This is a genomic window from Haloterrigena gelatinilytica, from assembly GCF_013342145.1.
GTDB lineage: Archaea > Halobacteriota > Halobacteria > Halobacteriales > Natrialbaceae > Haloterrigena > Haloterrigena gelatinilytica.
In genome coordinates this window covers 1-54,395 of record NZ_JABUQZ010000001.1, presented here as the reverse complement: position 1 = coordinate 54,395, position 54,395 = coordinate 1, and the positions used below count along the sequence as shown (strand labels likewise).

The 54,395-nt window shown below is 65.5% G+C and carries 57 protein-coding genes and 1 tRNA gene; 30 read left to right on the top strand and 28 right to left on the bottom strand.

Annotation, left to right across the window (positions count from 1 at the left end):
* The first annotated feature begins 319 nt into the window (after positions 1 to 319).
* Complete coding sequence (locus tag HTZ84_RS00290) at positions 320 to 1,294, top strand: phosphotransferase family protein (protein ID WP_174678845.1); 975 nt, start codon at positions 320 to 322, stop codon at positions 1,292 to 1,294.
* Between the two features lie 279 nt (positions 1,295 to 1,573).
* On the opposite strand, the gene HTZ84_RS00285 is transcribed toward HTZ84_RS00290, so the two are convergent.
* From HTZ84_RS00285 to HTZ84_RS00250, 8 genes are all read right to left on the bottom strand, one after another.
* Positions 1,574 to 1,645, bottom strand: a tRNA-Ala gene (locus tag HTZ84_RS00285).
* Positions 1,646 to 1,732: 87 nt separating this feature from the next.
* Entirely contained in the window at positions 1,733 to 2,089 is a 357-nt protein-coding gene (locus tag HTZ84_RS00280) for a hypothetical protein (protein ID WP_174678844.1), read from the bottom strand.
* 67 nt (positions 2,090 to 2,156) lie between these two features.
* A complete protein-coding gene (locus HTZ84_RS00275; protein WP_174678843.1) occupies positions 2,157 to 2,849 on the bottom strand; it encodes a rhomboid family intramembrane serine protease in 693 nt (230 codons plus the stop codon).
* Between the two features lie 277 nt (positions 2,850 to 3,126).
* Complete coding sequence (rpsJ, locus tag HTZ84_RS00270) at positions 3,127 to 3,435, bottom strand: 30S ribosomal protein S10 (protein WP_004215311.1); 309 nt, start codon at positions 3,433 to 3,435, stop codon at positions 3,127 to 3,129.
* Positions 3,436 to 4,698: a translation elongation factor EF-1 subunit alpha gene (gene tuf, locus HTZ84_RS00265; protein WP_174678842.1), complete on the bottom strand. Its 1,263-nt coding sequence runs from the start codon at positions 4,696 to 4,698 to the stop codon at positions 3,436 to 3,438.
* Between the two features lie 312 nt (positions 4,699 to 5,010).
* Entirely contained in the window at positions 5,011 to 5,400 is a 390-nt protein-coding gene (locus HTZ84_RS00260) for a NifU family protein (RefSeq protein ID WP_008894013.1), read from the bottom strand.
* A gap of 95 nt (positions 5,401 to 5,495) precedes the next feature.
* Entirely contained in the window at positions 5,496 to 6,905 is a 1,410-nt protein-coding gene (locus HTZ84_RS00255) for an LVIVD repeat-containing protein (protein WP_174678841.1), read from the bottom strand.
* A 138-nt stretch (positions 6,906 to 7,043) separates the two neighbouring features.
* A complete protein-coding gene (locus HTZ84_RS00250) occupies positions 7,044 to 8,015 on the bottom strand; it encodes an ROK family protein (RefSeq protein ID WP_174678840.1) in 972 nt (323 codons plus the stop codon).
* 146 nt (positions 8,016 to 8,161) lie between these two features.
* On the opposite strand from HTZ84_RS00250, the gene HTZ84_RS00245 reads away from it, so the two are divergent.
* On the top strand, positions 8,162 to 8,614 hold the full coding sequence (locus HTZ84_RS00245; RefSeq protein WP_174678839.1) for a hypothetical protein: 453 nt from the start codon (positions 8,162 to 8,164) through the stop codon (positions 8,612 to 8,614).
* A gap of 128 nt (positions 8,615 to 8,742) precedes the next feature.
* On the opposite strand, the gene HTZ84_RS00240 is transcribed toward HTZ84_RS00245, so the two are convergent.
* Positions 8,743 to 9,207 (bottom strand): universal stress protein, encoded by a 465-nt coding sequence (locus tag HTZ84_RS00240; RefSeq protein ID WP_174678838.1) that lies wholly within the window; start codon positions 9,205 to 9,207, stop codon positions 8,743 to 8,745.
* A 102-nt stretch (positions 9,208 to 9,309) separates the two neighbouring features.
* On the opposite strand from HTZ84_RS00240, the gene HTZ84_RS00235 reads away from it, so the two are divergent.
* From HTZ84_RS00235 to HTZ84_RS00220, 4 genes are all read left to right on the top strand, one after another.
* A complete protein-coding gene (locus HTZ84_RS00235) occupies positions 9,310 to 10,050 on the top strand; it encodes an SDR family NAD(P)-dependent oxidoreductase (RefSeq protein WP_174678837.1) in 741 nt (246 codons plus the stop codon).
* A 335-nt stretch (positions 10,051 to 10,385) separates the two neighbouring features.
* Positions 10,386 to 10,850, top strand: coding sequence for an MOSC domain-containing protein (locus HTZ84_RS00230; RefSeq protein WP_174678836.1), 465 nt, complete (start codon positions 10,386 to 10,388; stop codon positions 10,848 to 10,850).
* Positions 10,847 to 11,419 carry a cysteine hydrolase family protein gene (locus HTZ84_RS00225; protein WP_174678835.1) on the top strand — a complete coding sequence of 191 codons (573 nt, stop codon included), beginning with the start codon at positions 10,847 to 10,849 and terminating at the stop codon, positions 11,417 to 11,419. Before HTZ84_RS00230 ends, HTZ84_RS00225 begins: the two co-directional genes overlap by 4 nt.
* Before the next feature lie 62 nt (positions 11,420 to 11,481).
* Complete coding sequence (locus HTZ84_RS00220) at positions 11,482 to 11,949, top strand: phosphopantetheine adenylyltransferase (RefSeq protein ID WP_174678834.1); 468 nt, start codon at positions 11,482 to 11,484, stop codon at positions 11,947 to 11,949.
* A gap of 58 nt (positions 11,950 to 12,007) precedes the next feature.
* On the opposite strand, the gene HTZ84_RS00215 is transcribed toward HTZ84_RS00220, so the two are convergent.
* From HTZ84_RS00215 to HTZ84_RS00200, 3 genes are all read right to left on the bottom strand, one after another.
* Positions 12,008 to 12,805, bottom strand: coding sequence for a ZIP family metal transporter (locus HTZ84_RS00215; protein WP_174678833.1), 798 nt, complete (start codon positions 12,803 to 12,805; stop codon positions 12,008 to 12,010).
* 334 nt (positions 12,806 to 13,139) lie between these two features.
* Complete coding sequence (locus HTZ84_RS00205) at positions 13,140 to 14,381, bottom strand: digeranylgeranylglycerophospholipid reductase (RefSeq protein ID WP_174678832.1); 1,242 nt, start codon at positions 14,379 to 14,381, stop codon at positions 13,140 to 13,142.
* 167 nt (positions 14,382 to 14,548) lie between these two features.
* Positions 14,549 to 14,965 carry a universal stress protein gene (locus HTZ84_RS00200; protein ID WP_174678831.1) on the bottom strand — a complete coding sequence of 139 codons (417 nt, stop codon included), beginning with the start codon at positions 14,963 to 14,965 and terminating at the stop codon, positions 14,549 to 14,551.
* A gap of 388 nt (positions 14,966 to 15,353) precedes the next feature.
* Here HTZ84_RS00200 and nrfD point away from each other — a divergent pair, with 388 nt between their 5' ends.
* On the top strand, positions 15,354 to 16,700 hold the full coding sequence (nrfD, locus tag HTZ84_RS00195; RefSeq protein WP_174678830.1) for an NrfD/PsrC family molybdoenzyme membrane anchor subunit: 1,347 nt from the start codon (positions 15,354 to 15,356) through the stop codon (positions 16,698 to 16,700).
* Positions 16,701 to 16,803: 103 nt separating this feature from the next.
* On the opposite strand, the gene HTZ84_RS00190 is transcribed toward nrfD, so the two are convergent.
* Positions 16,804 to 16,953, bottom strand: coding sequence for a DUF7557 family protein (locus HTZ84_RS00190; RefSeq protein WP_008893999.1), 150 nt, complete (start codon positions 16,951 to 16,953; stop codon positions 16,804 to 16,806).
* Between the two features lie 159 nt (positions 16,954 to 17,112).
* Here HTZ84_RS00190 and HTZ84_RS00185 point away from each other — a divergent pair, with 159 nt between their 5' ends.
* Positions 17,113 to 17,352, top strand: a complete 240-nt coding sequence (locus tag HTZ84_RS00185) for a hypothetical protein (RefSeq protein ID WP_174678829.1) — start codon at positions 17,113 to 17,115, stop codon at positions 17,350 to 17,352.
* A 34-nt stretch (positions 17,353 to 17,386) separates the two neighbouring features.
* Here the strand turns inward: HTZ84_RS00185 and HTZ84_RS00180 are convergent, their stop codons facing one another.
* Together HTZ84_RS00180 and nirK are read right to left on the bottom strand one after the other, a co-directional pair.
* A complete protein-coding gene (locus HTZ84_RS00180; RefSeq protein ID WP_174678828.1) occupies positions 17,387 to 18,166 on the bottom strand; it encodes a hypothetical protein in 780 nt (259 codons plus the stop codon).
* 196 nt (positions 18,167 to 18,362) lie between these two features.
* Positions 18,363 to 19,451 (bottom strand): copper-containing nitrite reductase, encoded by a 1,089-nt coding sequence (gene nirK, locus HTZ84_RS00175; protein ID WP_254611685.1) that lies wholly within the window; start codon positions 19,449 to 19,451, stop codon positions 18,363 to 18,365.
* Positions 19,452 to 19,661: 210 nt separating this feature from the next.
* Here nirK and HTZ84_RS00170 point away from each other — a divergent pair, with 210 nt between their 5' ends.
* Positions 19,662 to 20,783: an aminotransferase class V-fold PLP-dependent enzyme gene (locus tag HTZ84_RS00170; RefSeq protein ID WP_174678827.1), complete on the top strand. Its 1,122-nt coding sequence runs from the start codon at positions 19,662 to 19,664 to the stop codon at positions 20,781 to 20,783.
* A gap of 168 nt (positions 20,784 to 20,951) precedes the next feature.
* A complete protein-coding gene (locus tag HTZ84_RS00165) occupies positions 20,952 to 21,122 on the top strand; it encodes a hypothetical protein (RefSeq protein WP_174678826.1) in 171 nt (56 codons plus the stop codon).
* A 387-nt stretch (positions 21,123 to 21,509) separates the two neighbouring features.
* Here the strand turns inward: HTZ84_RS00165 and HTZ84_RS00160 are convergent, their stop codons facing one another.
* On the bottom strand, positions 21,510 to 22,013 hold the full coding sequence (locus tag HTZ84_RS00160; RefSeq protein ID WP_174678825.1) for a hypothetical protein: 504 nt from the start codon (positions 22,011 to 22,013) through the stop codon (positions 21,510 to 21,512).
* 215 nt (positions 22,014 to 22,228) lie between these two features.
* Between HTZ84_RS00160 and uvrA the strand changes: the two genes are divergently transcribed.
* From uvrA to HTZ84_RS00145, 3 genes are all read left to right on the top strand, one after another.
* Positions 22,229 to 25,192, top strand: coding sequence for an excinuclease ABC subunit UvrA (uvrA, locus tag HTZ84_RS00155; RefSeq protein ID WP_174678824.1), 2,964 nt, complete (start codon positions 22,229 to 22,231; stop codon positions 25,190 to 25,192).
* Positions 25,193 to 25,309: 117 nt separating this feature from the next.
* Positions 25,310 to 25,729, top strand: coding sequence for a hypothetical protein (locus tag HTZ84_RS00150; RefSeq protein WP_174678823.1), 420 nt, complete (start codon positions 25,310 to 25,312; stop codon positions 25,727 to 25,729).
* 135 nt (positions 25,730 to 25,864) lie between these two features.
* Positions 25,865 to 26,452, top strand: a complete 588-nt coding sequence (locus HTZ84_RS00145; RefSeq protein WP_174678822.1) for a GNAT family N-acetyltransferase — start codon at positions 25,865 to 25,867, stop codon at positions 26,450 to 26,452.
* Between the two features lie 281 nt (positions 26,453 to 26,733).
* On the opposite strand, the gene HTZ84_RS00140 is transcribed toward HTZ84_RS00145, so the two are convergent.
* Both HTZ84_RS00140 and HTZ84_RS00135 read right to left on the bottom strand, forming a co-directional pair.
* Positions 26,734 to 28,032, bottom strand: a complete 1,299-nt coding sequence (locus HTZ84_RS00140; RefSeq protein WP_174678821.1) for an RNB domain-containing ribonuclease — start codon at positions 28,030 to 28,032, stop codon at positions 26,734 to 26,736.
* A 72-nt stretch (positions 28,033 to 28,104) separates the two neighbouring features.
* The gene (locus HTZ84_RS00135) at positions 28,105 to 28,398 is read right to left on the bottom strand and encodes a DUF7562 family protein (protein ID WP_174678820.1); all 294 of its coding nucleotides are present in this window, start codon (positions 28,396 to 28,398) and stop codon (positions 28,105 to 28,107) included.
* A 122-nt stretch (positions 28,399 to 28,520) separates the two neighbouring features.
* Here HTZ84_RS00135 and HTZ84_RS00130 point away from each other — a divergent pair, with 122 nt between their 5' ends.
* Together HTZ84_RS00130 and HTZ84_RS00125 are read left to right on the top strand one after the other, a co-directional pair.
* Positions 28,521 to 29,000, top strand: a complete 480-nt coding sequence (locus HTZ84_RS00130; protein ID WP_008893987.1) for an RNA-binding protein — start codon at positions 28,521 to 28,523, stop codon at positions 28,998 to 29,000.
* A 387-nt stretch (positions 29,001 to 29,387) separates the two neighbouring features.
* Entirely contained in the window at positions 29,388 to 30,521 is a 1,134-nt protein-coding gene (locus tag HTZ84_RS00125; protein WP_174678819.1) for a serine hydrolase domain-containing protein, read from the top strand.
* Positions 30,522 to 30,534: 13 nt separating this feature from the next.
* On the opposite strand, the gene HTZ84_RS00120 is transcribed toward HTZ84_RS00125, so the two are convergent.
* Together HTZ84_RS00120 and HTZ84_RS00115 are read right to left on the bottom strand one after the other, a co-directional pair.
* On the bottom strand, positions 30,535 to 30,678 hold the full coding sequence (locus tag HTZ84_RS00120; protein ID WP_174678818.1) for a hypothetical protein: 144 nt from the start codon (positions 30,676 to 30,678) through the stop codon (positions 30,535 to 30,537).
* A 54-nt stretch (positions 30,679 to 30,732) separates the two neighbouring features.
* Positions 30,733 to 32,058: a molybdopterin molybdotransferase MoeA gene (locus tag HTZ84_RS00115; RefSeq protein ID WP_174678817.1), complete on the bottom strand. Its 1,326-nt coding sequence runs from the start codon at positions 32,056 to 32,058 to the stop codon at positions 30,733 to 30,735.
* Between the two features lie 156 nt (positions 32,059 to 32,214).
* On the opposite strand from HTZ84_RS00115, the gene HTZ84_RS00110 reads away from it, so the two are divergent.
* The 8 genes from HTZ84_RS00110 to HTZ84_RS00075 all read left to right on the top strand — a co-directional run bounded on the left by HTZ84_RS00110 (position 32,215) and on the right by HTZ84_RS00075 (position 41,320).
* Complete coding sequence (locus tag HTZ84_RS00110; RefSeq protein ID WP_174678816.1) at positions 32,215 to 32,577, top strand: Hsp20/alpha crystallin family protein; 363 nt, start codon at positions 32,215 to 32,217, stop codon at positions 32,575 to 32,577.
* A gap of 76 nt (positions 32,578 to 32,653) precedes the next feature.
* Positions 32,654 to 34,348: an ABC1 kinase family protein gene (locus tag HTZ84_RS00105; protein ID WP_174678815.1), complete on the top strand. Its 1,695-nt coding sequence runs from the start codon at positions 32,654 to 32,656 to the stop codon at positions 34,346 to 34,348.
* A gap of 62 nt (positions 34,349 to 34,410) precedes the next feature.
* On the top strand, positions 34,411 to 35,493 hold the full coding sequence (locus HTZ84_RS00100; RefSeq protein ID WP_174678814.1) for an enolase-like domain-containing protein: 1,083 nt from the start codon (positions 34,411 to 34,413) through the stop codon (positions 35,491 to 35,493).
* Positions 35,494 to 35,649: 156 nt separating this feature from the next.
* Positions 35,650 to 36,024, top strand: coding sequence for a translation initiation factor IF-5A (locus tag HTZ84_RS00095; RefSeq protein WP_174678813.1), 375 nt, complete (start codon positions 35,650 to 35,652; stop codon positions 36,022 to 36,024).
* The gene (speB, locus tag HTZ84_RS00090) at positions 36,024 to 36,872 is read left to right on the top strand and encodes an agmatinase (RefSeq protein ID WP_174678812.1); all 849 of its coding nucleotides are present in this window, start codon (positions 36,024 to 36,026) and stop codon (positions 36,870 to 36,872) included. The genes HTZ84_RS00095 and speB overlap by 1 nt, the downstream gene beginning before the upstream one ends.
* Positions 36,873 to 37,018: 146 nt before the next feature.
* Positions 37,019 to 37,816, top strand: coding sequence for a hypothetical protein (locus HTZ84_RS00085; RefSeq protein ID WP_174678811.1), 798 nt, complete (start codon positions 37,019 to 37,021; stop codon positions 37,814 to 37,816).
* Between the two features lie 173 nt (positions 37,817 to 37,989).
* On the top strand, positions 37,990 to 40,449 hold the full coding sequence (locus tag HTZ84_RS00080; RefSeq protein WP_174678810.1) for a cbb3-type cytochrome c oxidase subunit I: 2,460 nt from the start codon (positions 37,990 to 37,992) through the stop codon (positions 40,447 to 40,449).
* Between the two features lie 103 nt (positions 40,450 to 40,552).
* Positions 40,553 to 41,320, top strand: a complete 768-nt coding sequence (locus HTZ84_RS00075; RefSeq protein ID WP_174678809.1) for a Nif3-like dinuclear metal center hexameric protein — start codon at positions 40,553 to 40,555, stop codon at positions 41,318 to 41,320.
* Between the two features lie 200 nt (positions 41,321 to 41,520).
* Here HTZ84_RS00075 and HTZ84_RS00070 read toward each other — a convergent pair whose 3' ends face one another.
* Complete coding sequence (locus HTZ84_RS00070) at positions 41,521 to 42,138, bottom strand: twin-arginine translocation signal domain-containing protein (RefSeq protein WP_174678808.1); 618 nt, start codon at positions 42,136 to 42,138, stop codon at positions 41,521 to 41,523.
* 294 nt (positions 42,139 to 42,432) lie between these two features.
* Here HTZ84_RS00070 and HTZ84_RS00065 point away from each other — a divergent pair, with 294 nt between their 5' ends.
* The gene (locus HTZ84_RS00065) at positions 42,433 to 43,506 is read left to right on the top strand and encodes a deoxyhypusine synthase (RefSeq protein ID WP_174678807.1); all 1,074 of its coding nucleotides are present in this window, start codon (positions 42,433 to 42,435) and stop codon (positions 43,504 to 43,506) included.
* A 202-nt stretch (positions 43,507 to 43,708) separates the two neighbouring features.
* Here HTZ84_RS00065 and HTZ84_RS00060 read toward each other — a convergent pair whose 3' ends face one another.
* Both HTZ84_RS00060 and HTZ84_RS00055 read right to left on the bottom strand, forming a co-directional pair.
* A complete protein-coding gene (locus HTZ84_RS00060; RefSeq protein ID WP_174678806.1) occupies positions 43,709 to 43,927 on the bottom strand; it encodes a hypothetical protein in 219 nt (72 codons plus the stop codon).
* Positions 43,928 to 44,244: 317 nt separating this feature from the next.
* Entirely contained in the window at positions 44,245 to 45,135 is an 891-nt protein-coding gene (locus tag HTZ84_RS00055) for an MBL fold metallo-hydrolase (RefSeq protein WP_174678805.1), read from the bottom strand.
* A gap of 152 nt (positions 45,136 to 45,287) precedes the next feature.
* Between HTZ84_RS00055 and HTZ84_RS00050 the strand changes: the two genes are divergently transcribed.
* Positions 45,288 to 46,436, top strand: a complete 1,149-nt coding sequence (locus HTZ84_RS00050; protein ID WP_174678804.1) for an NAD(P)/FAD-dependent oxidoreductase — start codon at positions 45,288 to 45,290, stop codon at positions 46,434 to 46,436.
* 250 nt (positions 46,437 to 46,686) lie between these two features.
* Here the strand turns inward: HTZ84_RS00050 and HTZ84_RS00045 are convergent, their stop codons facing one another.
* Positions 46,687 to 47,079, bottom strand: coding sequence for a pyridoxamine 5'-phosphate oxidase family protein (locus tag HTZ84_RS00045; protein ID WP_174678803.1), 393 nt, complete (start codon positions 47,077 to 47,079; stop codon positions 46,687 to 46,689).
* Between the two features lie 204 nt (positions 47,080 to 47,283).
* Between HTZ84_RS00045 and gvpA the strand changes: the two genes are divergently transcribed.
* A complete protein-coding gene (gvpA, locus tag HTZ84_RS00040; protein WP_174678802.1) occupies positions 47,284 to 47,571 on the top strand; it encodes a gas vesicle protein GvpA in 288 nt (95 codons plus the stop codon).
* A 55-nt stretch (positions 47,572 to 47,626) separates the two neighbouring features.
* Here the strand turns inward: gvpA and HTZ84_RS00035 are convergent, their stop codons facing one another.
* Positions 47,627 to 48,334 (bottom strand): glycosyltransferase, encoded by a 708-nt coding sequence (locus HTZ84_RS00035; RefSeq protein WP_174678801.1) that lies wholly within the window; start codon positions 48,332 to 48,334, stop codon positions 47,627 to 47,629.
* Positions 48,335 to 48,587: 253 nt separating this feature from the next.
* On the opposite strand from HTZ84_RS00035, the gene HTZ84_RS00030 reads away from it, so the two are divergent.
* From HTZ84_RS00030 to HTZ84_RS00020, 4 genes are all read left to right on the top strand, one after another.
* Positions 48,588 to 48,809 (top strand): hypothetical protein, encoded by a 222-nt coding sequence (locus tag HTZ84_RS00030; protein WP_174678800.1) that lies wholly within the window; start codon positions 48,588 to 48,590, stop codon positions 48,807 to 48,809.
* A gap of 437 nt (positions 48,810 to 49,246) precedes the next feature.
* Positions 49,247 to 49,369 carry a hypothetical protein gene (locus HTZ84_RS22980; RefSeq protein ID WP_256402099.1) on the top strand — a complete coding sequence of 41 codons (123 nt, stop codon included), beginning with the start codon at positions 49,247 to 49,249 and terminating at the stop codon, positions 49,367 to 49,369.
* A 590-nt stretch (positions 49,370 to 49,959) separates the two neighbouring features.
* The gene (locus HTZ84_RS00025) at positions 49,960 to 50,535 is read left to right on the top strand and encodes a hypothetical protein (protein ID WP_174678799.1); all 576 of its coding nucleotides are present in this window, start codon (positions 49,960 to 49,962) and stop codon (positions 50,533 to 50,535) included.
* A gap of 79 nt (positions 50,536 to 50,614) precedes the next feature.
* Entirely contained in the window at positions 50,615 to 51,493 is an 879-nt protein-coding gene (locus HTZ84_RS00020) for a phage NrS-1 polymerase family protein (protein WP_174678798.1), read from the top strand.
* On the opposite strand, the gene HTZ84_RS00015 is transcribed toward HTZ84_RS00020, so the two are convergent.
* From HTZ84_RS00015 to HTZ84_RS00005, 3 genes are all read right to left on the bottom strand, one after another.
* Positions 51,480 to 51,875 (bottom strand): hypothetical protein, encoded by a 396-nt coding sequence (locus HTZ84_RS00015; RefSeq protein ID WP_174678797.1) that lies wholly within the window; start codon positions 51,873 to 51,875, stop codon positions 51,480 to 51,482. The genes HTZ84_RS00020 and HTZ84_RS00015 overlap by 14 nt on opposite strands.
* Positions 51,876 to 51,946: 71 nt before the next feature.
* A complete protein-coding gene (locus HTZ84_RS00010) occupies positions 51,947 to 52,318 on the bottom strand; it encodes a hypothetical protein (protein ID WP_174678796.1) in 372 nt (123 codons plus the stop codon).
* A gap of 74 nt (positions 52,319 to 52,392) precedes the next feature.
* Positions 52,393 to 53,598, bottom strand: a complete 1,206-nt coding sequence (locus HTZ84_RS00005; protein ID WP_174678795.1) for a Cdc6/Cdc18 family protein — start codon at positions 53,596 to 53,598, stop codon at positions 52,393 to 52,395.
* Positions 53,599 to 54,395: the final 797 nt, after the last annotated feature.

Here is a 54,395-nt window from a genome sequence, read left to right as displayed (position 1 = left end):
AGAGACGTATCGATGGGTTTGGTGGCCGCTTTAGCGCTACTCTGCGAGTCGTTATCGGTTCCATACCAGCCCTGAAGCCGGAGAACGCGATGTTGTTACGCCTAACGAGGTAGGGCGCGGTAGCGGCTGCTGATGTAGAGTTCTAGCGTATAGACATTCAAAACGAGTGAATCGAGGACCTCGCAGGCGACGCAACGCGATCGCGGGCCGACCCCGCCTTCAAGGGGCCGGGTACATTCAGTTCGGTGCCCTTCTGTAACAGCGTCGTTGCTCGACACAGAGCGAAGATTCTTCTGCAATTATACACTATCCAACACAAATGGGGGAGATTCTTTCCGATGCATTAGAACGGGCGTTCCCGGACCGTAACGTCTCTGAGATAGACAGCCCCTCAGAATCCCAGCATCCATGGAATCAAACCTATCGGATTTCGTTCTCTAACGGCGAGCAGGCATATCTCAAACTGGTGACTGACGGTGGTATCCGTCGGATTCGAAGGGCCGGTGCAGTTCTTCGGTATCTCAACGCCCGTGCAGAAATCCGGGTGCCACCCGTACTGTCCGCTCGCGTGCAAAGCGAGCCGTATTATCTCGCGACTACTGCCCTCTCAGGTGAACCCATCGTTACCCGTTGGTCAGGTGTATCAACCGCCAAGCGCGAGTCGATGCTGTATCAGGTCGGTCAAGCGATAGCGAATCTGCACTCAGTTCGATTCGAGGAAAGCGGGCGGATTCTGGGGGGAACGGCCGACAACCTCTCCCTCGAAGAAGGCCCGTGGGTTACCGTCCTCTGTAATACAATCGAAGAGCGCGTACGGACGGTTTTCTCTGACCGCTTCAAGGAATTTCCGAACCTCGTGCAACAAGTTCTCAAGGAACACCGCGAGGGACTCACTGATGTCCCGGTATCGCTCCTCCACGGCGACCCAAATCGGAAGAACTGCTTAGTCCAGTCGAACGATTCCACGGTCGGACTCGTCGATTGGGAAGAATCGCTTGTCGGTGACCCGTCGTTTGACCTCTGCCGTGTAGAAGCGACACAGATCGAGCAACCGCCAGTCCACGACCCCGACCGACTTCGGCGGGCACTACGAGCGGGGTATCGAAATCAAGCTGGTAGCTTACCCGAGGGGTATGAAAAGCGGATTCCGCTGTATCGAATCGTTACCTTCCTCAAACCGGCTCAGACGTTCGAATTCTGGGCACCGGAAGCCGACGAACCCGTTCCGGAATTAGCGACGTGGATTCGTGACGAGATGCAGCGTCGAATCACTGCTCTTGAGTCCGATAACTAAACACCACGGTTGAAGAAGCACGGATGCCGACGCAGTATGATGATTACGGTGTCGGCGCCAGCCGAATGGACTCGCCGGGAGTCACGCGAGCGAAACGAGTGTGACTACGGCGAGTCCACGACTGAACGAGCGAAGCGACGTGAAGAAGTGGACTCGCCGGGATTTGAACCCGAAGGAAGACGGTCGCTCGCTCCGCTCGCGCTGCGACTTCCAGGGCTTCAAATCCCACCTTCGACGACTATGTGCGCCGCTCGCGAATTTGCTCGCGGCGCAAAATAGTGGACTCGCCGGGATTTGAACCCGGGGCCTCTTCCTTGCGAAGGAAGCGATCTGCCACTGATCTACGAGCCCTCGCCCCTTTCTAACCGGGGTTTCTATTTGTAGCTTGTGTTTCGGAAGCGGCGCGACAGCCGTCCCCACGCTCGAGTCGGCACACGATCACCGCTCGAGCACACCACGAACGTCCTGCACACCCAGTACCGCCAACACGCCGGCGGCCAGCAGGAGCACGAGCGCGACGGTCCCCATCCCGGCCGCCGAGAACGTCAGCGCGAAGTGGGTCGCGAAGGCCGCCCAGAGAAACCAGATCCCGGCCCACCGCCGGACGCGGACGAACGCGCTCGCGGTCACGACGCCGGCGTAGGCTAGCAGGGCCGCGGTCCGGGAGAGCGAGGCGGTTCCCTCGAGGAGCAGCCGGCCCGCAAGGAGGAGGATGACGGCGGCGACGGCCGCCCACGCGAAGTTGAGCTCCCGCTCGGCGACGTCGATCGCCCGCTGGACCTGAGTCGGTGCCATACGTTCCGTACGAACAGACCGGAAAAATACCTTGTCTCTCGGTGGTTCGACTCGAGGTCGACGCTCCTCAGAGCCGCGCGGGTCCCGACCGCGAGGAGGAGCCGACGTGGAGGACTCGAGCGCGGCCGGCCGCCAGGCCGAGCAACAGGCCGGTGAAGTGTGCGAGCAGGGCGACCCCCGGCGAGGCGGTGGCCATCGTGACGGCGATCGCGAGCCCGAGGAACACCAGCGCCGACAGCCACGCGGGGACCTCGACGAACGAGGCCAGGCTGGCCGACAGCCGGTTCGAGGCGATCAGGTAGCCAAGCAGGGCGAAGACCGCGCCGCTGGCGCCGAGCACGCCGCCCGTCGCGGGAACCGGGGTCACCAACGCCGCGACGTTCGTGAGGAGGATCTGGGTGACGCCGGCGACCGCGCCCGTCACCGCGAAAAACGCGTGGAATCGGAGCCGCGTCGTCGCGCGTGCGACCGGCCAGCCGAAGACGATCAACGCGAGGCTGTTCGAGACCAGATGGCCGACGCCGCCGTGGGCGTAGACGCTCGTCACGACCGTCCACGGGTTCGTCGACAGCGGCGGCGCCAGGACGAACAGGCCGGCCATCAGCCCGACGCTGAGCAGCGCCGCCACCTGCTGGAGGACGAAGACGACGACGAAGACGGCGAGCAGATCGATAATCGGGCTACTCGAATCGTCGGCCGGCGATTCGGCGCCGGTCCCCGACCGCATCCCGATCCCCGACTGCGACGAGCGATCTGCCATGGAGACTAGTGGGACCGCGCCCCCCAAAAGTGTCCGCGTCGACACCGGCGGCTATGGATCGCCTACTGTGAGCCCCGGTGGTAATTCGGCGGCGGGAAATCGACCACGGACGCTTCGGCCCGCTCGAGTCGGAGTCGGTCGAACGAAGCGGTGGCGGTCGGAGTGCACTCGAGAGAGAGACCGGCGCCGTGGCGTCGCTGACTCACCGCTCTCGATACTCTCGACGGCTGCACCGCTACCGGACGGAAAGAAACGGCGAAAACCGCAACCGCGATCGTCAGTCTTCGAGGACGATCTCGATCGAAACGTCGTTCGGCACCTGAATGCGCATGAGCTGACGGAGTGCGCGTTCGTCGGCGTCCAGATCGATCAGGCGCTTGTGGACGCGCATCTCCCAGTGCTCCCACGTCGCGGTGCCCTCGCCGTCAGGCGACTTCCGGGTCGGGACCTCGAGGGTCTTCGTCGGCAGCGGGATCGGACCGCTCAGGTTGACGCCGGTGTTGTTCGCGATCTCGCGGACGTCGTCGCAGATGTCGTCCAGGTCGTCCGGACTGGTACCCGCGAGTCGAACGCGTGCCTGCTGCATTTATTTCTCGTTGACTTCGAGGACCTTCCCGGCCGCGATGGTCTGACCCATGTCGCGGATGGCGAAGCTCCCGAGCTCGGGAATCTCGCTGGACGGCTCGATGCTGAGGGGCTTCTGCGGACGGATGGTGACCACAGCAGCGTCGCCCGACTGGATGAAGTCGGGGTTCTCCTCGGCGACCTCGCCGCTCGAGGGGTCCATCTTCTTGTCGATGGACTCGATCGTACAGGCGACCTGAGCCGTGTGGGCGTGGAAGACCGGCGTGTAACCGGCCGTGATCACGGACGGGTGCTGCATGACGACGATCTGGGCCTGGAACGTCTCGGCGACGCTCGGCGGGTCGTCGGCGGGGCCACAGACGTCACCGCGGCGGATGTCGTCCTTGCCGATGCCGCGGACGTTGAATCCGACGTTGTCACCGGGTTCCGCCTTGGGCACCTCTTCGTGGTGCATCTCGATCGTCTTCACTTCGCCGCCCACGTCGCTGGGCTGGAAGGAGACGTTGTCGCCGGTGTTCAGGAGACCGGTCTCGATACGTCCGACGGGGACGGTACCGATACCCGAGATGGTGTAGACGTCCTGAATCGGGAGTCGGAGCGGCGCGTCCGTCGGCGGCTCCGGCGCCGGCAGGTCGTTGAGTGCCTCGAGGAGGATTTCGCCGTCGTACCAGGGCGTGTTGTCCGACTGCTCGGCGATGTTGTCGCCCTCGAACGCCGAGATCGGGATGAACGAAGCGTCGTCGGTGTTGAACTGGACCTGCTTGAGCAGCTGGGTCACTTCCTCGACGACCTCGTTGTACGTCGACTCCTCGTAGTCGACGATGTCCATCTTGTTGATGCCGACGATGAGCTCGTCGATACCGAGGGTACGAGCCAGGAAGACGTGCTCCTGGGTCTGGGGCGCGACACCGTCGTCAGCGGCGACGACGAGGACGGCGTTGTCCGCCTGGGATGCGCCCGTGATCATGTTCTTCACGAAGTCTCGGTGGCCCGGACAGTCGACGATGGTGAAGTCGTAGGCGTCCGTCGAGAACTCCTGGTGGGCGATGTCGATGGTGACACCGCGCTCTCGCTCTTCGGCGAGGTTGTCCATGACGTAGGCGAACTCGAAGCCGCCCTTGCCCTTCTCCTCGGCCTCTTCTCGGTGCTGTTCGATGACGTGCTCGGGTACGCTCCCCGTCTCGTAGAGGAGTCGTCCCACGAGCGTACTCTTCCCGTGGTCAACGTGGCCGATGATGGCCAGGTTCTGGTGTTGGTCGCTCATTGTTGTAGCTCACGCGCAGAGGCGCTTATATCGGTCTCTTTGGCTCGTTGCGGTTAAAACCATTTCGAAAGCGTATTCAGCCGAACCCGACGCCCTCTTGCGGTTTGCTGAGCGTTCACACGGACCGAAAGGTCCGACGCGGCGGTCCCCACACGGCAGACGGCGGCGGTTGACCGCCGCACGGGCAGTCGATTTCGATAGTCGAACCACCCCGTTCGACGGGGTCTCGAGAAGTACTTGTGTGGAAAACCGTTTCGACTCGAGCGATCCAACGCTACGCGCGAAACGAGGACGAAGAGCGAAGACGTCGACTTAGAGGTGGTCCTTCCCGGGGTTCGAGGAGCCCCAGTCGCCGCGGCCGCCCTCCGTACGGTCGACGCCCATGATCGATTCGGCCTGGTCGGGACCGCCGAGTTGCTCGCGGGCGTCGGGCACGCGGACGGTGACCTCGTCGATCTCGGGCCACTTGATGAGTTCGGCCTCGATGTTGCCCGTCGTGACGTCGCTGACCGAACAGCCCTTGCAACCGCCGCCGAGTTCGATGATGACCTCGCCGGTCTCGGAGTCGACCTCGCGGACGGCGCTGGTCCCGCCGTGCATCTGGATGATCGGCATCTCCCGGCTGAGCCAGGTCTCGACGCGCTCTCGGAGCGACGGCTCGCCGTCGGCTTCGGCGTCGGACACCGCGTCGGAATCAGTCATTAGTCGGTCTAACACGCGAGCGCTGAATAAGGTTTTGACGCGTGTTAGCTACTATCAGGATCGTTCCTGACGGTTTCGGAGCGGCGCGCGCTCGATCACCGACCGTCGTCGCGACGGCGAATCCACTCGAGGGCGGCCGCGCCGCCGGCGAGTCCGACCCCGGCGCCGAGCCCGCCGAAGCCGGGAACCCGATCGCTGAGGGCACCGATCGCGCCGCCGTCGGTGTCGTCGCCGCCCGTCTCGAAGTCGCTCTCGAGTCCGGTCGGGAACGTGTACAGCGCGCCGTCGATGTCCGTGGCGGGAATCCGCGACGTGCTGCTCGCGACGACCGTCGCGCCGTCGTTGGCGACGCGCGCCGTCCAGAGCGCCGCCTCGTCGGTCGCTCGCCAGTGGGCGAGTTCCTCGGGGGCGGCGGGATCGCCGACGTCGTGGATCTTGATACCGCCTTGGTACCAGGCCGAGTAGAGGCGGCCGTCGCGCAACTCGAAGTTGTGCGCGGTCGTCCACTCGCCGCCTCGGCGGGACGCGTCGTCGCTTTCGGGCGGCTCGATCGACGCCAGCGGGTCCGGCGCCGTCGGATCGGTGACGTCGTAGAGGTCGATTCCACCCGGACCGTCCGGCGCCGAGCCGCCAGTCGTCCAGGACTCGCGACCGACCGCGAGGAGGTCGCCGACGTCGTCGACCGCCGCGTAGTGATCGTTACCCGGCAGGCCGTAGACGGCCTCGCTTCCCCCGTAGCTACGGTCGTCGCCGACGTCGGGGTCGCGCACGTTCGAGACGTACTCCGGGGCGCTCGGATCGCTGACGTCCACCAAGTAGGTGCCGGCGTCCCAGAACGGGAGGAACGCGAGGTCGTCGCGGACGGTGACGTCGTGGAGATAGTGGGCGTACCAGTAGACGTCTTCCCACTCGGGCTCGTGATCGAGGAGGGACCAGCGGCCGACCTCCTCGGTGTCGTCGTCGCTCGTGTCGTAGATGACGAGCGCGGTATCGTCGGGACCGTTGGCGACGACGTACAGCAGTTCGTCCGCGAAAAAGCAGTTGTGGATGTGGAACCCGGTCTCGTAGCGGTCGACGACCGCGGGGTCAGCGGGGTCGCTGACGTCGTAGAGTTCGAACCCGTTGAACTCGCCGAACCCTTCGTCTGCGGGCCCGACGACCGCGAGTCGGTCGCCGTCGACTTTGACGTCGAAAATCCGCGTGAACTCCCGGCCGTCGACCTCGAGCTGATTTCGTTCGGCGAGCGGCTCCGGCGCGGTCGGATCGCCGAGGTCGACGGTCGCGAACCCGTACGTAGTGGCGAGGTACGCCGTCTCGCCGCCGTCGTCGACGACCACTTCGGCGGGGTCGCCGCCGGATAGCTCGAGCTGCCCGAGCGGTTCGAACGGGTCGGGGGCCTCCTGGCTGGCGCGCGGCGTCGCTGCGGCCGAGCCGGCGGCCGCTCCCGGGACGGTCAGGGCGGCGCCGGCGGCCCCGCCCGCCCGGAGGAATGCTCTCCGCTGCATACGTCATCAACTGTCGCTCGCGTCAAAAGTACGTGGAAAGCGGACGCAAAGGTCGGTACGTCGTCGCCGCCTCGGCGTCGAGACCGGATCGGAGCCCGCCCTCGAGGCGCCGTCGGTTCGAGGTTCGAGAGCCGAGCGTCAGAGTTGCTTGCGGTCGCCCGTGCCGCCGGTCAGCGCGCTGGCGAGGGCGCCCTCGAGGACGACGTCGTCGCCCATATCGGTGACCGTGATCTCGGGAACGTTGGTCATCACCATCTCGGCGACGCGCTCGCGGATGGGATCGACGACCAGTTCCTCGTTGTGGAGGGCGACGGCGCCGCCGAAGGAGACGACGATCGGAGCGAAGGAGTGGATCACGTTCGTCACGCCGATCGCGTTCCAGTGAGCGAGTTGCTCGATGGTGTAGTCGGCCAGTTCGTCCTCGCCGGCCAGTTCGAAGACGTCCTTGGCCGTGAAATCGGGACCCTCGAGGGGAAGGTCAGTCGAGATCGTCGGATCGTCCTCGGCGAGCAGCCGGGCGAAGTCGGGGATCGCGTTCCCCGAGCAGTAGGCCTCCCAGTGGCCGTCGCGGCCGCAGCCGCAGGTCAGCCGACCCTGCGGATCGACGACGCAGTGGCCGACCTCGCCGGCGTTGCCGTCCCAGCCGCTCATGATCTCGCCGTCACAGCAGACGCCGGCGCCGACCCCCGAGGAGATCGTGATGTAGACCATGTCGTCGGGGTTGCGATCGGCGTGGAACCGCTCGCCGATGACGCCCGCGTTGGTGTCGTTGTGGAGGTACACCTCGTCGCTGTCGATCAGTTTCGAGATCGGTCCCGTCAGCGGGATGCGATCGATCGAGTCAGGCAGGTTCGCCGGATCGATGACCGCCCCTTCGGCGAGGTCGAACGGACCGATGGAGCCGATCCCCGCCGCGACGATTTCAGTGGGTGCGATACCGGCGTCGCCACACGCTTCGCGAAGCGTCCGCAAAACGCCTTCCGTGACGTCGATCCCCGTCGGGCCACGCGGTGTGGATCGTCGGCTCACACCGATCGTCGTCCCGTCGTCCTCGGCGACGACGGCACGGACGTTCGTCGCGCCGAGATCGACGCCCGCATAGTAGTCCATGCTATCCTAGGGACAATCGCGCCCGTACTTAACTACTCAGATTATACTCGCCGACGAGTATTGTTTCCAATACGTTACGCCCGCGCCGTTCCGTGATCGCGGTCGCCGGGGACAGTTGTATGCGGTGTGATGACGTACGCCTAGGTATGGCCACAGAGGAGACACCCAGCGAGACCGACTCCGCCCCCGACCCGGCCGACGGCGAGTCCGAACCTGCTCCGGATCTGGCCGAGGCCGAGCGGCGCGCAGTCCACGAGGTCGAACTCGCCCTCGAGTGGTTCCAGCGCGCCCAGGGCCAGTTGCTCGCGTTCCACCACGCGACGGGCCACGGAATGGACCACCTCCGGGAGGCCGAACGGCTCCTCAGGGAGAGCGGTCGCGACGACCTCGCCGACAGTGTCCGGGACGAACTGTTACCTCACGGCGTCGTCGACGACGACCGCTGGTCGTACGACGTCGTCGAGAACTATCAGCGAACGCTGCTGGCCGAAGCGCGCAGTCTCGAGAGACGGGTCCGCCGGGAACTGACCGGCGGCCGGCGACACGTGGCGGAGCGACGACAGGAACGAGCGTGGAAGGAGCGGGCCGACGAGGGGTAGGTCCGTTCGTCGCCCGTCACCGTCGCGCGATCGCAGCGGTTCGGTACTGGCGACCCGGACCTGACGGCCCAGTACCGATCGATCCGATACCCGTCCTAGCCGGGACGAGCGAACGACGCGAGGACGGCTCAGTTGCCGTGATCGTCGTTCCGGACGAAGGTGACGGGACACGGCGCCGACAGCATGACCTCCTGGGCCGTCGATCCGAACACCGCCTTCCCGGTCGGCGACCGGCGACGGCCCCCGACGACGACGCGGTCGGCGTCCGTGCTGGTCGCGAGATCGACGATCGTCGGGCCGTGTTCGCCGACCGCACCGCGGGTCTCGTAGTCGACGCCGTACTCCTCGAGGGTCTCCTGTAAGTCGAGGACCGTCGAGTGGCGGCGGGCGACGTCGTCGGGGTCGATCTCCGTCTGCTCCCGGTCGAACTCGAGTCGGGAGAGGACGTCGTCGTACTCGCTTTTCGTGAAGACGTGGGCGAGGACGACGGTCGCGTCGGCGGGTTCGGCGACTTCGACGACCGCCTCGGCCAGTTCGTCGATTCGTTCGGCGTCTCCCGGTCCGACGGCGAGTAGCACTGTTTCTAACGTCATACTGATACCTCTCTCGGGCAGCACCGTAAATCCACTTCTACCGCGGCCCCCGTGAGCCCTCGTTCCGGGCGTTTTTTCCACGCCGTCGCCGACGGGAGCGACATGGACGGACCAGACCTCTCGGACCGGACGGTACTCGTGACGGGCAGCGCGCGCGGCGTCGGTCGCGAACTCCTGCTTTCGACGGCCGACCGCGGCGCGAAGACGGCCGTTCACTACCACACGAGCGCCGACGCGGCCCGCGAGGTGGCCGCCGAGGCCGAAGCCCGCGGCGCCCCCGAAACGATGACAGTGCAGGGCGACGTCACCGACCCCGAGAGCGTCGACGGCCTCTTTTCCGCCGTCGAGTCGGAACTCGGGAGCGTCGACGTCCTCGTCAACAACGTCGGCGATTTCGCGCCCGCCCACTGGGCCGACCTCGAGTTCGAGACCTGGAACCGCGTCCTCGAGACCAACCTCAACGGCACCTACCTCTGTTCGAAGCGCGCGCTGCCGGAGATGCGCGAGGGCGACTACGGCCGGATCGTCAACGTCGGTTACGCCTCGAGCGAGAAGGGCCTCGTGAGCCCGAAGAACTTCCCGTACTTCGTCGCGAAGGCCGGCGTCCTGATGTTCACCCGGATGCTCGCCGCGGACACGCAGGACGACCCCGTCACCGTCAACGCCGTCTCGCCGTACGTCGTCGAGAACTCCGACGAGTTCCCCGACGAACTCCCGCGGGACCGGCCCGCGAGCTTCGAGGATCTGATCGCGCCGCTGTACTTCTTCCTCGATCCGGACAGCGAGTACGTCAGCGGCGAAAATATCGAAGTCGACGGCGGCTGGCTGCCCGAGACGGTGTGAGCCGCCGGCGGTTACGCGTGGTCTGCGGTGGCGCGCGCTGTCGGCGTCGAGCGCTAGCAAGACGGCCGATAAAGCCGTGCGAGGTCTTCGAGAACTTGTGAGCGAAGTCGTCTCGTGACTGAGCGAAGCGAACGGTCGAGGAGGGTGTGGAATCCCTCGTGTCCGCGGTAGCAGGACATGCGTCTTCGCCCCAGTTCACCGTCGGATCTCCCGTTCAGTACACTGATCGATGCACAGCCGGTTCGTGAGAGGCAGCCGAACGTGTCAGGGGGGGTGCCCGGTATAATCGAGTCGCCAAACCATAACGACTTCACACGACCCCTCGATGCACCGGTATGAACGGTAGCGTCCGATCGATCCGCGTCGCATCCGAACGGGGGGCGCCGACGGACCGAGTCGAAGAAGCGACGGCCGTCGCCGGTCGCGGACTCGAGGGTGACCGCTACTTCGACACCGAGGGAACGTTCGCCGACCGCGAGGGCAGCGATATCACCTTCATCGAGCGCGAGGCCCTCGAGGCGGTCGAACGCGACTACGACATCGCCCTCGAGCCGGGCGTTCACCGCCGGAACGTCACGACCGAGGGCGTCGCGCTGAACCACCTCGACGGGGAGCGGTTCCGCGTCGGCGACCTCGTCTGCGAGGGGACGGAACTCTGCGAACCGTGCGCCTATCTCGAGCGCCACCTCGAGGAGCGGGGCGTCCGCGAAGCGCTGGTCCACAGGGGCGGCCTCCGCGCGCGGATCCTCGAGGGCGGCGTCCTGCGACCGGGAGACGACGTCGAACCGCTCGAATCATGACGGACGCACCGACCGACGCCGACCGCCTCGAGCACGCCGCGCTCGTCCTCGTCGACTTCCAGCGAGGGTTCGACGGTCCCTCGTGGGGCGACCGGAACAACTCCGACGCCGAGACGAACGCGGGGCGCCTGCTCGAGCGCTGGCGCGACGCCGACCGGCCGCTGGTCCACGTCCGCCACGATTCGACGGACCCGGACTCGCCGCTGCGAGGCGACGACCCCGGATTCGCGTACAAACCCGAGACGGCGCCTCTCGAGGGCGAGCCGACGATGGTGAAGTCGGTCAACAGCGCGTTCATCGGGACCGATCTCGAGGCGTGGCTCCGCGAGCGCGGTCTCGAGACGCTCGTCGTCGCCGGCCTCACGACCGACCACTGCGTCTCGACGAGTACACGGATGGCCGAGAACCTCGGCTTCGAGCCGATCGTCGTCGCCGACGCGACCGCGACCTTCGACCGCGAGTTCGACGGCGAGCGGTTCGACGCCGAGACGGTCCACCGCACCGCGCTGGCCCACCTCGAGGGGGAGTTCGCGACGGTCGCGACGACGGCCGACCTGCTCGAGCCGTGACGGACGACGGCCGACCCGACCCGAGACGCACAGTTATGGGGCTTCCCGTACTCGGCTGAGCCATGCGAGTGGCAGTCGCCGGTACGTTCGGCCCGCTCCACGACGGTCATCGGAACCTGTTCGAACACGCGCTTCGGTTCGGCGAGGACGGCGTCGTCGTCGCCCTGACGAGCGACGATCTGGCGGTCGAGACGCGCCACGAACCCCGGGAGATCCCCGTGTTCGACGAGCGCGTGCAGTCAGTGACCGACGCCGTCGCCGAACTCGATACGTGGGGCCGCGAGGTCGAGGTCCGGGAACTGACGAGCGAGTACGACATCGCCGAGGACGACCCCTCGATCGACGCGCTGGTCGTCTCCCCCGAGACGGCGCCCGAACTCGAGGCGATCAACGACCGGCGCCGCCGCCGCGACCTCGAGCCTATCTCGGGAATCGTCGCCCCCTACGTCCTCGCCGCCGACGGCGAGCGAATTTCCTCGACGCGGATCGTGAAGGGGGAGATCGACGAACACGGAACCGTCCTCGAGTGAGGGACAGGACCGTTTGGAGATCAGGCTTCGGTCGAACCTCGGTCGAGTCGAGTCGCCTTCAGATAAACGTCAGTGGCACCATGACGAGCGCGCCGACGACGAGACCGGCGGCCAGTTCCGGCTTGCCGCCCCGCGGGAGCGCCCGACCGACGTCGAGTGCCTCGGGAACGAACTCCGTGAGCACGAGATAGATCATCGCGCCCGCCGCGAACCCGAAGCCGTAGGGGAGGAACTCCCTGGCGTAGCGGACGAATCCGAACGCCATCACCGCCCCGATCGGCTGGGGGAGACTCGAGAAGACGGCCCACCAGACGAGCTTCCAGTTCGCGACGCCCATCGCCGACAGCGGGATCGAGATCGCCGTCCCCTCGGGGACGTTGTGGATCGAGATCGCGACGGTCATGAAGATCGCCAGCAGCGGGACCGTAAACCCGAGGAGCCGGGTACCGCCCTCGAGGCCGAGGTCGGCGAAGGAGACGCCGATCGCGACGCCTTCGGGGAAGCTGTGGACGGTCAACACGCCGAGGATGAGCACGAGCTTCTTGAAATCGGCCTCCTCGTAGTCACGGGGATCGATGTCGACGTCCAGTAACACGTCGTGGGCGGCGATCACGAGCGCGACGCCGGCGGCCATCCCGATCGCGATCTCGAGGGGCGTCCCCTCGGCCAGCCCCTCCTCGACGAGCCCGAAGGTCGACGCCGAGAGCATGATCCCCGAGGCGAGCCCCCAGAGAACGACGTTCCGGCGGTCGCTGATCGAATCGAACAGGAGAAAGGGGACGGCGCCGAGCCCGGTCGCCAGCGCCGTCACGAGGCCGGCGACGAACACCAGCACGAAATTCTCGAGAAGCGCCATCTACACTGAAAATCGGAGGGCAAGCGGAAAGAGCCGGCGGTCGATCGTCTCCGGCGGCCTGGTCGACGCCGAGTCGACCGGGGCGAGAACGAAACCGATGGAAACGAGACCGATAGCGGCGACGGGGAGGACGGCGACAGCGTGCCGGATTCGGCGTCGCGGTCGCGATCGCCACCCTGCTCTCGATCGCGCTGCTCCGTAGTCGGAACTGAACGGCCGGCTCACCGGGAGGTAACGGCGTTTCGACGCATCGGCGAGCGGTCGACGGTCGACGAACGACGATCCGTCGCCGGTCGAAATCGGACTCGCTTTTTCGGCGAGAACGGACGGGGAGCTACAGCAACTGACCGAGTTTGAGCTGCTGTTTCGCGAAGCGAGCGAGCAGCGGCGCGTCGTCGATATCGAACAGCTTCGCGAGGGCCAGAATGTTTCCGTTGTTCGCCGCCGCGAGCGTCTCCTCGTCGAGCCGGTGGAGGTCCTCCATGAACTGGTCGTAGCGCTCGTTGGGGGCGAGATAGAGCAGTTGGGTCATCAGCAGCCGCTTGCGCTGGTTGGGCGCGACGTCGCGGTGCCAGAGCGTGTCGTAGACCTCGAGGTTCTCAGCGGTCGGCTCGAGGCCGTGTTTGAGACAGCTGTCGACCGCGACGGCGGCGACCCGGCCGGACTGCATGCACTTGTTGATCCCCTCGCCCCACAGCGGGTCGACCGTCGGGACGGTGTCGCCGATGGCCAGGAACCGGTCGGTGTGCATCCGTTCCGGCAGCTGGATGTGGGCCGAACCGCGGTGTTGTTTCCCCTCGAGGCGCGTCGCGTTCGCGAAGCGGGGATCCGTCTCGAGCCAGTGCTCGAGGTAGTCGTCGACCGTGTGGCCGTCCTTGGCGTACCGACTGTGGTGCTCGTTCTGGATGTAACAGAGTCCGACCTTGGCGGTGTCCTCGCCGGTGTGGAAGATCCACGAGTAGCCGCCGGGCGCGATCTCGTGGTCCAGCCGGAGCATCATCGCGTCGCGGAGGTCGGCGAACCCGGGGCGGTCGATGTCGATCCCCTCGAACTCGTACTCGATGCCGATCGCGTGGTTCTCCCGTTTCAGGTCGACGACGTCGAGTTTCTTCGCCAGCGGTGCGGACGGTCCCGTCGCGTCGATGACGACGTCGCCGTAGACCTCCTCGTCGCCGTTGTACCGAACGCCGACGATCTCGCCGTTCTCCATGATCGGGGCGGTGACGCGGGCGTCGAACAGATACTCCGCGCCGCCGTCGCGACCGTCCTCGACGAGGTAGCGCTTGAAGTCGGCGAACTCGAGCACCGCGCCGGGCTGTTCCTGGACGTAGTGATCGGTCGGCGACTCGAGGACGACGTTGTCGGTGTACTGCATGACGACGTCGTCCGGGATCCCGAAGGAGGCCATCATCGACGGGAACGTTCCCGCGGTCGACTTGTTGCTCTGGCGCGGGAACTCGTCTTCCGACTCGGTCTCGAGGACCACGACGTCGTAGCCCCTGGCAACGAGGTCACGTGCGCACTGTCCCCCGGCCGGACCGGCACCAGCGATGACCACATCGTAGCGGTTGTTCATACCGCCGAAACTATTTCGAAGCCACATTAGTTTATTCAGTTGCGGTGGAGTGTCCGTCCCCAGACAACGAATTTCGAAGGCGGGGGAAGAGACGCCCCACCGCCGGTTTAGCCGCCGTCCGGACCTCTCGGACGGGACGACGCGCTCGCTCGTTCGATCGACGACCGTCAGCGAACGATCGTCACCGGAACGGGCGATCGACGGGCGATCCGTTCCGCGACGCTCCCGAGCAAGACCCGCGAGATTCCCGACCGGCCGTGACTGCCGACGACGATTCGGTCGACCCCGCGGTCGGTCGCGTACTCGAGGACGGCGGCCGCGGGCTGGCCGGTCAGAAGCGCCGTCTCGATCTCGCAGTCCCGCTCGGCCGCGGTCTCCCGAGCCCTCTCGAACAGTGCGGTCGCCTGCTCCCGGCGCTGTTCGCGGATCCCGTCGGCGCCGATGTGGGCGGCCTCGCCGTAGCCGCTCTCGTTCGGATCGACGACGTGGACGACGACGATCTCCTCGTCGGGGTGGTTCTCGAGCGCGTACTCGAGGGCCGCCCGACCGGGAGCCGACTCGTCGAGGGCGACCAGGAACGTCATGGCTGGCGATTCGGCCCGCATCCACTTGGAGGTGCCACACCGTTCACAGCCACTGCAGCGGCGTCCCGAATCCAGTCGGTCGTTGACGCCCCGATGGCGCTACCGAAACGTCCGCATACGGGCGACAATTTGTCGTTACTCGAGTCGCGGCGTTCGCGGTCGATCGCGGAGCGACGGCTCGCAGCGGCGCGCAAAACCGCAACTGAGAATCGGCTCGCGGCCGCGTCTCGAGCGAACCGAACGGATGGCTGCACGGGACGATCGGAAGCCGACTCGATCGGAACCGCCGACCGAGGGCGAGCGTCCGTTTCGGCTCGTTCGGCGGTGCTTGCAAAGCCAACGGATGCAATAAGGGGACCGGCACCCGTAGGCTTGCGAAGCTCTCCCAATGAGTACGAAAACGCCGCGGAAGGCCGACATCCTGCGCCCGATACAGAACACCTCGACGAAGTACTTCGCGCTGGTCGCCGTCGCCGGACTGGCGTTTACCCTGTTCCTGCTGGGCTGGTTCTACCAGCTCTGGGAGGGGATGGTCGTCACCGGCCTCGCGGACTGGGGGTCGGGCGGCGGCGTCACGTGGGGCGTCTACATCGGCGCGTTCATCTGGTGGGTCGGGATCGCACACGGCGGGATCATCCTCTCGGCCGCCGTCCGGCTGCTCGGCATGGAACGCTACATGCCGGTCGCTCGCCTGGCCGAGCTCCTGACGATCGCCGGCCTCTCGGCGGCCGGCTTCTACATCATCGTCCACATGGGCCGTCCGGACCGGATGGTCACGAGCGTGCTGGGCCACTACCACATCACGGTTCACAACTCGCCGCTGGTGTGGGACGTGACCGTCATCACCGCCTACCTCGTGTTGACGGCGACCTACCTGTCGCTGACGCTGCGCTACGACGTCAGCCGCCTGCGCGATCAGCTACCGGATCGGTTCGATCCGATCTACCGGTTCCTGACGATCGGCTACACCGAGAAGGAAGACGAGGTCATCGACCGGATGGTCTGGTGGCTCGCGCTGGCGATCATCATCATGGCGCCGCTCCTGCTCCACGGCGGCGTCATTCCGTGGCTGTTCGCGGTGATCCCGACGATGCCGGGCTGGTTCGGCGCCGTTCAGGGGCCGCAGTTCCTCACGATCGCCCTGACGTCGGCGATCAGCGGCGTGATCCTGCTGTCCTACGCCTTCCGCTGGGCCTACGACTGGGATCACATCATCACCGACGACATCTTCCGCGGGCTGCTGCTGTGGCTCGGCTTCTTCTGTCTGCTCTTCCTCTGGCTGCAGCTCCAGCAGCTCACGACCGGCCTGTTCGCGGCGCCCGTGGACGTGACCCACGCCGCGGAGGGGCGGATTCACCAGCCGCTCTACGTGCTCGCGATGGGGCTCGTCGCCGCGACGCTCGCGTTCATCTTCGCACAGACGATCCGGCCGGCGCTGTTCACCAAGAAGCGGGCCGTCGTCTCCGGCCTCGCGGTGCTCACCGGCACGCTGATCGAGAAGATCCTGTTCGTCGTCGAGGGGTTCCTGCACCCGACCATGGACATCTACGGCGCGGTGCCCGGCGAGTACTTCCCGAGTCTCATCGAGATCTCGTCGCTGACCGGCACGGTCGGGATGGTGACCCTGTTCTTCCTCACGGTGGCCAAACTGTTCCCGGTCGTCGAGCTCCACGCGATCGAACACCTTCAGGAGAAACAGGCGCCCCAGGAGGAACCGGTGATTCACGACGACTGACGGCTGGCCCGTTATAGTGAGCGGAGTCACGCCTCGACGGTCGTCTCGCCGTCGGGTTCCGATCGAACGAGAAGGCCGGATACGCGAGGCCGGTCGCCGACCGTCACTCGGAGTAGCCTTCCTGCAGGAACGCGCCCTCGGTCTCGTAGATCGAGAGGAGTTCCTCGAGGAACTCCTCGTAGGACTCGCCCTCTTCGCAGTGGCTGTCGAGCCGTTCTTTCATGTCGTCGCTGAGTTCGATGGTGTGAGTCATGGCTGGACGGAAGCGAACGCTCCGACCGTACCGTCGTCACCGGCCGTCAAATAGCCCGGGGACGCGTTTGCAGCGCGACCGGTCGCGTGACGGTCGCTCGAGGCGCGGCTGGCACGGGACGGCCCGGAAGTTAACCCGATCGTCGTGATAGCGCCGAGTATGACAGCGACACTGACCGACGACGAGGTCGGCAAGACAGTTGTCGACGCCGAAGGCAAGGAGCTCGGTATCGTCGCGAAAGTCGAGAACGGGCGCGCCTCCGTCGATCCGAACCCGTCGATCGCGGAGCACCTGCTCGCCTCGCTCGGCGTCGAGGGAGAGGACGAAGAGGACTACGTCGTCACGGAGGATATGCTCGATTCCGTCGGCGAGGAGATCGTGCTGCGGGGCAACCTCTGAGGCGGCGCACGACCGCCCGGAACGCCGTCCGCGGCTACTGTTCGAACGACTGTTCGCGCCAGGTCGTCCAGTCGTAGAGCCGCTCGAGTTCGCCGCCCTGCTGGCGGATGGCGACGGCGGTGTCGAACAGGAAGGCGGCGACCAGCGTCGTACCGACGATCCAGACCGCGTCGGTTAGCGCCTCGTACCCCGACAGGTAGCCGGCCACGAGATCGACGGAGACGACGGCGACCAGACAGAGGATCGCCGGCAGCAGGTGGCGCGTCAGCGCCGCGAGCGTCGTCCCCTCGTGGACGCGGACCGTCCGAACGGCGTAGAGCACGGCCCACGCCGAGGTGACGATCCAGCCGACGGCGATCACCGGGTGCGTCCAGTCGCTCTCGAGGAGGAAGGTTCCCCACCACGCGGCGACGAAGACCGCGACGACGGCGTAGTCGGCCCACGCGGGGACCAGTCGCGACCGCCCCTCCCCGGGCCGCTCGGCGTGGTACATCGCGCGGATCGCCAGCGCGAGAAAGAGGATGAAGAACAGCACCGCACCCTCGGCGAACAGGGAGAGCGAGTCGGCCTCGAGCACCACCGTCCCGACGTCGGCGACGGAGTACGCGATCGCGGCGCCGATCGCGGCGAAGAGGTACCACTGCGCTTCGCGGACGTCGGCGACGAGCACGTCGCGGACGAAGACAGACGCGTAGTACAGCAGGACGAGCGCGGCGACGCCGACCGCGAGGGAGGCGAACAGCTGCCCGATCGCGACCGTCGCTTCCGGATCGCTGGCGTCGAACGCGAGTAGCGGTGCCGGGACGAACATCATCGGGCGAGTGTTTCCCGGCGACCCTGTAAAAGCCCGCCCTCAGTTACCGAGGAACGGGAACACGACGCGAGAGCGCTCGATCAGCGTCGCGGCGGTCGCCGAACCGGGTCGCATGCGGACGTCGGGGGCGATATGTGGGTACGAAGAAGGAGGAGTGGTCGCTCGAGTCGATGCCGTGCTGCTGAGGCGATCAGGGTCACGGGTTCTCGTCGTAGAGGTCGCGAGCGGGGTCGCCCTCGACGTGGATTTCGGCGAGGGCGCCCCTGCGAGTGGCGCGGGTCAGCGCGTGGTCGACGATCTTGACGGGACCGGGAACGGGGAACTCCATCTCGCCGGCGGTCGTCGTGCCGGGCGCGACCGGGGCCGTCTCGATGTTGCGGTCGGGGTCGGTCAGGAGGTCGCCGTCGCGGTAGTAGCGGCTCCAGACGTTGCCGATGGGGTGGACGGCGCTGGTGAGGTTGGGACCGCCGTTGGCGAAGTACACCCGGACGGTCTCGCCGGTTTTAGCCCGCATGGCGTGGTCTTCGGTGAGGCCGTAGGCCTGGCCGTTGAAGACGACGTAGGTGGGCTGTTCGGCGAGCATGGCGTCGAAGTCGAAGGCGTGGTGGCCCTCCTCGCCGACATCGCCGTCGGTGTAGAGCTCGTGCTGGCCGAGGTAGTACTCGCGGTCGACCTCCGGGAGGCCCTCCTCGGGCTCGACGAGGATCGCGCCGAACATGCCCGAGCTGATGTGGTAGTCCATGTTCGGGATCGCGCAGTGGTAGATGAACACCCCGGGGTAATCGGCCGTGAAGCTGATCTGGGCGGGATCGTCGCCGGGGCTGACCGTCGTCGCCTCGGCGCCCCCGCCGGGCCCGTAGACCGCGTGGAAGTCCATGTTGTGCTGGGCCATGTTCAGGTCCTCGGGCACCTCGAAGGTGAGGGTGATCCGATCTCCTTCACGGACCCGAATCATCGGCCCCGGAACCTGGCCCTCGAAGGTCATGTACTCGAACGTAACCCCGGGCTCGATTTCGGCGACCAGTCGCTCGGTGCGGACGGTCACGTCGTGTTCGCGGGGCTCGGTCCAGTCGACCGGCGCGGGGATGTCGGTCGGATCGCGGGCGATCCGGTCGACGGCGACAGCCTTCGCCGCCGACAGTCCCTCCTCGCCGTCCGTCTCGGGGTCGGTCGTCGCGCTGTCCCCCTGGGGCTCGTCGCCACCGAGGCAACCGGCCACCGCGACGGTGCCGGCCGCGCCCAGTGCCGCCATGAACTGCCGTCGGTTCGCTGCTGTCGTTGTCATTGGCCTTCTCCTCATCTCTACCTACGAGTGGACATACGGTCAATACCCGCGATGATTCTCGAGCGATAGTAATCTCAGCGGCCGTTCCCTCGATACAGAGGGTGCTTAAATATGCCCGAACAGTGATCGGCTGCCCAGTACGATTCAACTCGTCGCCGCGGCTCGAAACCGATCGTCAGAACGAACACGACGCCGGCCGACGGACGGGGTATGGACCCCATCGAGTTGCGCGAGACGATGCCGGCCCTCGAGTCCGGCGCGTATTTCAACTGGGGCGCGGGCGGCCCGAGCCCGCGCCGCGTCGTCGAGGCGGCCGAATCGAGCCTCGAGTCCCACGAGTTCGAGGCCCCGACGAACGAGGGGCAGTATCCCGCGGCGTTCGACGCCTACGACGAGGCGCGGGACGCGATCGCGGGCCTGCTGGGCGCCGCGCCCGCCGAGATCGCGCTCACGGAGAGCACGACCGACGGGATCAACCGCGTCGCGGGCGCGCTCGACTGGGACGACGGCGATACCGTCGTCCGAACCGACCTCGAGCACGCCGCCGGCGTGCTCCCGTGGCGGCGCCTCGAGCGCGAGCGGGGAGTCGACGTGCGGGTCCTCGAAACCGAGCGCGGACGGCTTGCTCTCGAGGACGTGACGGCGGCGGCCGAGGAGGCGACGCTGTTCTGCGTGAGTTCGCTCACCTGGACCCACGGTACCCGACTGCCGGTGTCAGAAATCGTCGACATCGCCCGCGACGCCGGCGCGCTGGTCCTCGTCGACGCCGTGCAGGCGCCCGGCCAGTCGCCGGTCGACGTCCGCGAATGGGGCGCCGACTTCGTCGTCGCCGCGGGACACAAGTGGCTCGTCAGCCCCTTCGGCTCCGGGTTCATGTACGTCCGAGACGGCGTCGCACGCGATCACGACCTCGTTCCCGCCGCGATCGGCTACCGCAGCGTCGTCGACCCGGACGCAACGGACTACGAGTACGCGCCGGGTGCCGGGCGGTTCGAAGTCGGCACGTCGAGCCCCGCGCCGCACGCGGGGCTGGCGGAATCGATTCGGACGCTCGAGGAGATCGGCATCGACGCGATCGAATCGCGGATCGAACGGCTCACGGACCGGCTCAAGGACGGTCTCGAGGACGACCGACTACTGAGTCCGCGGGCCTTCGAGTCCGGCCTCGTCACCGTCGACGTCGACGACCCCGAGGCGACCGTCGAGCGGCTTTCGGACGCCGGCATCGTCGTCAGGTCGTTGCCAGCCCCCGATGCGATCCGGGCGTCGGTCCACGCGTTCAACACCAGGGAGGATATCGATCGGCTGCTCGAGGCGCTGTCGAACGGCTGAGCCGTCGCTTCGACGGGTCGGAGAGAGTAGATCTGGAACTGAAGTCGCAATCGACCTCACCGATAACCGTCAAGAGCGGCGTGCTGAATACGGAGTGCGGCTCTCGTTGAGAAGTCTACGCCGTTGCAGGCTGTTGGATTTTCCGTCTCGATACCCTCAGCACCATCTATGGCCGGATTGATCCAGCGAACGGCGCGGGCGATCGACGATATGTGGCAGTCGATATGGCACGGGTCGAGTCGCGCCGAGAAGGTCGTGATCGCCATCCTGCTTCTGGTCACCGGATTGGCGATCCCGGTGATCCCGATCGTCTGGATCGCCCGGATTATCGCCAACTGATCGACGGAGTGGCGCGGCGGGCGAGACACGCGGTTTCTATTCAGCAGATCGACTACCGAACGCCCGTCGAGAGGGGCGTGCCGAATAGCGGGGACGCACTTATCGCGGTCCGTCGGATCGTCTGCACTATGGAATCCTCGCCGCCGACCACCTGTCCGCGTTGTGGCAAGCGAGAGGCGTACTCGGCCCGGTATACGACGCCGGGATGGCGAATACAATTCTACGAATGCGATAACTGCGGTCGCAGATACGACCCGTATCTCGACGCAGCGTACAACGGAGACTGACGAAGCGTTCGCACGCGTAATTACCGCCCACAATCCACCTGTGTATCCGGGTGAATAGTTCCCGCTATCGCCTACGAATACCCACACCGAAGACCGACCGTCAGTCGCCGGAGTCGTCGTCGCTCGAGTGCGCCGCGGCCTCGAGCATCGTCTCCCGCTCGTCGAAGTACGCCGGCGCGTCGCGGTCGGCCTCGAACTCGAGCAGGCGGGAGAGGGCGTCCTCGCCGTCGTCGACCTCCTCGGCCAACTCTTCCGCGAGGTCCGTGTAGGCGCCGGCCAGCGTCTGGAAGGCCTCCATTCGCGTCTGTTTGGCCTCGAGCAGCAGCTGTTTCTCCTTGACGTCGCTCTCGAGTTCCTCGAAGGCGTCGAGGTCTAACTCGTCGCCGGGACCGTCCGGCGTCGACGGGGCGTCGGTCCCCGTCGTCGCCGTCCCGTGGTCCTCGAGCTGGCCGCGGAGTTCGGCCATGTCCTCGTCGATCTCGGCGAGCAGGTCGTCGGCCTCGGAGCGCATGGTCTCGACGCGCCCGGAGAGCAGCCCCGCCTGCGTGTGGCAGTAGTCGACGAGGTCGTCGACCGCCAGACCGGGGTCGGTGTCGTCGCTCATGACTTTCCGTTGGGGAGTCCGACCGAAGTCACTTTGGACTGGGGGCTCGGATCGTCACGAGGTCGCAGCGACGGGAGCGTTCGATCGGGCTAGCTGCTAGCAAATCCCATTCTATCGGGCTTTCAGACCCGTTAAGTCCTTCCGGCCACTGACTCCATCACAGTGAATCGAGCAGCGAGTCGCGCAATTATGCAGTCACCGATCACCACGAAATTATGAGCAAGGACTACATCGAGGTGCGGGGCGCGGAGGAACACAACCTCAAGGACCTCGACGTCACCATTCCCCGCGAGGAGTTCACCGTCGTCACCGGCCTTTCGGGGTCGGGCAAGTCCTCGCTGGCGTTCGAGACGATCTACGCCGAGGGCCAACGCCGGTACATCGAGAGTCTCTCGGCCTATGCCCGGAACTTCCTCGGTCAGATGGACAAGCCGCAGGTCGAGACCGTCGAAGGCCTCTCCCCGGCGATCTCGATCGACCAGAAGAACGCCGCGAACAACCCCCGATCGACGGTGGGGACCGTCACGGAACTCCACGACTATCTCCGTCTCCTCTACGCCCGCGTCGGCACCCCTCACTGTCCCGAGTGCGGCCGCGAAGTCGGCGAACAGTCGGCCCAGAACATGGTCGAACGCATCCTCGAGCTCCCCGAGGGCACGAAGGTCAAGCTGGCGGCGCCGGTCGTCCGCGACCAGAAGGGCGCCTTCGAGGACCTCTTCGAGGAACTCGTCTCGGAGGGGTACGCCCGCGTCGAGATCGACGGCGAGGAACACGACCTCACGCTGGACGATCCCGATCTGGACGAGAACTTCGACCACACCGTCGACGTCATCGTCGACCGCGTGAAGGTCTCCGCGGAGGACCGCCCGCGCATCATCGACAGCGTCGAAACCGCGCTCGACGAGGCCGAGGGCGTCCTGAAGGTCATCCTGCCGGACGCGCCGAAGGACGTCGCGAGCGACCTGGGCGACGCGGCCCGCCGGACGGGCGCCCTGGGCGACGAGACCGAGGAGGACGACCGCTTCGTCGTCGAGTTCTCGAAGGACCTCGCCTGCACGCACTGCGGAATCGACGTCCCCGAGATCGAGACCCGCTCCTTCTCCTTTAACTCGCCCCACGGCGCCTGTCCCGAGTGCGAAGGGCTGGGCGAGACCAAGGAGGTCGACGAGGACCTCGTCGTGCAAGACGAGTCCAAGCCGCTCAAGCACGTCTTCGAGGCCTGGAGCTACAACCGGTCGTACTACCGAACCCGCCTCGACGCCGTCGCCGAGCACTTCGACGTCTCGCTGTCGACGCCGTTCGAGGAGTTAGACGAGGACGTCCAGCGGGCGTTCCTCTACGGCACCGACGGCGAGGTCGTGTTCAAGCGGAGCACGAAAAACGGCACCCGCCGGAAGCGAAAGCGCTTCGAGGGCGTCATTCCGAACCTCGAGCGCCGGTACGTCGAGACCGACTCCGACTCGACCAGAGAGCACATCGAGGACTACATGTCCGCGACGGAGTGTCCGGCCTGTGACGGCACGCGGCTGAAGGCCGCGAGTCGAGCCGTGCTCGTCGACGAGACGGCGATCACCGAGATCAACGCGATGAGCATCGGCGACGCCTTGGAACACTTCGAATCGATGGAAGCCGACCTCACCGAGCGCGAGAAGGTCATCGCCGAGGAGATCTTAAAGGAGATCCGCGCGCGACTCGGCTTCATGTGCGAGGTCGGGCTGGACTACCTCACGCTCGACCGGGAGGCCGCGACGCTGTCGGGCGGAGAGAGCCAGCGCATCCGCCTCGCCACGCAGATCGGCTCCGGCCTCGTCGGCGTCCTCTACGTGTTAGACGAGCCCTCGATCGGGCTCCACCAGCGGGACAACGACCGCCTGCTCGACACCTTAGAGGAACTGCGGGACCTCGGAAACACCCTCATCGTCGTCGAACACGACGAGGAGACGATGCGCCGGGCGGACCAGGTCATCGACATGGGTCCCGGCCCGGGGAAGCGCGGCGGCGAGGTCGTCGCCAACGGCCCCGTCGAGGAGGTCAAAGCGACCGAGGGCTCCGTGACGGGCGATTACCTCTCGGGCCGCCGGCAGATTCCGGTGCCCGACGAACGCCGCGATCCCGACGGTGCGCTGACGATCCGCGGCGCCCGTCAGCACAACTTAGACGACGTGGACGTCGACATCCCGCTGGGTAACTTCACGGCGATCACGGGCGTCTCCGGCTCCGGCAAGTCGACCCTGATGCACGAGGTGCTCTACAAGGGGCTGGCCCGCGAGATGAACGACAACACGTCGGTCATCCCGGGCGACCACGACGCCCTCGAGGGCCTCGACGCGATCGAGACCGTGCGCCTGATCGACCAGTCGCCGATCGGCCGCACGCCCCGCTCGAACCCGGCGACGTACACCAACGTCTTCGACTACATCCGCGAGCTGTTCGCCCAGACGAAGCTGGCGAAACAGCGCGGCTACGAGAAGGGCCGATTCTCCTTCAACGTCAAGGGCGGCCGCTGCGAGGAGTGTGGCGGGCAAGGGACCGTGAAGATCGAGATGAACTTCCTCTCGGACGTCTACGTCCCCTGCGAGGAGTGCGACGGCGCGCGATACAACGACGCCACGCTCGACGTCACCTACAAGGGCAAGACCATCGCCGACGTCCTCGAGATGGAAGTCGAGGAGGCCTACGAGTTCTTCGAGTCCTCGAGCCAGATCCGGCGGCGCCTGAAGCTGCTGAAGGACGTCGGCTTAGACTACATGAAGCTCGGCCAGCCCTCCACGACGCTGTCGGGCGGCGAGGCCCAGCGGATCAAGCTCGCCGAAGAGTTGGGGAAGAAGGACACGGGCGAGACGCTCTACCTGCTCGACGAGCCCACCACCGGGCTCCACAGCGAGGACGAGCGCAAGCTCATCGACGTGCTCCACCGGCTGACCGACAACGGCAACACCGTCGTCGTCATCGAGCACGAACTCGACCTCGTGAAGAACGCCGACCACATCATCGACCTCGGCCCCGAGGGCGGCGAGAACGGCGGCGAGATCGTCGCGACGGGGACGCCGGAGGAGGTCGCGCGACTCGACGACTCCCACACCGGCCGCTACCTGCGCGATCTGCTCCCGAAGGTCGACATCGAGGGGCCCCGCGGCGAGCGCGTCGAACCCGTGACGGCGCCGATGGACGACGACTGATCGCGACTCGTCGACCGTTTTCTGCGTTCTCCGTTCTCTTCGTTTGGCTCCCGTCCCGCCAGTTCCGACGACGGCGATCCGAACGGGTAATGCCGGCCGCAGTCGAATCGTCGTGCGATGAACGCTCGCAAGGCCGTTCTCCGCCGCGGGCTCGCGGGCGGCGGCGTCGCGACGCTCCTGCTGGCCGGCGCCTTCGTCGCCGCGCTCGGCGTCCCGACGACGCCCTCGAGGCTCGGTATCGTCGCGTGGCTCGTCGCCGTCGGCGGCGGCATGCTCGTCGCCGGCCGCCGGGAGCGAATCTCGCTCGGGTCGACGACCCTCGAGTGGCCCCGCGTCGCCGCCGTCGCGATCGCGCTGCTGGCCGTCGGCTGGGCCGCGATCAGCGTCGCGAGCCTCCTCCGGGGCGACGGTATCACCGGACTCGGGGCGCTCGAGGGCGTGCTCACCGCCGGGCTCGTGGGCTACTTCGCGTGGTTCGCCCGCGAGTGCTGGGTCGGCGGCAGCGTGATCGAGGCCGAAACGTTCGTCGTCGACTGAATCGGCGACGGGACTCCCGTCTCGATTCGCGCACACCGACGAAATCGAGAAAGTCGTATTCGGACGTATCAGGACCTGTACAACCGTTCAACGTCCGGCCCCGGACTTTTGGTTACGGAGTTGGTACGATGTCACGTGAGTCGAGCCGTCCGGCCGGCGACGCGCGACGACGTCTGGGCGATCCACCAGACGGCCCGCGAGAGCTGGCACGCCGCCTACGACGAGATCCTCGGCGCCGACCGGGTCGACGAGGTCGTCGACGACTGGTACGCGATCGGCGACCTCGAGTCGTCGATCGACGGCGCGAGCGAGCGGGCGGACGTGGCCTTCCTCGTCGCCGAGTCGGCCGACGACGGCGCTCGAACGCGATCGACGGACGACCGCGCAGACCGCATCGGCGAGTTCGACCGCGAGTGTGCCGGGTTCGCCCACGCCGTCCCGTGGCCCGAGGACCCGGCGGTCGGCTATCTCGCGCGCCTGTACGTCACCCCCGAGATCTGGGGAGAGGGGACCGGGACGCAGTTGTTAACGCGACTCGAGGCCGACCTCGGGGACGCGTTCGACCGCCTTCGGCTGGCCGTCCTCGCGGCCAACGACGTCGGGATCGCGTTTTACGAATCCGCGGGGTTCGAACGCGTCGCGACCCGGGAGAACGATCTGGCCGCCGGCCTCGAGGAGTACGTCTACGAGCGACCGATCGCGAGCGCGGACGGGGAGAGATAGCGACTGACGAGCGTCGCTCCTCGAGTCGAACGCGATATCGGCGTTTTGGAGAGCGGTACGTCTCGAATACGCTGCTCACGGACGCGAAGCGGCCGTCTGCTCACGGCGACCGTGCGGCGTTCGCATGGGATGCGGGACCGGAGGTCCCGCACGACTCGCGAAGACCTCGCACGGCTTCGGAGCACGGTTCCCGATACGCTCACCGTGATCAGGTGCGCCGCCGCACGCGGTTCGATCAGACTGGAGAGAACGAGACGGAATACCCGCGCGATAGCCGACCGTTACAGCGTCTTGTCGGCTTCGTCGTCGTCCACGACCTCGATCCCGCGGTTGTTGACCGCCATCGGATCGAGACCGACCTCCTGGAGGAAGTTCTTGTACTCGCGTTCGCACTGCTCGGCGTCCTTCTGCTTGTCGCTGGCGCGGTCGCAGAGTTCGATCAGGTTCTCGGGGACGTCGTTCTGGTAGACGATCCAGTGGTTGATCAGGTCGCTGAGCCGACGGATGGGGCTGGTGAAGTGGCCGTAGATCTCGAAGTTCAGCGCGTGGTGGCCGCCGAACGGGTCGTTCATGTACTTCGCGCGGGGCATCACCTTCATCACTGCCCACTGGATCTTGTCGAGTTGCCGTCCGGGCGCCTCCTCGAGCGTCGCGTTGACGGCCTTTCGGGGGTCGTCCCACGTGCTGCCGGGGATCGAGACGCCGTCTAGGTCCTGAATCTCCCGGAGGGCTTCGGACCACTCGTCGGGGCTCGGCTGCGGGTGGACGCGGTACATCGCCTCGACGCCGCGAGACCACATGAGCTCGTGCGTGACGGCCTTGTTGGCCTTCAGCATGCACTCCTCGATGATGGTGTGGGCCCGGTCGCGGGCGGGGTTCAGGACGAGCGAGCCGTCCTCCTTGCGCTGTTCGTGCATCCGGTTCGCGACCTCGTAGACCAGTTTGTTCTCCTCGTGGAGGTCGGCGTCGGGATCCTCGAGGCGGTTCTCGGCCTGCGAGTAGGTCAGGCGCTCGTCGGATTCGATGACGGACTTGTAGATGTCGATGGTCTCGTAGGAGAGGTTCTCCTTGTCGAGGTGCATCTCGACGGTGTGAGCCAGTCGGTCCTCGTTTGGCACCAGCGAGCAGACGGTCTCCGCGAGGACGGGCGGAAGCATGTGGATGGTGTAGCCCGGCAGATAGACCGTGTTCCCGCGCTCGACGGCCTCGTCCCACATCGCGGTGTCGGGGTTGACGTAGTGGGTGACGTCGGCGATGTGGACCCAGAGAACGTACTCGTCCTCGCGTTCCTCGATCGAGAGCGCGTCGTCGAAGTCCTGAGCGTCGATGGGGTCCGTCGTCCAGGTCGTCAGATCCCGGAGATCCTCGCGTTCGTCGATCTCGTCGTGGATTTCCGTCCCGACGTCCTCGGTTCGCGCTTCGGCTTCCTCGAGCACCTCGGCGGGAAACTCGTCGCGGATCTCGAACTTCTCGAAGAGTTCGTCGCGTTTGTTCTCGAGGTGGCGCGCGAGGTCCTCGGAGACCTCGACCGGGCCCTGGCCGTCGGCCGTCCCGGCCTCGGCCTGTGCGTCGTTACTCATATCGGTGCCTACGGACGTGAAGGTGAAAGTCGTGTCGGGATGGGGAGACGGAGACGGCGAGGGTCGCCGCCGTCAGGATTCCTCCTCGAGCGTCCCGTAGCGCTCTTCGACGGTCTCGAGGTAGTCGGCGAGAAAAGAGGCCCGATCCGTTTCGCCGGCTTCGCTCTCGACGAGCAGGGCCTCGAGTTCGTCCCGCGGATAGTGACAGAGATCGTCGTGACAGGATTTGCATAGGTGTTCGAACTCCTTGTCCTCGCGATCCCAGCGGTCGCCGTGTTTGTCGTACTCGCGCGCCATCGACCGGGTGACCTGGTCGCCGCAGGCGAGACACGTGACCGTCTCAGTGCGCGTCCGGGAGGGCCACATAGCTAACCGGACACCGTGCTAGTACTTAGCGATTGTCACACCCCTAATCGGCGGCGACTCTCAGGGCCTCCGATCGGTCGCCGAACGGGCCTTTTATCTCTCGCTCGGCCGTTGGACCGGGTATGCAGGTCAAGTCCCGACACCATCTCCGCAGCGACGTCGTCTCGGACGTCGAGACGGCCCTCGAGGAGCAACTCGGCGTCTCGCCCGAGGGCGACGCCTACGAGCGCGTCGAGTTCGAGGACACCGACTGGGAGGTCGTCCTCATCGACGGGGAGCCACAGGTCGCGTACTTCGACGAGGAACCGTTCCTGACCGTCAGAGGCGCCAACGCCTACGAGCCCGAGAAGCGCCTGGTCACGGTCGACGCCGGCGCGATCTCGTTCGTCAGCGACGGCGCGGACGTGATGCGACCGGGGATCACGGAGGCCACCGACGACATCTCGCCCGACGATCTGGTCGTCATCGCCGAGGAGTCCCACGGAAAGGTGCTGGCGGTCGGCCGCGCTCGCGTCGACGGCGAGGATATGGCCGGCGACGAGGGGAAGGTCATCGACTCGCTGCACCACGTCGGCGACGAACTCTACGAGTTCTCCGGCTAACGGCTCCAGAAACTGTTCTCCGCGGCGCTGTACGCAATTTCTCTCGAGTTCGTATTGCGGTGACTCGAGAGGGAGGGGCGCTGCTTCGTTGCGGTTGTCCTAGCATTCACGAGCGAAGCGAGCGATTCACCGCCGGAGCGGGGCGAAGCCCCGCGACGGCGGCCTTTTTTCATCGACGGCCACAAGAGCGAAGCTCTTGCTGCGCCCGTCAGAAATCTTCGATTTCTGAGGACGGTTTTTGGCAGCGTGGGACCGGAGGTCCCACGTGACGTGCGAACGGGCCTTCGGCCCGTGAGCAGACGGGGTTCGAGCGAGCGAAGCGAGGGAGGACCCCGTTAAAAAAGGTTGGTGGGAACGGTTACAAGCCTCCCGCTGGTGCGGTGTGGTATGACACGACTCCGCGATTCGGATCGCGAGCGGATCGCCGCCCTGTTCGACCGCCACCTCGAGGTCGGGCTCCACCACGGCGCGCAGCTGGCCGTCTACGTCGACGGTGAGCGGGTGCTCGACCTCGCGGGCGGCCGCGAGGGGCCAGACGGCGACCGCGAGACCCCCGAGACGCGACACGTGCTGTTCTCGTGTACGAAGCCCTACGCCGCCGTGACGCTGCACACGCTGGTCGACGAGGGGGAACTCGCGTACGACGACCGGGTGGTCGATCACTGGCCGGAGTTCGCCGACGAGGGGACCGAGAAGGCCGAGATCACCGTCCGACAGGTCCTCAGCCACACCGCGGGACTCAATCAGGGAGAGATCGACGACCGGCCCGACCTCTGGACCGACTGGGACGCCGCGGTCGCACAGATCGAGGCGATGGAGCCGAACTTCCCGCCGGGCGAGACGCCGGCCTACCACGCGCTCACCTTCGGCTGGCTGGTCGGCGAACTCGTCCGTCGGGTGTCCGGATCGTCGATCGAGGAGGCCGCAAAAGAGCGCGTGTTCGAGCCGCTGGGAATGGACGACACCGGAATCGGCCTCCGGGAGAACGAGGACGACGACGTGGCAACGCTAGTCGGTTTCGATGCGTTCGACCGCTGTCGAGACCCCGGCGAGGGGCTCGGGGACAACGCCGAGGTCGCGGCGCCGTTCAACGCCGAGGAGATCCACCGCGCCGTGATCCCGGCGGCCAACGGGATCGGAACCGCCGGCGACATGGCGCGCTTCTACGCCTGTCTCGCCAACGGCGGCGAACTCGAGGGCACGCGGCTCCTCTCGGCGGAGACCGTCGAGCGGATGACGGCCCTCGAGGCAGAGACCGACGCGGACGGCACGCTCGGCCGTGAGGGCCGGTTCGCGCTCGGCTTCTGGAAGGGCGGAACGACGGTCGCCCCCTACGGGACGCTCTCGCCAGAGCGCGTCTTCGGCCATGCGGGACTCGGCAGTAGCGTCGGCTGGGCCGACCCCGAGGAGAATATCGCCTTCTCGTACGTCACGAACGGGGTTCGGGACGGTTCCTACGAGCACGTCGCTCGCGTGAACGCGCTCGCGGACGCGGTTCGGCTCGCGGTACTGTCGGACTGAGTCCGGCGAGGTGCTAGTTGACCAGGTTGTAGAAGACGTCGCTGAACGTGATCAGGATGAGCGCCGCGATGACGATCAGCACCAGGAAGGTGAAGAATACGATCGCGGCCTGTCGTCCGTCCAGCGTTTCCCCCTCGAGGAATTCGTTCAGTTCCATGACCGTGAGTACGATCGTCACGGTAAAAACAGTGTCGAGACGAAATGAGTCAGCTTACACGTTCGGTTCCCAGTTCTCGACCGCGACGGTCTCGCCCGCGGGGATCCCCTCGCGGTCGTCGTCGACGACCACCCAGCCGTCGGCCAGCGCGACGCTCGAGAGCACGCCGGAGCCGCTCGCTCTGGTCGGCGTCGCCGCGTACCGCGGCTCGTCGGCCGCGAGGTCGGCGGCGTCCTCGCGGTCCTCGAGTCGGACCCGCGCGAAGGTCCGCGTTCCGGGCTCGCTGGGGATCTTGCGCTCGAGGCGAGCGAGGGTCGTCGGGTGCGGGTCGGGTTCGGTCCCCTCGAGCCAGCGCATCACGGGTCGGAGGAACTGGACGGCGTTGACGATACAGGCGACGGGATAGCCCGGCAGCGCGAGGACGGGCGTCTCCTCGACGATTCCGAGACAGACGGGGTGGCCGGGCTTGAGCCCGACGCCGTGGACGAGCACTTCGCCCAGCTCGTCGATCACCTCGGGGAGGAGGTCGCGCTCGCCGACGGACGAGCCGCCGGTGGTGACGATGACGTCCTTCGTCAGGTCCCGCTGGATCGCCACGCGAAGCGACTCGAAGTCGTCGGTGACGACGTCGCGATAGGTCGCGCGACCGCCCCAGCGCTCGACGAGTCGGGAGACGGTGAGCCCGTTGGTCTCGATCACTTCGCCCGGTCCCGGATCGGCCTCGACGAGTTCCTCGCCGGTCGGGATCACGCCGACCGTCGGAGGCTCGGCGACCGCGACGCGGGCGTAGCCCGCCGACCGCAGCAGGCCCAGATCCGACGGCCGCAGCCGATGGCCGGCGTCGTAGAGGTGCTGATCCGCCTCGACGTCCTCGCCGACCGGCGCGACGTTCTCGCCCTCGGCGACCGCGTCCTCGATCTCGACTTCGCCGGCCGACTCGAGTTCGGTCACCCGTTCGATCATGACGACGGCGTCGGCGCCCGCCGGGAGGGCGCTGCCGGTGTGGACGCGGGCGGCGGTCTCGGGCCCGACCTCGGCGTCGGCGCCGACGCTCTCTGCGATTCGCAGCACTTCGGGGGAGCGGTCGCTGGCGCCGAACGTGTCCGCGGCGCGGACGGCGTAGCCGTCCATCGCGGCCCGCTCGTAGTGGGGGACGCTCCGGGCCGAGGCGACGGGGGCGGCCAGCACGCGGCCGTCCGCGCGCTCGACCTCGAGCCGTTCGGTCCCCGTCAGCGGCGAGAGCGTGTCTCCGTCGTCGCCGTCCGCAGCGGCCGCGTCGCCGGCCCCCGCGACGGCCTCCCTGAGTATCCGTCGCGCCTCGTCGACCGGCGTCCGTTCCTTGAACCCGGCCCGCTTGCGCTCGCTGTCGGCTCCGTCCATACCTGCACTCGGGTCGCCGGGCGCCTAAAACGTGGGGGACCGCCCCCGTCGACGGACCCCGCGATCGGCCGCGTCCCGCGTCGGTCGCGGCGCCGTCCGACAGTCGAATCGACCGCTACCGCGGCCTTTTTCGTATCGGCGTTCGAACCTGTAGCCATGTCAGCGCTTCGCGCCGCACTGCAGGATCTCTCGGAAGACGTCTTCTTCGATCTGCTCGAGAGCGAGGACGCCTACCTGCTCGTCCTCGACGTTCCGGGCGTCTCCGCCGACTCCCTCGAGGTGGCGGTCGACGACGGACGGCTCTCCATCGAGGCCCACCGCGAGAAGGACCCCGCGGGCGACTATCAGTACGTCGAGGAGAACCGCTCGCTCTTTCTCGATATCGAGCTTCCCCTCCCCGCCGACGCGGTCGGCACGGAGACGGAAGCGATCGTCGAACGCGGCGTCCTCGAGCTGACTCTCCCCAAAACGTCGGCGACGGGCGAGACGACGATCGACGTCGTCGAGGAAGACTCCTAACCTGAGGTGACACAGACTGGGCTCCCTCCGTGCGTACAAGCGGTTCGTCCTCGTCGCGTGGCAGTTCCTCCCGCTGTTGCTCGCCTACGCCCGTGACCGGCACCGATTCCTCCTGTTCGGGCGGCCGCGGTCGGTCGGCGCCGAGACCCACCGCCACCGCGCGGAGGTCCTCCTCGAGTCGCTGCTGACCCTCGGGCCGACGTTCATCAAACTCGGCCAGCTGCTCTCGACCCGGCCCGACGTGCTCCCGCCGGCGTACATCGACGTCCTCGCGGCGCTGCAAGACGAGGTGCCGCCGGCCGACTGGGCCGACGCGAAGCGGGTCCTCGAGGCGGAGATCGGCCCCGTCGACGAGAACTTCGCCGAGTTCGAGACCGAGGCGATCAGCGGCGCGAGCCTCGGGCAAGTGTATCACGCGCGGGTCGACCCCGAGGTCGTCGACGCCGTCGGGACGGCGGACTCGACGACCGAATCGGAGGGGACTCGAGCGGACGGCGCCGGAGGACGCGACCCCGCCGGCCGCGAGGTCGCGGTGAAGATCCGGCGGCCGGACATCGAGGAACTGGTCAACGCGGACCTGCGGGTGATCAAGTGGTCGCTGCCGATCCTGCTGTACTTCGTCGACGAGTCCCGAGCCTTTTCCCTGCGGAACCTCGCCGACGAGTTCTCGAAGACGATCCGCGAGGAGATGGACTACGAGCGCGAGGCCGAGATGCTCCGGGAGATCCGGACCAACTTCGCGGGCGACGATCGGTTCGTCATCCCCGACGTGATCGAGAGCCACTCCGGTCAGCGCGTGCTCACGATGGAGTACATCGAGGGGACGAAGATCAACGACCTCGGGGAACTCGAGCGCAAGGGGATCGATCGGACGCGACTCGCGGAGAACTTGGAACGGGCGTACCTGCAGATGATCATGGACGACGGGGTCTTCCACGCCGATCCGCACCCGGGGAACCTCGCGGTGACCGACGACGAACAGATCGTCTTCTACGACTTCGGGATGTCGGGCCGGGTCGACTCGTTCGTCCAGGAGAAGATCATCGACTTCTACGTCGCCGTCGCCAACCAGGACATCGACGGCATCCTCGACGCGCTGATCGAGATCGGCACCTTGAGCCCCGACGCCGACCGGGGCGTGATGGCCGAGGTGATGGAGATCGCCATCCAGGACGCCCGCGGCGAGGACGTCGAACAGTACCGGGTCAACCAGATCGTCGGCCAGATCGAGGACTCGATCTACGTCTTCCCGTTCCGACTCCCCAAAAATCTCGCGCTCGTCTTGCGGGTCGCGACCGTCGTCGAGGGGGTCTGCGTTACCCTCGATCCCGACTTCGACTTCATCTCGGTCGCGACCGACTACCTCACCGAGGAGGGGTACCGCGAGGAGTCGATCCGACAGTACGCCCGGGAGACCGGCGAGAACATCCGCAGAACCGGCGAGTCCCTGACTCGACTCGCGCCCAAAGCCGAGCGCGCCCTCGACCGGCTCGACCGGGACGACCTCTACGTCCGCATCGGCCTCGAGGACGAGGAGAACGTCTTCGACACGTTCGCGAAACGGCTGATCTACGGCATGTTGCTCACGATGTCGCTGTTCTCGACGGGCGTCCTCTACGCGCTCGAGGCGCCCCGGGCGTCGATCGTCGCCGCCGTCTTCTCGCTGGTCGTGACGGTCCTGCTCTACCGCTCGTTCCGCGAACCGAAAGGGATCGGCGCCAAACCGCAGTTCACGCGACAGAGCATGCGCCAGCGCCGCGGCGAGGAGTGAGGGGAGTCCCGGACGAGACTCTCGCACCGAGCAATTTTCCGTTAACCCGTCGATACTCCGGTATGGACTACGAGCGAATCGCCGACCTACCGGTGACGATCGACGACGTCGCGGCCGAGCGCCTCGAGCGCGAGACCTCGAGCGAGTTCACGCGCGTCACGACCGAATTCGCCCTCTCCGGCCCCGGTCCGGACGGCGAACCGGTCGTCGGTCGCGGCGAGGACGTCACCTACGAGACCGCGGATCACGACGCGCTGGCCGAGTCGGGGCTGCCCGATCTCGCCGGCGAGTGGACGATCGACTCGTTTTCGTCGCGCCTCGAGTCGGTCGACCTCTTTCCCGCCGGCGCGCCGGACCGCGACGTGTTCCGCAACTACCGGCGCTGGGGCCTCGAGAGCGCGGCGCTGGACCTCGCCTTGCGGCAGGCCGACACCGACGTCGCGAGCGCGCTCGGCCGGTCGCTCGATCCCGTCCGGTTCGTCGCCAGCACCCGGCTGGGCGAGCCGCCGACGACCGATCGCCTCGAGGCCCTGCGAGAACGGGTTCCGGGCCTCGAGTTCAAACTGGATCCGATCCCGGCGTGGGACGACGACCTCGTAGCGGGGATCGACGACGCCGTCGGGTCCGACGCGATCCGCATTCTCGACCTCAAGGGCCAGTACGAGGGGACCGACGTCGACGTCCCCGCCGATCCCGACCTGTACGAGCGGGTGCTCGAGGCCTTCCCCGACGCGGTGGTCGAGGACCCCGCCCTGACCGCTCGGACGCGGCCGCTGTTCGAGGACGCCGACGTCCGGGGGCGGGTGTCGTGGGACGCCCCGATCCACGGCCTGTCGGACGTCGAGGCGCTCCCCTGGGAGCCCGACTGGCTCAACGTCAAGCCCTCCCGGTTCGGCTCCCTCGAGTCGCTGCTCGAGACGCTGGCCTACTGCGAGGCGAACGAGATTCGGCTGTACGGCGGCGGCCAGTTCGAACTCGGCGTCGGCCGGGGGCAGATACAGACGCTCGCCGCGCTGTACTACCCCGACGGGCCGAACGACGTCGCGCCGCGGGCGTACAACGATCCGACCGTCGGCGACGGGCTCCCGGCGAGTCCGCTCGAGCCGCCGACCGAACCGCGCGGGTTCCGCTGGGACGGGACGTAACCACCGACTCGGGACGGGATCGGTCCCGCGTCGTCGGGTTCGAACCGCGGGCGGCGATCGGCGTGGGTCTCACGGCGCGTCCGCCGTGTCACCGACTGACTCGGTGCCAGCGGCCATTCCAAACGGTTTATGCACGTCGATTGATTACGCCGGGACATGGCGAAACAGCAGACCGAAGTTCGCGACCTCCAGGAAGGAAGCTACGTGATGATCGACGACACGCCGTGTAAGATCAACGCCTACTCGACGGCCAAGCCGGGCAAACACGGCAGCGCCAAGGCTCGCGTCGAGGCCGAGGGCGTCTTCGACGGCAAGAAGCGATCGCTCTCCCAGCCGGTCGACGCGAAGATCTGGGTCCCGATCATCGAGCGCAAACAGGGGCAGGTCGTCTCCGTCGACGGCGACGACATGCAGGTCATGGACCTCGAAACGTACGAGACGATCACGATGCGCGTCCCCGACGACATCGACGTCTCCCCCGACGAGAACATCGAATACCTCGAGATGGAAGAACAGCGAAAGATCGTCTGATGTTTCCCGGGGCGACCGACGACGGCGAGGGGAGCCACACGGCGGACGACGCCGACCGTGACGGCGCGAACTTCGTGGTCGTCGGTGCGCCCCTGGACGTATCGACGACCTTTCAGCCGGGGACCCGATTCGGTCCCCGACGGATCCGATCTTTTGCCGAACCGTTCGACGACTACGACCACCGGACGGACCAGTACTTCTCCGAACTCGGCGTCGAAGACCACGGCGACATCCGCGCGTGGGACAACGCGAAGGAGTACCTCGAGTACCTCGAGGGGACGCTGCGCGGTGTCGTCTGGGACGACGCCGTCCCGCTGCTGCTGGGCGGGGAACACACCGTCTCGCTGGCGGGCGTCCGCGCCGTCGAACCCGAGGCGGTCGTCGTGCTCGACGCCCACCTCGACCTCTACGAGGCCTACGACGGCAACGAACTCTCTCACGCCTCCGTCACGCGACGGATCCTCGAGGAGCCCGCGGTCGAGGACGTGTTCGTCCTCGGGGCCCGCACCGGCAGCGAGGCGGAGTGGGAGCGGGCCCGAGCGCCGGACGTGACGGTCGTCCCGCCCGAAGACGTCGCCGACTGGCCGCTCGCGGACCGACTCGACGGGCGCGACGTCTACCTGAGCGTCGATATCGACGCCGCCGACCCCGCCTACGCGCCGGCGACGGGGACCAGAGAGCCGTTCGGCCTCGAGTCCCGCGAGCTACGCGACGTCGTCCGCGCGGTCGCACCGCAGGCGAGCGGCTTCGACGTCGTCGAGGTCAACGACCGCGACGAGGGACAGACCGCGGCGCTCGCCGGCAAGCTCGTCCGGGAGTTCGCGTTCGCACGCGCCGACGGCCGGTAGGATCTCCGGATTTCCGATCTGACGGTCGCGTGGCATTTAGCGGATTCCTACCGTCCGATTGCGGTTTTTTGAGCGAAAATATGCGTTGTATTCCGCCAGAAGTTACCTCATAACGTAGTACCCGGCCCGAGATATTACGCTCGTTCATGACTCGAGACGCGTATTCGAGACGTGACTGGCTCCGAAAGGCCTCCGTCGCCGGTGTCGCAGTGGGCGGGGGTGCGATCGGCCTCTCGGGGACCGGGAGCGCACGGCCCGCGCTGGTCGACCCCGACGACGTCGGACTGACCGCCGACTGCGCCGACGGCGATCGAGCGGTCTTCTGTGCGACCAACGACGGCCGCCGCCCCGCCTTCCTCGAGTGGCAGCGCCGGCCCCTCGAACCGGGGATCGAGTTCATCGACTGTCAGACCATCCGCGTCGTCGGGACGTTCGCCGAGGTCGTCACCGAGGTGACGTTCCTCACGGAGGCCGGGTCGGTCGGTAACGACTTCCTCTACTTCGGCTCCGTCGACGGCGTCCGCGTCATCGATATAACCGAGCACGAGCGGGGGCCGGCGGACGGAATCATCGGAACCGCCGAAGCGTTCGAGGAGGGGCCGACCGTCCCGGGCGGCGGCGACGTCGTCGCCTCGAATCCGGAGTACGACGCCTGTCAGGAGGAGTACTTCGGCGAGATCGTCGTCAAGGAGGCGGAGTCGGCGACGAACGACGAGTCGGCGACGGCGACGGCCGCGGCCGCGACCGGCGATCGGAACCGGCTGATCGTTCCGCCGTCGTCGACGCGGTGCTTCTCGGTGGCGGTCGACGACGGTCCCGTCGCGGTCGACCTCTTCTACGACGGGGAGCGCGTCGATACGGCCGTCAGCGCGACCGACGAACCGTGTCCGAATCGACCCGGACGCGGTCACCGCATCCGCCGCATCCGCCGCTGGTTCCGATAGCGTCGACCGGTGGCACCGATTCCTGGCCAGCTGCCTTGCAGGTGCACCGGACACATTGATTGCCGGAATCGGTGGAGGTATCCGCTGGTAATGGTGCCTCGTGCTCGCGGAGTCGTAATCGAACCGATACGTGGGATCGAATCGCCCCGATACCGCGCAGACGAGGTGAGTTCATGAGCGACCTCCCGCCGCGAACGACCGTCAAACGGTGGCTGGTCACGACCAACCACAAGGATATCGGCGTCCTCTATCTGGCGACGGCGCTGTTTTTCCTCCTGCTCGGCGGCGTCCTCGCGCTCCTGTTCCGTCTCCACCTGTGGGTGCCCGGCGGGACGGGGCTGCTCGAGAACAACGAGTTCAACCAGGCGGTTACCAACCACGGACTGTTGATGGTCTTCTGGTTCCTCTCGCCGTTCGCCGCCGGCTTCGCGAACTACTTCGTCCCGCTGCAGATCGGCGCGAAGGACCTGGCGTTCCCGCGACTAAACGCGCTGAGTTACTGGTTCTATCTGTTCTCGGGAATTCTCCTCGCCGTCGCGTTCTTCCAGGAACAGGCGTTCGCCGGCGGCTGGTACATGTACGCGCCGCTGAACGTGCCGATGTACCACCCCGCGATGCAGGCGACGACGGGCGGGAACGCGACGATCCTCGGACTCATTCTGTTCGTCATGTCGATCACGCTCGGCTCAGTGAACTTCCTCACAACGATCCACCGCTCGCGGGCGGAGGGGCTGGGGCTGTGGAACATGCCGCTGTTCACCTGGTCGTGGCTGCTGACGATCTGGATGATGCTGTTCGCGTTCGCGGCGCTGCTGGCCGCGCTCCTGTTGCTCGCGAGCGATCGACTCCTCCTGACCCAGTACTTCGCGACCGACGAGGGCTCGAGTCTGCTGTGGGCGCACCTGTTCTGGTTCTTCGGGCACCCGGAGGTGTACATCGTCTTCTTCCCCGCCCTGGGGATCATGTTCGAGACGTTCCAGACCTTTACGGGGCGGCGGCTGGTCGGCCGCAAGTGGGTCATCATCGCGATGGTCCTCGTCGCGGTCCAGTCGTTCCTCGTCTGGGCCCATCACATGTTCCTGACGACGATCAACCTCGAGATCAAGACGCTGTTCATGGCGACGACCATCGGGATCTCGCTGCCGTTCGACCTGATGATCTTCTCGCTGATCTACACGATGGTGAAGGGCCGGGTTCGGTTCACCACCCCCTTCTTGTTCAGTCTCGGGGCGCTCGTCCTCTTTATCCTCGGCGGCATCACGGGGGTCTTCCTCGGCGCCGTCGTGCTGGACTACGAGTTCCGCGGCACTTACTGGGTCGTCGCGCACTTCCACTACGTGATGGTCTCGGGGGTGACCGCTCTGGTCGGCGGCCTCTACTACTGGTGGCCGAAGATAACCGGAAAGATGTACTCCGAGACCCTCGGAAAGCTCAACTTCGCGGTCTACTTCGTCGGGTTCAACCTGCTGTACTTCCCGATGTTCCTCGCCTGGGAGACGCCCCGGCGCGTCTTCCACTACGGCGAGGCGATCCACATCTATCACCAGGCGGCGACCGTCGGCGCGTTCGTCTTCGGCGCGTCGTTCCTGATCACGTTCTTCACGCTCGGGAAGAGCCTGCTCTCGGGTCCCGACGCACCCGATAACCCCTGGGAGTACTCCCGGACCGCCGAGTGGGCGACAACGTCGCCCCCGCCGCTGGATAACTGGGACGGGCGGCCGAGCTACGCCAGCGGTCGCCTCGAGTTCGTCGACGATACCGCGGCGACGACCGACGGCGGCGTGACGGCCGAGGTGGAGAGCCAGGCTGAACACGCCGATCACGCCAGCATCTGGCCGGTGGGGATCGGCTTCGGGACCTTCGTGTTCTTCCTCGGACTGACCGGGCTGACGCCGTACACGGTCGAATTCGCACGGGGGACCGGCGAGGTCAGTCAGGAAATCGTCGGAACGAGCGCCGAGCAGACCATCATCTACCCGGTCCTGATACTCCTCGGCGTCGGCATCCTCGGCTACACGCTCTTCGAGTACGGCCGCGAGGAGTTCAACGCGCCGGAGATGGCGATCGCCAGCCGTTGGCCGTTCGAAGGGGTCGGCACCACGAAACTCGGCGTCTGGTTCTTCCTGGCCTCCGACGTCGTGGTCTTCGGCGCCGCCATCGGCAGCTACGTCTTCGCGCGGCTCCACGCCGGCTGGGGGTCCTGGGGAACCGTCCCGCCGTCGGCGACGGTCGGCCTCTTCAACACGTACGTCCTGTTGACCTCGAGTTTCACCGTGATCCTGGCGCTCGTGTTCGCCGAGCGCGGGAACAAGCGGGGGCTACTCGGCATGATGGGGGCGACGCTGGTGCTCGGGCTGACGTTCCTCGGGGTCAAGGGCTGGGAGTGGAGCCAGGAGTTCGCCCACGGCATCTACTGGTTCACCGACCTCCACTACTCGACGTACTTCGTCACGACCGGGCTGCACGCGCTCCACGTCATCCTCGGGATGCTGATCGCCGCGTTCATGCTCTATCGGACCACCACGGTCGACGCCTATCTGGAAGACCACCGACCGGTGGAGTTCTTCGGGCTCTACTGGCACTTCGTCGACATCGTCTGGGTGATCCTCTTCCCGCTGTTCTACCTGATGTAGCGCCCGTTTCCTGCGGTCTCAGTTCCGTCGTACTCGTTACTGACTACGAGTCGACGACCGGGAACCAGCCGGATACAAGGCGACCGCCGCCGAACGGCCGACCATGAACCTCTCGACGGTCGTCGACCGACTCGACGAGGAGCTGCGAATCGCCGACTACGCCGACCTCGACGCCAGCGCGAACGGACTGCAGATCGGGCCGGACGAGGCCGAGATCGAGCGCGTCGCCGTCGCCGTCGACGGCGTCCGCGAGACGTTCGATCGCGCGATCGAGGCCGACGCGGACCTGCTGGTCGTCCACCACGGGCTCTCGTGGGGCGGCTTCGACCGCGTGACCGGCCGGACCTACGACCGGATCGCTCCCCTGATCGAGAACGACCTCGCGCTGTACGTCGCCCACCTCCCGCTGGACGGCCACCAGGAACTGGGCAACGCCGCCGGCGTCGCCGACGTGCTCGACCTCGCGGATCGAACGCCATTCGGCGAACTCGGCCCCGAGTACATCGGTCAGCGCGGAACGGCGGCCGAGCCGTACGCGCCCGAAGAGCTACAGGGTCGACTCGAGCGCGAACTCGAGACCGACGGCCGACCCGTCCAGCACCTCGCGTTCGGCCCCGACGAGATCGAGGACGTGGCGATCGTCACCGGCAGCGGGGTCGACTGGCTCGACGAGGCCGTCGACGCCGGCGCCGACGCGCTGGTAACGGGCGAGGGGAAGCAGAAGGCCTACCACGAGGCGAAGGAAGCGGGGATCCACGTCTTCCTCGCGGGTCACTACGCGACGGAGACCTTCGGCGTGCGCTCGCTGCAGGAGTTGGTCGAGGAGTGGGGTCTCGAGACGAGCTATCTCGAGGTCCCGACGGGACTGTGAGGTCACCGTCGACGCGAACGTGGCCGGTGTCGACGGAGTCCGCTCTGAGAATTAACGGTTGACGTCCGGCGTTTCTCCCCTTCCAGCCGCTGGCCGTTAGTCGTCGATCACGAGTCGCCGTTCGCCGGTGCAGCTACGCAGCGACTCGAGCGGCTCTCACCGGAAAGAAAACGGTCTCGTTTCGGTCCGTAATCGCCGGTTTAGCCGCTCGTCGTAGTGTTACCGCCGGACGTCGCGTTACCCTCGCCCCTGTCGGTGACGACCGCGTCTTGCTCGTCCGCCCACCAGCCGTCCGCCTCGAGAAGCTGATCTTCGGTTTCCTCCTCGGCGGGGCCGAAGTTGATCGTGGCCAGTTTCGGATCGTCCTCGAACAGCGACCACTCCGGACTCACCTCGTACACCTGCGGCTGCTCCCGTTCTTCGTCGTCCACGACGAATCCGAGGTTCTCGTCGTACTGCCCGACCTCGGCGTCGTCGGCGACGAACAACTGGACGTGCTCGCCGGTGTTGAGCCACCGGATCATGCGCGTGTTGTAGTCCGTGAACCAGCTGTCGTCGATCCCCCCGTAGCTGGGGTTCCACTCGACGACGCCCGAGACGAACGTGAACCGCGCCTCCGGGTACAGGTTGTTCTGGAAGATCAACGCTTTCCACGGTCCCTCGCCGATAGCGCCGTCTCCGGGGCCGTCCTGTGCGCTCGCGACGCCCGACGCCGCGGCGCTCAGACCGACGGTCGCGATGGCGCTTTTCTTGAGGAACGATCGGCGCGATTCGTCGCCAGCGAGTCTCTCGAACGGACGTGTGTCGTTTCCAGTCATAGTTTTCGTGCCCCGTGGGCGCTCTCAGATCGGACCGGAACTCGAGAAAAGGGAGCCGTTCGTTCATCGCCGCAATCGCCTACTGCGTCACCGTCCTCGATCGCACCACCGCGTTACGGCTCGGAAAGACGACAGCGCTAGCGGACAACACGGGGTTATCGCTCGAGTAACGGGCCGTTCGTGCCCGTTCGCGGTACGGTCGCTCGATTCGCTGGGACGCGGTAACGGATGCTTCGAGAGGACGGATCGAACCGAACCGCGGCGTTCAAACCGCTGGCTCGCGGATGCGGGGACATGAGCGACGAGCACGAGCACGGGAGCGACGACGGCGACAGCGAGGCGGCGGAGGACGGCCACCACGAGCCCGAACGCGAGACGTTCTCGCACGATCCGGTCGGCCACGCCGAGGTCCGGGCGGGGATGACCGTCGGCGAACTCGCCGACCAGTACGGGAACGCCGGCGTCGGCGCGGCGAACCTCCACGAGGCCGTCGACGTGACCGAGTCGATGTTCGACGACGACGTGACCGTCTTCTTCGGCCTCGCGGGCGCGATGGTCCCCACGGGGATGCGACGCATCGTCGCCGACCTCATCCGCGAGGGCCACATCGACGTCCTCGTGACGACCGGCGCGAACCTCACCCACGACGCCATCGAGGCCATCGGCGGGAAACACCACCACGGCGAGGTCCACGCCGAAGGGAAGACCGAGCGCGAACACGACGAGACGCTGCGCGACGAGGGCGTCGACCGCATCTACAACGTCTATCTCCCCCAGGAGTTCTTCGCCGACTTCGAGAGCCACCTCCGCGAGGAGGTCTTCCCGGTCCTCGAGGAAGAGTGCGAAGAGGAGGGCGCGGTCTCCATTCAGCGGCTCACCGAGGAGCTGGGACGGGCGAACCTCGAGGTCAACGAGCGCGACGACGTCGACGAAGGGCCCGGCATCGCCGCCGCGGCCTACGAGAACGACGTGCCGATCTACTGCCCCGCGGTCCAGGACTCCGTGCTCGGGCTCCAGGCCTGGATGTACTCCCAGACGGGCCCGTTCACGCTCGACGCGCTGGCGGACATGACGCCGCTGACGGACATCGCCTTCCACGCCGAGGAGGCCGGCGCCTTCGTCGTCGGCGGCGGCGTCCCGAAGAACTTCACCCTCCAGACGATGCTCGTTTCCCCCGACGCCTACGACTACGCCGTCCAGTTGACCATGGACCCCAAGCAGACCGGCGGCCTCTCCGGTGCGACGCTCGACGAAGCCCGCTCGTGGGGGAAACTCGAGAAGGACGCCGAGAACGTCTCGGTCTACGCCGACGCGACGATCACCTTCCCGCTGGTGGTCGCCGCGGCTCTCGAGCGACTCGAGAACTAGTCGGACAGCGCTCGAGAAGCGAGCGAGGAGTTATCGACCGCGCACACGCAACGCAAGCACGTCACCGACTGGATACCGTTTCGGCGTCACAACTAGTCGTCGAAGAGCCAGTTTAGAAGTCGATTTGCTGCGTATTCAGGTGGAATTCGCAGCGTTTCTCCGAGACATCGGAAGAACACCTGCTGACGTAATCGGTAATCGGTTACTCGTCGATCTTGATCTGGACTTCTTCCGCAGTCATATACTTGTAGATGGCGTACGCAGCGTTACCGAGACCGAGCGTCCACCAAAACGTGAGAACGGCGACGACGACGTGCATCCCGCCGCTTCCCCACGACTTCTTCTTCATCAGGGTGCTTCGTTCACCCTGGTTTTTGATCTTGTATCCCTGCGTAATGAAATCGTCTATGACTTTCTCCATATCTCTCTGGTCATCGACGCGACGTATTCGTGCCATACGGATGTCCAAAACAGGCTACTTGTAAAAGTGTAATGGCCGAGAGAAAAGCGATCTGTCGAGCCTTTTGTCGTGCGTTTATTCCGTATATAGAATCTGAAATTACATCCGTAACAGTAGATATGATATACTCCATATTTGACTAATAATGCGCTTGATTTGTTTCTGGTACACGATCACGATAATCCACTTCCGAGCAGACGACATACAATTTCTCGTTACTCTGCTGGGAAGACTGTGCGATCGAATCACGTCCGCGTCGTCTACATTCCGGTGATCACCTAGTTCTCTCGATTCGAGGGCGGCCGGAACGAGTAGGTTTCCCCGTGCTCGAGATAGTCCACCCGGTCCTCGAGCCCCGCTTTCCGGATCGCCTGCTTGAAGTTCGAGAGCGGGGACCGGAACACCTCGTAGTCGTTGTAGTGGATCGGGATCGCGGTGTCGGCGTCGATCAGATCGACCGCCTCGACGCCCTGGGCGGCGTCCATCGTCAGGAGGACGCCCAGAATGCGCGTCCCGCCCAGATGCAACAGCGCGAGGTCGATGTCGGGGTAGCGCTCGGGAATCTCCTCGAGGGCGTCGTAGACCAGGGTATCGCCCGAGACGTAGAGCCGCATCAGCGGCGGATCGTCCGGACTCGCCGCCGCGTCGGCGGGCCGGAACTCGAGCATGCTTCCCATCACCGGCGGCAGTCCCTTCGAGACGACCGGCGGGCCGTGGCGACCGGGCATCGAGGTGATCGTCAGTTCGGCCTCGCCCTTGCGGATCCGAAACTCGTCCCAGGTCTCGAGGGCGTGGGTCTCGCGAAAACCCTTCTCGGCCAGTTCGGACGCCGCGTGCGGGGTCGTGACGATCGGGAGGTCCGAATCGAGTTTCGCCTCGGCGACGCGGTCGAAGTGATCGCCGTGGTAGTGAGACAGCAGGACGAAGTCGATCGGTGGTAGGTCCTCGATCTCGAGGGCGGGATCGGTCCGCCGTCGCGATTTGATGCCGTAGCCGAGATGGACGTGGTCGCCGCTGTGGAGGAAGTTCGGGTCCGTGAGGATCGTGAAGCCGGCGTACTCGACGATGACGGTCGCCGTCCCGACGAAGAAGATCGACCCTTGCTCGAGGTCGGCGTCGTCGGGCTCCGCGGTCGGCAACTCGAGGTCGGCGGCGTGGTCGAGACTCATGGACGGGTCTCCACCGCGCCCCCGTTTCAATCCCATTCGGAACGCGCGGGACTGACACGGCGCGTGATACGAATCACGGGAGGCGGTGATTCAGCGATCCCGGCCGCATATTCACGGCCCAGCCTCAACCCGCTGGGCGACCTCCGACGCGTATGAACGATCCCCTCGAGTACGAGGTCGCCGTCATCGGCGGCGGTCCCGCCGGGTTGACGACGGCGATCTACACCACGCGACTGGGCCACCGCACGGCCGTCTTCGAGAAGGAGGGCGGCCGCCACGCGGCGGTCTCCCACGTCCACAACCTGCTGGGCGTCTCCGAGAACGTCTCCGGCGAGCGGCTGGCGACCCACGCCGTCGACCAGCTCGAGCACTACGGCGGGGACTTCTTTCCGGACGCGGTCGAGTCCGTCGCCCGGTTGGATTCCGGCGACGGCGACGACAGTACGGACGTCGCTGTCGCTGACGACGGCGGACCGCGCTTTCGGCTCGAGTCCTCCCACGCGACCGTCGACGCCCGGCGGGTCGTCTTCGCGACCGGTTTCCGCGATCGGAGTCCGGACGTCCCGGGACTCGAGCGCTTCACGGGCCGGGGGTTGCACTATTGTCTGCACTGCGACGCGTACACACTGGGCGACGGCCACGTGTTCGTCCTCGGACACACGGAGAGCGCGGCCCACGTCGCGATGACGATGCTCAACTTCACCGCCGACGTGGACCTCCTCCTCGACGACCGCGAGCCCGAGTGGGACGAGGAGACCGACGCGCAACTCCGAGCCCACCCGGTCGACGTGATCGACACGGCCGTCGTCTCGGCCTACGGCGACGAGACGGTGCCCGACGACGAGCCGCCGTGGCTCGGCGGCCTCGAACTCGCTGATGGGACCGAACGGGACTATCTGGGCGGCTTCGCGATGTACGGCTCCACGTACAACGCCGATCTGGCCGCGGACCTCGGCTGCGATCTGCGCGAGGACGGCGCCATCGCGGTCGACGAGAACCGGGAGACCAGCGTCGACGGCGTCTACGCCGTCGGCGACGTCACCCACGGCCAGAACCAGACCACAATCGCCATCGGCGACGGCGCCTACGCTGGCCTGGCGATCCACAAGGACCTCCGGCCGTTTCCGAAGTCCGTGGACGAACTCGAGGCCCTCGAGGGAGACGGCGGCGACCGAGGGGTCGAGGAACGACTCGCGGACGCGGTGCCGGGCAGCGCGGCGGATCTGCGCGCCCAGATGCGACGCGTTCGCGACCTCGAGACGCATCCGGGGCTGCGCGGACCGTCGCCCGGTCGGGAATGAGCGACCGATTTCGAGTCGGGACTCGGCATTTGAGAGGAAGTAGTCCGGGAAGCGTCTTGCTATCCTGGCACCAGGGAATCCCACGCCCTCCCCAACCGATTCGCTCACTCCCTCTGGTCGCTCGCTCATCCCTCGCACGAGGTCGGCGACTGGCCTCACTATCGCTCGGCCGGTCGCCAGCGCGCGCCGGATACCCAGTGTGGCCGCTGTGAGACGCCGCTACCGAGTAGCCGTTCGCATCGCCACGCCCTCAATACGTCCGATAGCTCGCCGATCCCACCTCGATCCGGACGAGGGTGTTCTCGGCGTAGGCCGCGGGTTCCGCGTCGTACTTCGCGTTGATCCGGTGTCGCGCCGCGGCCGTCTCCGCGCAGTCGTCGACGACCGTGGCGGTGCCGAGCAACGATACCATCCAGCGGGTCTGGCCGGCCTCGTCCTTTTGAATCGACAGCGAGACACGCGGGTTTTTCCGGATGTTCGCCAGTTTACGCCCCGTCGTGACGATCTCGACGATCTCCGTCTCGGGGACGTACCGGTACCAGACCGGAGCGACGTGCGGTCGTTCCTCGACGCAGGTTCCCAGATGGGCCATCACCGGTTCGCTCTCGAGCAACCGTTCGGCTTCTTCGGGGACGGTCGACACGGTCGTGTCGCCGACGGGAAGGGAGAAAAGCGGGCGCCATGACGGTGCCGGGACGCAACGGCGCGGTCGCCACGGAGCTCGGGATGAGGTTATCGGTCGTTTTCACCAGCGAGCGGCGCGTTCCGCTGTGGTTCCGATCGCCGGCTTGCCGATGCAGTCCGAGTAATGAATTGGTCGCCAGTCCGAGTGAGGGAGTGAGAGACAATGGCATCACCACAACGACGACCCGACTCCTCGAGTCTCGCGGAGGTACTGGATCGCATCCTCGACAAGGGCGTCGTCATCGACGTCTGGGCGCGCGTCTCGGTCGTCGGGATCGAACTCCTGACGATCGAGGCCCGCGTCGTCGTCGCGAGCGTCGACACCTTCCTGCACTACGCGGAGGAGATCGCCAAAATCGAGCAGGCGACGGCCGAGGGCGACCTCGAGGAACTGGAGGAACTCGAGGTCGAACCGCGGCCGGAGTCCTCGCCCAAGTCGGCGGCTCAGTAACGCGCCGTCTCAGCGGGAGCGTCGTCGCGGACCCTGCCCGTCCGCCGGCGACCGTTCAGTAGTCGGCTCGGAGTCGTCCGACGTCGAGTCGGAGATAGTGCCAGAGCGTCCCCGTCAGTCCGCAGTCGGCGATCCGCCGACCCGAACTCTCGACTAACACCGCGGGACAGTAGCCCGTCGGATACCGGCGGCCGAGCAGCCGGCTGAACGCCGTGTCCTCGTTGGGGACCTCCGGGAACCCGCCGACGTCGTCGAACGCCTGCCGGTGGACGACGCAGTTGAACCCCGGGAGGATGGGCCGCTCGAGGCGCGAGAAGACGCGGTTGATCGTCGCCGCCATCAGCGTCGCCCGGCGCGGCCCGGTGATCCGACAGTAGGAACTGCCGGCCGCCAGCCCGTTCGCCTCGAGGTAGCCCAGCAGTTCGGTGAGGTAGTCGGGCCGCAGTTCCGTGTCGGCGTCGACGAACGCCAGCCACTCGCCGTCGGCGCGGGCCGCGCCGAGGTTGCGGGCCGCCGCGATGCTCCGGCCGCCCTCGTCGAGGACGGTCGCGCCGTACTCGCGCGCGATCGCCGGCGTCGCGTCGCTCGAGTCGCCGTCGACGACGATCACTTCGATCGCGTACTCCGTGTCGAGCCCGGCGATGCTCGCGAGCACGCCGCGGAGGTAGTCGGCCTCGTTTTTCGCCGGGATCACGAAGCTCACGTCCGGCCGGCCGTCGGGTCCGTCGCCGCGGTGCACCCGGGTCGTGTCACCCTCGTCCATCGAGATCTGATTCTCTCTCACCGACCGGCATAACGTCTCGGCGCTCGACTGCACCGATGGTGTAGTGTGGGCTCGAAACGGTCGCCAATTGTGGTAGACACTCACTGCCAAACCTATTATCTATCATGAACTTTTATTACCCAGGAGGCGCTACGGGTGAGTACAGATGTCGGTCGTACACGTAGCAGCGTAAACTCGCCTCTCCTTCGACGAACTCCCGTACCGTTCGACGACCTCACTACACCCGACCGACATGAGCACACAACGCCTGCAGACCCGACCCGAGCCAGAACCGCAGCCCAACCACATCGACGCGCGAACCCCACCGGCCTCGAGCGAGCGAGCCGACTCGCGGACGGCCGTCGAGCGCTCGCCGCAAACGTTCTCCCACCGGAACACGGCCCAACTCCAGAACCTGATGGACGAGTTCAACACCGCCTTCGCGGCGACGGGCGATTCGGCGAGCGGGTCGTAGACTACGCCCGCGTTTCTCGGTCCGATCCAAACCGTCTTGGGAGCCGCGGTGATAGCCTCGAGTGGCCGATGACGATTCACTCGCTCCGAGCCGGACTCGGCACCCGGTCGTGACGAGCCCTATGAGTGCCGAGGCCACATAACTGCTATCAGCTATACGCGGTAATCCTTAGTTCTTTTCATCCGCCTTAAACCCCGGTAAACACCCGTACACCGATCACACCACATCTTCAGCACCACCGCCGACCGGCAGTCACACCTCTGACGAACTAATTCTCCTGCAGCCGATACTGATGACCCGGACGATAAGTGTGGTAGACAACCATCCGGACGCCCCGTATATACCGCCCAGCGCATAGCGACGGCTGTCGCTCACTGAGACAGCGCATCCATGGCACGGAACGCATCACACCACAGCGGCGGAGGTGACCGCCACACATGGCTCGCTACCGCATCGATGAGCAGGATCCGTACATCCCCGAGGGACTGGGTTGGGACGGCCGCAAGAACAACCCATACCACGAGGAGGAGACGTACGACTGCGACCTCCTCAACCTCTAACACGGGGACAGAGACCAGATGCATCGCCCGCTGAACACCTCTCACTCCAGAGGCCCACCGGAATCCGCGGCCTGATCACCGCGCCCGTATCGATGAGGCACATCCCACGCACTCCACGGAACGCACCCCACATGAACAGAATGAACCGGCCGCTCCGCCGCGGCTGCCCGCACTGCACACCCCGCCGGAAATGCATGCGGCACCGCGACCGCACACCATAATCCATCAACATGAACCCGAACGATATCCAGCTCCGTGACTGCGGCCACTTCGGCCCCATGCCCGGAATCTGCCGGTACGACGGCTGTGCTGCGCAACTCTGCCCACACTGCCTCCAGACCTGTAGCACCTGCGGCACCATCCTCTGCCCTGATCATCAGCACTGGGTCGACGGCGGCACACAGGTTTTCTGCGAGGAGCACGCCCGGAAACACCTGATCGCAAAATTCGTCCGATGGATCATCCCCGGGCTTGGCACACGGACCACGAATCGCGACCGGACCACGCCCCGCGACACGGTCAACAACGACCTCGATACCGTGATGCGATGGCTTCGCGGCCGTAACCGCTGACACCACCGATACAAAAGCATGACCGATACAGCGCAGTTCGACTGGACCGACTCGTTCACCGAGGTGAACCGTGTGTCGCTCAGTCAACGCGGCACCCTCGACCTCGAAGACCAAGAGACCCGGACCGACCTCGACACCGGCACTGAAATCCACGAGGCGACGATCCCGATCTGCAAATGCGGCCGGGAGATCACCGAAGACGACCGGAAGTACCGGTGTGTCCAGTGCGACGACCCGGCCTGCCCGGTCTGCCACGTCAGAATCAATCCCGGTCACTACTGTCCGTGGTGCGCCGAACAGCGCTACATGCTGGACAAATACGTCTACCTCAGCCTCTACTACCTGAAGAAGGGGATTGTCCAGATCGACGACTTCCTGCAGGTCGACGCCGTTGCCGGTGAACCGGCAGAGATCGCGGTCGACCGTGCTGCCTCGGTCATGACCGAGATGGACTACGTTGACACGGAGACAGGTGAGGTCACACCACAGGGACGGGATGCATTATCCGTCGGTAGCCGCCTGTACGGCGATGAACCGGATATCCAACAGATCAAGACCGAGATCCGGGTCGCGGAGGTCGCCGGCTCACTCTAACCCACTGTCTGTTTCCACGCTTCGAGCGCTGTGGAAACCCGCTCTCCCAGTAAAAAACCTCGAACCCACGCACGCCACCATGATCTCCACAGAACAGATTCCTGGCCCGTTGAAAGACCGACCGCAGTGGATCTGCTGGAAAACCGAAGACCGCAACGGGAAACCTACCAAGGTTCCAGCTGATCCCAAGACCGAGACCTATGCCTCCGTGTCAGATCCCGACACGTGGGCGACCTACACCACAGCATGGACCTACTACGATTTGAACGCGGAGATCGATGGGCTCGGCTATGTGTTCACCGCGGACGGGCCGTACGCCGGCGTGGACATCGACGATGCCCGCGATCCCGACACCGGGATGCTTGAGGAATGGGTGATCGACATCTTGCTGACGCTGGATTCGTACACTGAACGCAGCCCCAGCCGGAGCGGCTATCACGTCATCGTCAACGGTGATGTCCCGTCCGGTGGGAACCGAACCGACCAGCTTGAGATGTACGATGCCAACCGGTACTTCACGGTCACCGGCGACCACGTGCCCGGAACACCAACGACGATCGCGCACCGCCCACAGGAGCTTGCGCAGCTTCACGACGCATACATCGCTCAAGACGATCCAGACACCGGACCGCCGGACCCGACTGACATCTCGCTCTCCGACCAGGAGCTGATCGAGAAGGCCATGAACGCCAGCAATGGTGAGAAGTTCCGACGACTCTGGGTTGGCGATACCAGCGGCTATCCCAGTCACAGCGAAGCCGATCAGGCGCTCTGTAACTACCTGGCGTTCTGGACGGGTGGCGACGAGCAGCGGATCGAACGCTTGTTCTCGAAAAGCGGGCTGGTCCGAGACAAGTGGAGTGAACGGGCGGACTACCGAGAACGAACCATCCGGAAGGCAGTCGAAGACTGCACCGCGTACTATAATCCCGACGGAGACTCTGTCACGACTGAGTGACCGCGTTTTCCAGTAGTTCTTCGGCCTCACACAGCTCCTCAAGCTCGGCCTCAAGTTCCAGGACGGTGTCCTCCAGCTGCCGTATGTCGTCCGCGAACCGCCTCCGCGTCTCCCGCAGATCACTCTGCAACCGGTTCCGACGTCGCTTCAACTCCTGCCGCCGGTCCCGTGTCGGGATCGCCCGTGACAGCTGGTGTTCCACATCCTGCAGTGCGGTCTGCAGATCGGTGACCGCGGCTTCGTATGTCTTCGTCCGCCGCCGTATCTGCGCCTTCTTCGCTTCGAGCCGCTCCTCAAGCCGCTCTCGCTCCGATCGCGTTGTTTGCTCGAGATACCCCTGCCAGTCGAACTGGGCGCCCGGTCCCCCTCCACGCTGGGACATACCACTGTACTACCGCAGAAGCAGTTATCAAGATATATGGAAATCAGGATGTGAACTGAACCGCGACGAGTTCAAGAGGAGGTGGCTGCGTCGAAGTAATCTACGGCTGATGAGAACTCGTGAACGTGGTCCTCCCCATCCACGACAATCGCATCGCAGTCTGGTGACGTACAGATATGGTACGTTTTCAGTATCTCTCTGCCTGACGCCGTTGTTTGATACGCGATGATGAGATCGCGCTTGACCTCGTCCGGGTTCACGATGCACGATTCTAGTAGGTCCTCGGTCTGTAGCTGTTCGACACGCCGCCCGATGGTTTGCACTGACTTTTTCTCGAGTGTTTCGTGCAGTTTCTTTTTCCACATCGAGGTATGCGTGAGAACCGCCAGAATTTCCAGATCCAGTAAATCTAGTTTCCGGGCCAGCGCCGTTTTGTTACTCATCAGGAATAAACAAACAGAGGATAATCTTAAAAATCAAAACAGCGGTTCCACCGGAAAACACGCAATGGAACCGATCAAATGCCGTATTCCTCTTCGACGAACGTCTGCAATTCCTCGATCGTGCTCTCCTCTAAATTGACCTTGATCCGTCTTGTACGCCCGTACTTCCCATTCGACAGAACCGTTGCTTGGATAACACCGAGCATATCGAGTTCCGCAATGAGATCGCGGACCCGCCGCTGAGAAATCGGATCTTTCCCTTCCACGGACATCTGTGCGTGAACATCTCGATACTCCGAATACACGTCACCGGTCGTGACCGGTGTTTTTCCCTCCTCCAACAGCGACAGAACGGCATAGACTACCACGTGAGAATGCATGCTCAGAGACCGGACCGTATCCACGATTTTATCCGCCTCAATCAATTGCCGCGCCCGATCGACATGCGTCCCGTTCGTGACGGTGGCTGCCCCATCATCCAACGCCAGCTCGCCGGCCTTCCGCAACACTTGGATCGCCTCGCGCGCATCACCACCGTTTTGGGCGACAACAGCAGCGATCTTGGCCAAAACACCATCATCGAGAGCACCGGGCCGAAACGCTTTCTCACTACGCTGCTCCAGGATCTTCCGGAGCTCGAGTGCATTATACTTCGAGAAATGGACGGTCTCGTGACCGAACCGGCTTTTGACTTTTGTATTCATATACTCGCCCAGCCGAGCATTATTCGAAATCCCGATCACGAGCAACGTCCCATCTGCATCTGCGTTCACGACCCGCTTACGGGCTTCAAGCAGCTTCTTGAGAAAGGAGTTGCCGTGACTCTTCCCGCCCTGGGCGAGGAACAGTTTCTCCAGTTCGTCCAGAACCAGGACTAATTTCAGATCCTCCCGGATTAGCTTCGCTGCGAGCCGGTCATAGTATTCGTTGAGATCGGTACCACGATAATTGAGCGACAGTTGACTGGTCAGGGTACGCAGCGTCTGCAGCTCATTTTCGAGATCGGTAAGATAGACGGATTGCACGTTGCCATCAAGATAGTTCTCAAGATCACGGAGAATGATCTTCACCGCCATCGTCTTCCCGACACCGGACGGCCCGGTCACCAGGAAGTTACTGGCACCGCCCATCTCGATGAACCGGAGGATGGAAACAATCTGTTGCATTTCGTCGTCGCGTTCGACGAACTCGTCTTTCGACGGTGTCCGATCGGGGTCGAGTGCATCGACGTTTTGAAAGATTCGATTAGTCGGTTGCTCGTCAAACACATTGCCCCCCATCGAAATCCAGCCACCTGCTCTACCCCAGAGACATCAAATATTTTATATCTATCGTTTCCGGTTCTTCCGGTGCATCACACCCCCGATTCATTTATAAAGAGTAGGGGTTCCGTTTCCGGTGGAGCACATATACATATGCGTTTCCGGTGCAGACCGAAATCGCGACCCGATCTCTCTCATAACCCCGTTATACCCGTCGTGTTCTCACTCGACAGCGATAACAAACCGGGTACGCGATTTTTAGCCAACAGAGGAAACGGTAAACAAACATGAAAGTAAATAACATATACTATACATATATATTATAACACTGTTATACCGTCTAGATAGAGATAGAGGGAGTTCCACCGGAAATGCATATATATGTGTAACAGTGTTATACCTCGTTACCACCGACCGGTTACAGCCGCACTGGAAACGCATAAGGAGATTCTGGCTGAACCATCGATCTCATTTACACCGCACTGGGTGACGCCCCCTCACAGTGAACTGATTTAACCTACCTTATCCCAATTGCTGGGTGACAAGGTGCTGCCCGGTGTCTGACACTTCGATTTGCGACCAGACCATGATCCATGGTGACTGTGAAACGTGTGATGCAGAGAACGTGCGGCTGTTTCCTGCGGATCCTGATGCATCCCGGGCCTGTAAAGCGGCTGGACCGCTGCAGTGCAGTGACTGTACCGTCCGGGATGCTGTTGCAGCCGCCGATGATCTACAGCTGTGACCAGGCGTGTAAGTATTATGTACCGTGCTTCTCGTAGGGTGTGAATGGTTCACACATAGCCGGTGCTCAT

What these genes read in the sequence shown, in the direction of transcription:
- HTZ84_RS00290 (WP_174678845.1), top strand. Translation starts at nt 320, where the DNA reads ATGGGGGAGATTCTTTCCGATGCATTAGAACGGGCGTTCCCGGACCGT.
- HTZ84_RS00280 (WP_174678844.1), bottom strand. Translation starts at nt 2,089, where the DNA reads ATGGCACCGACTCAGGTCCAGCGGGCGATCGACGTCGCCGAGCGGGAG.
- HTZ84_RS00275 (WP_174678843.1), bottom strand. Translation starts at nt 2,849, where the DNA reads ATGGCAGATCGCTCGTCGCAGTCGGGGATCGGGATGCGGTCGGGGACC.
- rpsJ (WP_004215311.1), bottom strand. Translation starts at nt 3,435, where the DNA reads ATGCAGCAGGCACGCGTTCGACTCGCGGGTACCAGTCCGGACGACCTG.
- tuf (WP_174678842.1), bottom strand. Translation starts at nt 4,698, where the DNA reads ATGAGCGACCAACACCAGAACCTGGCCATCATCGGCCACGTTGACCAC.
- HTZ84_RS00260 (WP_008894013.1), bottom strand. Translation starts at nt 5,400, where the DNA reads ATGACTGATTCCGACGCGGTGTCCGACGCCGAAGCCGACGGCGAGCCG.
- HTZ84_RS00255 (WP_174678841.1), bottom strand. Translation starts at nt 6,905, where the DNA reads ATGCAGCGGAGAGCATTCCTCCGGGCGGGCGGGGCCGCCGGCGCCGCC.
- HTZ84_RS00250 (WP_174678840.1), bottom strand. Translation starts at nt 8,015, where the DNA reads ATGGACTACTATGCGGGCGTCGATCTCGGCGCGACGAACGTCCGTGCC.
- HTZ84_RS00245 (WP_174678839.1), top strand. Translation starts at nt 8,162, where the DNA reads ATGGCCACAGAGGAGACACCCAGCGAGACCGACTCCGCCCCCGACCCG.
- HTZ84_RS00240 (WP_174678838.1), bottom strand. Translation starts at nt 9,207, where the DNA reads ATGACGTTAGAAACAGTGCTACTCGCCGTCGGACCGGGAGACGCCGAA.
- HTZ84_RS00235 (WP_174678837.1), top strand. Translation starts at nt 9,310, where the DNA reads ATGGACGGACCAGACCTCTCGGACCGGACGGTACTCGTGACGGGCAGC.
- HTZ84_RS00230 (WP_174678836.1), top strand. Translation starts at nt 10,386, where the DNA reads ATGAACGGTAGCGTCCGATCGATCCGCGTCGCATCCGAACGGGGGGCG.
- HTZ84_RS00225 (WP_174678835.1), top strand. Translation starts at nt 10,847, where the DNA reads ATGACGGACGCACCGACCGACGCCGACCGCCTCGAGCACGCCGCGCTC.
- HTZ84_RS00220 (WP_174678834.1), top strand. Translation starts at nt 11,482, where the DNA reads ATGCGAGTGGCAGTCGCCGGTACGTTCGGCCCGCTCCACGACGGTCAT.
- HTZ84_RS00215 (WP_174678833.1), bottom strand. Translation starts at nt 12,805, where the DNA reads ATGGCGCTTCTCGAGAATTTCGTGCTGGTGTTCGTCGCCGGCCTCGTG.
- HTZ84_RS00205 (WP_174678832.1), bottom strand. Translation starts at nt 14,381, where the DNA reads ATGAACAACCGCTACGATGTGGTCATCGCTGGTGCCGGTCCGGCCGGG.
- HTZ84_RS00200 (WP_174678831.1), bottom strand. Translation starts at nt 14,965, where the DNA reads ATGACGTTCCTGGTCGCCCTCGACGAGTCGGCTCCCGGTCGGGCGGCC.
- nrfD (WP_174678830.1), top strand. Translation starts at nt 15,354, where the DNA reads ATGAGTACGAAAACGCCGCGGAAGGCCGACATCCTGCGCCCGATACAG.
- HTZ84_RS00190 (WP_008893999.1), bottom strand. Translation starts at nt 16,953, where the DNA reads ATGACTCACACCATCGAACTCAGCGACGACATGAAAGAACGGCTCGAC.
- HTZ84_RS00185 (WP_174678829.1), top strand. Translation starts at nt 17,113, where the DNA reads ATGACAGCGACACTGACCGACGACGAGGTCGGCAAGACAGTTGTCGAC.
- HTZ84_RS00180 (WP_174678828.1), bottom strand. Translation starts at nt 18,166, where the DNA reads ATGATGTTCGTCCCGGCACCGCTACTCGCGTTCGACGCCAGCGATCCG.
- nirK (WP_254611685.1), bottom strand. Translation starts at nt 19,451, where the DNA reads ATGACAACGACAGCAGCGAACCGACGGCAGTTCATGGCGGCACTGGGC.
- HTZ84_RS00170 (WP_174678827.1), top strand. Translation starts at nt 19,662, where the DNA reads ATGGACCCCATCGAGTTGCGCGAGACGATGCCGGCCCTCGAGTCCGGC.
- HTZ84_RS00165 (WP_174678826.1), top strand. Translation starts at nt 20,952, where the DNA reads ATGGCCGGATTGATCCAGCGAACGGCGCGGGCGATCGACGATATGTGG.
- HTZ84_RS00160 (WP_174678825.1), bottom strand. Translation starts at nt 22,013, where the DNA reads ATGAGCGACGACACCGACCCCGGTCTGGCGGTCGACGACCTCGTCGAC.
- uvrA (WP_174678824.1), top strand. Translation starts at nt 22,229, where the DNA reads ATGAGCAAGGACTACATCGAGGTGCGGGGCGCGGAGGAACACAACCTC.
- HTZ84_RS00150 (WP_174678823.1), top strand. Translation starts at nt 25,310, where the DNA reads ATGAACGCTCGCAAGGCCGTTCTCCGCCGCGGGCTCGCGGGCGGCGGC.
- HTZ84_RS00140 (WP_174678821.1), bottom strand. Translation starts at nt 28,032, where the DNA reads ATGAGTAACGACGCACAGGCCGAGGCCGGGACGGCCGACGGCCAGGGC.
- HTZ84_RS00135 (WP_174678820.1), bottom strand. Translation starts at nt 28,398, where the DNA reads ATGTGGCCCTCCCGGACGCGCACTGAGACGGTCACGTGTCTCGCCTGC.
- HTZ84_RS00130 (WP_008893987.1), top strand. Translation starts at nt 28,521, where the DNA reads ATGCAGGTCAAGTCCCGACACCATCTCCGCAGCGACGTCGTCTCGGAC.
- HTZ84_RS00125 (WP_174678819.1), top strand. Translation starts at nt 29,388, where the DNA reads ATGACACGACTCCGCGATTCGGATCGCGAGCGGATCGCCGCCCTGTTC.
- HTZ84_RS00120 (WP_174678818.1), bottom strand. Translation starts at nt 30,678, where the DNA reads ATGGAACTGAACGAATTCCTCGAGGGGGAAACGCTGGACGGACGACAG.
- HTZ84_RS00115 (WP_174678817.1), bottom strand. Translation starts at nt 32,058, where the DNA reads ATGGACGGAGCCGACAGCGAGCGCAAGCGGGCCGGGTTCAAGGAACGG.
- HTZ84_RS00110 (WP_174678816.1), top strand. Translation starts at nt 32,215, where the DNA reads ATGTCAGCGCTTCGCGCCGCACTGCAGGATCTCTCGGAAGACGTCTTC.
- HTZ84_RS00100 (WP_174678814.1), top strand. Translation starts at nt 34,411, where the DNA reads ATGGACTACGAGCGAATCGCCGACCTACCGGTGACGATCGACGACGTC.
- HTZ84_RS00095 (WP_174678813.1), top strand. Translation starts at nt 35,650, where the DNA reads ATGGCGAAACAGCAGACCGAAGTTCGCGACCTCCAGGAAGGAAGCTAC.
- speB (WP_174678812.1), top strand. Translation starts at nt 36,024, where the DNA reads ATGTTTCCCGGGGCGACCGACGACGGCGAGGGGAGCCACACGGCGGAC.
- HTZ84_RS00085 (WP_174678811.1), top strand. Translation starts at nt 37,019, where the DNA reads ATGACTCGAGACGCGTATTCGAGACGTGACTGGCTCCGAAAGGCCTCC.
- HTZ84_RS00080 (WP_174678810.1), top strand. Translation starts at nt 37,990, where the DNA reads ATGAGCGACCTCCCGCCGCGAACGACCGTCAAACGGTGGCTGGTCACG.
- HTZ84_RS00075 (WP_174678809.1), top strand. Translation starts at nt 40,553, where the DNA reads ATGAACCTCTCGACGGTCGTCGACCGACTCGACGAGGAGCTGCGAATC.
- HTZ84_RS00070 (WP_174678808.1), bottom strand. Translation starts at nt 42,138, where the DNA reads ATGACTGGAAACGACACACGTCCGTTCGAGAGACTCGCTGGCGACGAA.
- HTZ84_RS00065 (WP_174678807.1), top strand. Translation starts at nt 42,433, where the DNA reads ATGAGCGACGAGCACGAGCACGGGAGCGACGACGGCGACAGCGAGGCG.
- HTZ84_RS00060 (WP_174678806.1), bottom strand. Translation starts at nt 43,927, where the DNA reads ATGGAGAAAGTCATAGACGATTTCATTACGCAGGGATACAAGATCAAA.
- HTZ84_RS00055 (WP_174678805.1), bottom strand. Translation starts at nt 45,135, where the DNA reads ATGAGTCTCGACCACGCCGCCGACCTCGAGTTGCCGACCGCGGAGCCC.
- HTZ84_RS00050 (WP_174678804.1), top strand. Translation starts at nt 45,288, where the DNA reads ATGAACGATCCCCTCGAGTACGAGGTCGCCGTCATCGGCGGCGGTCCC.
- gvpA (WP_174678802.1), top strand. Translation starts at nt 47,284, where the DNA reads ATGGCATCACCACAACGACGACCCGACTCCTCGAGTCTCGCGGAGGTA.
- HTZ84_RS00035 (WP_174678801.1), bottom strand. Translation starts at nt 48,334, where the DNA reads ATGGACGAGGGTGACACGACCCGGGTGCACCGCGGCGACGGACCCGAC.
- HTZ84_RS00030 (WP_174678800.1), top strand. Translation starts at nt 48,588, where the DNA reads ATGAGCACACAACGCCTGCAGACCCGACCCGAGCCAGAACCGCAGCCC.
- HTZ84_RS22980 (WP_256402099.1), top strand. Translation starts at nt 49,247, where the DNA reads ATGGCTCGCTACCGCATCGATGAGCAGGATCCGTACATCCCCGAGGGA.
- HTZ84_RS00025 (WP_174678799.1), top strand. Translation starts at nt 49,960, where the DNA reads ATGACCGATACAGCGCAGTTCGACTGGACCGACTCGTTCACCGAGGTG.
- HTZ84_RS00020 (WP_174678798.1), top strand. Translation starts at nt 50,615, where the DNA reads ATGATCTCCACAGAACAGATTCCTGGCCCGTTGAAAGACCGACCGCAG.
- HTZ84_RS00015 (WP_174678797.1), bottom strand. Translation starts at nt 51,875, where the DNA reads ATGTCCCAGCGTGGAGGGGGACCGGGCGCCCAGTTCGACTGGCAGGGG.
- HTZ84_RS00010 (WP_174678796.1), bottom strand. Translation starts at nt 52,318, where the DNA reads ATGAGTAACAAAACGGCGCTGGCCCGGAAACTAGATTTACTGGATCTG.
- HTZ84_RS00005 (WP_174678795.1), bottom strand. Translation starts at nt 53,598, where the DNA reads ATGGGGGGCAATGTGTTTGACGAGCAACCGACTAATCGAATCTTTCAA.